At 72.2% G+C, this 56,796-nt stretch carries 52 protein-coding genes and 1 other RNA gene (2 of these 53 cut by a window edge); 35 read left to right on the forward strand and 18 right to left on the reverse strand.

The window, feature by feature from the left end; translation table 11 throughout:
• Positions 1-402, reverse strand: partial view of a neutral zinc metallopeptidase gene (locus ACLJQF_RS09575; protein ID WP_410607858.1) — the start only. Its footprint begins 621 nt before the window's first position; 402 of the gene's 1,023 nt are visible here — the first part of the coding sequence; its start codon is at positions 400-402; its stop codon lies off the left edge, out of view.
• Between the two features lie 250 nt (positions 403-652).
• Between ACLJQF_RS09575 and ACLJQF_RS09580 the strand changes: the two genes are divergently transcribed.
• The 5 genes from ACLJQF_RS09580 to ACLJQF_RS09600 all read left to right on the forward strand — a co-directional run bounded on the left by ACLJQF_RS09580 (position 653) and on the right by ACLJQF_RS09600 (position 5,993).
• A complete protein-coding gene (locus ACLJQF_RS09580) occupies positions 653-1,864 on the forward strand; it encodes a hypothetical protein (protein WP_410607859.1) in 1,212 nt (403 codons plus the stop codon).
• Entirely contained in the window at positions 1,858-2,499 is a 642-nt protein-coding gene (locus tag ACLJQF_RS09585) for a DUF4129 domain-containing protein (RefSeq protein WP_410607860.1), read from the forward strand. Before ACLJQF_RS09580 ends, ACLJQF_RS09585 begins: the two co-directional genes overlap by 7 nt.
• Positions 2,496-3,635 (forward strand): DUF4350 domain-containing protein, encoded by a 1,140-nt coding sequence (locus ACLJQF_RS09590; protein ID WP_410607861.1) that lies wholly within the window; start codon positions 2,496-2,498, stop codon positions 3,633-3,635. Before ACLJQF_RS09585 ends, ACLJQF_RS09590 begins: the two co-directional genes overlap by 4 nt.
• On the forward strand, positions 3,632-4,603 hold the full coding sequence (locus tag ACLJQF_RS09595) for an AAA family ATPase (protein WP_410607862.1): 972 nt from the start codon (positions 3,632-3,634) through the stop codon (positions 4,601-4,603). Before ACLJQF_RS09590 ends, ACLJQF_RS09595 begins: the two co-directional genes overlap by 4 nt.
• 97 nt (positions 4,604-4,700) lie before the next feature.
• On the forward strand, positions 4,701-5,993 hold the full coding sequence (locus ACLJQF_RS09600; RefSeq protein ID WP_410607863.1) for a DUF58 domain-containing protein: 1,293 nt from the start codon (positions 4,701-4,703) through the stop codon (positions 5,991-5,993).
• 134 nt (positions 5,994-6,127) lie between these two features.
• On the opposite strand, the gene ACLJQF_RS09605 is transcribed toward ACLJQF_RS09600, so the two are convergent.
• Entirely contained in the window at positions 6,128-7,114 is a 987-nt protein-coding gene (locus ACLJQF_RS09605; protein WP_410607864.1) for an RDD family protein, read from the reverse strand.
• Positions 7,115-7,148: 34 nt separating this feature from the next.
• Here ACLJQF_RS09605 and ACLJQF_RS09610 point away from each other — a divergent pair, with 34 nt between their 5' ends.
• Positions 7,149-8,156 carry a stage II sporulation protein M gene (locus ACLJQF_RS09610; RefSeq protein WP_410607865.1) on the forward strand — a complete coding sequence of 336 codons (1,008 nt, stop codon included), beginning with the start codon at positions 7,149-7,151 and terminating at the stop codon, positions 8,154-8,156.
• Between the two features lie 3 nt (positions 8,157-8,159).
• Here ACLJQF_RS09610 and ACLJQF_RS09615 read toward each other — a convergent pair whose 3' ends face one another.
• Positions 8,160-9,734, reverse strand: coding sequence for a neutral zinc metallopeptidase (locus ACLJQF_RS09615; protein WP_410607866.1), 1,575 nt, complete (start codon positions 9,732-9,734; stop codon positions 8,160-8,162).
• 112 nt (positions 9,735-9,846) lie between these two features.
• Here ACLJQF_RS09615 and ACLJQF_RS09620 point away from each other — a divergent pair, with 112 nt between their 5' ends.
• The 6 genes from ACLJQF_RS09620 to ACLJQF_RS09645 all read left to right on the forward strand — a co-directional run bounded on the left by ACLJQF_RS09620 (position 9,847) and on the right by ACLJQF_RS09645 (position 18,269).
• Positions 9,847-11,559 carry a DUF2207 family protein gene (locus tag ACLJQF_RS09620; protein WP_410607939.1) on the forward strand — a complete coding sequence of 571 codons (1,713 nt, stop codon included), beginning with the start codon at positions 9,847-9,849 and terminating at the stop codon, positions 11,557-11,559.
• A 2-nt stretch (positions 11,560-11,561) separates the two neighbouring features.
• On the forward strand, positions 11,562-13,106 hold the full coding sequence (locus ACLJQF_RS09625; RefSeq protein ID WP_410607867.1) for a DUF2207 family protein: 1,545 nt from the start codon (positions 11,562-11,564) through the stop codon (positions 13,104-13,106).
• A gap of 63 nt (positions 13,107-13,169) precedes the next feature.
• Positions 13,170-14,462, forward strand: coding sequence for a M16 family metallopeptidase (locus ACLJQF_RS09630; RefSeq protein ID WP_410607868.1), 1,293 nt, complete (start codon positions 13,170-13,172; stop codon positions 14,460-14,462).
• On the forward strand, positions 14,459-15,838 hold the full coding sequence (locus ACLJQF_RS09635) for a M16 family metallopeptidase (protein WP_410607869.1): 1,380 nt from the start codon (positions 14,459-14,461) through the stop codon (positions 15,836-15,838). The genes ACLJQF_RS09630 and ACLJQF_RS09635 overlap by 4 nt, the downstream gene beginning before the upstream one ends.
• A complete protein-coding gene (nudC, locus tag ACLJQF_RS09640; protein ID WP_410607870.1) occupies positions 15,838-16,857 on the forward strand; it encodes an NAD(+) diphosphatase in 1,020 nt (339 codons plus the stop codon). The genes ACLJQF_RS09635 and nudC overlap by 1 nt, the downstream gene beginning before the upstream one ends.
• A gap of 77 nt (positions 16,858-16,934) precedes the next feature.
• Positions 16,935-18,269 carry a DUF2786 domain-containing protein gene (locus ACLJQF_RS09645; RefSeq protein WP_410607871.1) on the forward strand — a complete coding sequence of 445 codons (1,335 nt, stop codon included), beginning with the start codon at positions 16,935-16,937 and terminating at the stop codon, positions 18,267-18,269.
• A gap of 73 nt (positions 18,270-18,342) precedes the next feature.
• On the opposite strand, the gene ACLJQF_RS09650 is transcribed toward ACLJQF_RS09645, so the two are convergent.
• Complete coding sequence (locus ACLJQF_RS09650) at positions 18,343-18,801, reverse strand: hypothetical protein (protein WP_410607872.1); 459 nt, start codon at positions 18,799-18,801, stop codon at positions 18,343-18,345.
• A gap of 296 nt (positions 18,802-19,097) precedes the next feature.
• On the opposite strand from ACLJQF_RS09650, the gene ACLJQF_RS09655 reads away from it, so the two are divergent.
• The 6 genes from ACLJQF_RS09655 to ACLJQF_RS09680 are packed head-to-tail and all read left to right on the forward strand — an operon-like array spanning position 19,098 to position 25,773.
• Entirely contained in the window at positions 19,098-20,309 is a 1,212-nt protein-coding gene (locus tag ACLJQF_RS09655) for an ROK family transcriptional regulator (protein WP_410607940.1), read from the forward strand.
• Between the two features lie 11 nt (positions 20,310-20,320).
• A complete protein-coding gene (locus tag ACLJQF_RS09660) occupies positions 20,321-21,679 on the forward strand; it encodes an extracellular solute-binding protein (protein WP_410607873.1) in 1,359 nt (452 codons plus the stop codon).
• Positions 21,676-22,659, forward strand: a complete 984-nt coding sequence (locus tag ACLJQF_RS09665) for a carbohydrate ABC transporter permease (RefSeq protein WP_410607874.1) — start codon at positions 21,676-21,678, stop codon at positions 22,657-22,659. Before ACLJQF_RS09660 ends, ACLJQF_RS09665 begins: the two co-directional genes overlap by 4 nt.
• Complete coding sequence (locus ACLJQF_RS09670) at positions 22,656-23,546, forward strand: carbohydrate ABC transporter permease (protein ID WP_410607875.1); 891 nt, start codon at positions 22,656-22,658, stop codon at positions 23,544-23,546. Before ACLJQF_RS09665 ends, ACLJQF_RS09670 begins: the two co-directional genes overlap by 4 nt.
• Positions 23,543-24,808 (forward strand): 6-phospho-beta-glucosidase, encoded by a 1,266-nt coding sequence (locus ACLJQF_RS09675; protein WP_410607876.1) that lies wholly within the window; start codon positions 23,543-23,545, stop codon positions 24,806-24,808. The genes ACLJQF_RS09670 and ACLJQF_RS09675 overlap by 4 nt, the downstream gene beginning before the upstream one ends.
• Positions 24,805-25,773 (forward strand): N-acetylglucosamine kinase, encoded by a 969-nt coding sequence (locus ACLJQF_RS09680; protein WP_410607877.1) that lies wholly within the window; start codon positions 24,805-24,807, stop codon positions 25,771-25,773. The genes ACLJQF_RS09675 and ACLJQF_RS09680 overlap by 4 nt, the downstream gene beginning before the upstream one ends.
• A gap of 78 nt (positions 25,774-25,851) precedes the next feature.
• On the opposite strand, the gene ACLJQF_RS09685 is transcribed toward ACLJQF_RS09680, so the two are convergent.
• The 4 genes from ACLJQF_RS09685 to ACLJQF_RS09700 all read right to left on the reverse strand — a co-directional run bounded on the left by ACLJQF_RS09685 (position 25,852) and on the right by ACLJQF_RS09700 (position 28,605).
• Positions 25,852-26,355 (reverse strand): SRPBCC domain-containing protein, encoded by a 504-nt coding sequence (locus ACLJQF_RS09685; RefSeq protein WP_410607878.1) that lies wholly within the window; start codon positions 26,353-26,355, stop codon positions 25,852-25,854.
• Positions 26,352-26,675 (reverse strand): ArsR/SmtB family transcription factor, encoded by a 324-nt coding sequence (locus ACLJQF_RS09690; protein WP_410607879.1) that lies wholly within the window; start codon positions 26,673-26,675, stop codon positions 26,352-26,354. Before ACLJQF_RS09690 ends, ACLJQF_RS09685 begins: the two co-directional genes overlap by 4 nt.
• A gap of 68 nt (positions 26,676-26,743) precedes the next feature.
• A complete protein-coding gene (locus ACLJQF_RS09695; protein WP_410607880.1) occupies positions 26,744-28,111 on the reverse strand; it encodes a gluconate:H+ symporter in 1,368 nt (455 codons plus the stop codon).
• Positions 28,108-28,605 carry a gluconokinase gene (locus tag ACLJQF_RS09700; RefSeq protein WP_410607881.1) on the reverse strand — a complete coding sequence of 166 codons (498 nt, stop codon included), beginning with the start codon at positions 28,603-28,605 and terminating at the stop codon, positions 28,108-28,110. The genes ACLJQF_RS09695 and ACLJQF_RS09700 overlap by 4 nt, the downstream gene beginning before the upstream one ends.
• A gap of 101 nt (positions 28,606-28,706) precedes the next feature.
• Here ACLJQF_RS09700 and ACLJQF_RS09705 point away from each other — a divergent pair, with 101 nt between their 5' ends.
• Positions 28,707-29,411 carry a FadR/GntR family transcriptional regulator gene (locus tag ACLJQF_RS09705; protein ID WP_410607882.1) on the forward strand — a complete coding sequence of 235 codons (705 nt, stop codon included), beginning with the start codon at positions 28,707-28,709 and terminating at the stop codon, positions 29,409-29,411.
• A 42-nt stretch (positions 29,412-29,453) separates the two neighbouring features.
• Complete coding sequence (locus ACLJQF_RS09710; protein ID WP_410607883.1) at positions 29,454-30,338, forward strand: cobalamin biosynthesis protein; 885 nt, start codon at positions 29,454-29,456, stop codon at positions 30,336-30,338.
• Positions 30,339-30,470: 132 nt separating this feature from the next.
• Here ACLJQF_RS09710 and ACLJQF_RS09715 read toward each other — a convergent pair whose 3' ends face one another.
• The 6 genes from ACLJQF_RS09715 to ACLJQF_RS09740 form a co-directional block, all read right to left on the reverse strand.
• Complete coding sequence (locus ACLJQF_RS09715; RefSeq protein ID WP_410607884.1) at positions 30,471-31,091, reverse strand: FMN-binding negative transcriptional regulator; 621 nt, start codon at positions 31,089-31,091, stop codon at positions 30,471-30,473.
• Positions 31,092-31,141: 50 nt separating this feature from the next.
• Entirely contained in the window at positions 31,142-31,972 is an 831-nt protein-coding gene (locus tag ACLJQF_RS09720) for an SURF1 family protein (protein ID WP_410607885.1), read from the reverse strand.
• Between the two features lie 97 nt (positions 31,973-32,069).
• Positions 32,070-33,461 carry a ricin-type beta-trefoil lectin domain protein gene (locus tag ACLJQF_RS09725; protein WP_410607886.1) on the reverse strand — a complete coding sequence of 464 codons (1,392 nt, stop codon included), beginning with the start codon at positions 33,459-33,461 and terminating at the stop codon, positions 32,070-32,072.
• A gap of 82 nt (positions 33,462-33,543) precedes the next feature.
• Positions 33,544-34,005 carry a low molecular weight protein-tyrosine-phosphatase gene (locus ACLJQF_RS09730; protein ID WP_410607887.1) on the reverse strand — a complete coding sequence of 154 codons (462 nt, stop codon included), beginning with the start codon at positions 34,003-34,005 and terminating at the stop codon, positions 33,544-33,546.
• A gap of 244 nt (positions 34,006-34,249) precedes the next feature.
• Entirely contained in the window at positions 34,250-34,675 is a 426-nt protein-coding gene (locus tag ACLJQF_RS09735) for a hypothetical protein (protein WP_410607888.1), read from the reverse strand.
• Positions 34,676-34,878: 203 nt separating this feature from the next.
• Complete coding sequence (locus ACLJQF_RS09740; protein ID WP_410607889.1) at positions 34,879-35,451, reverse strand: chorismate mutase; 573 nt, start codon at positions 35,449-35,451, stop codon at positions 34,879-34,881.
• A gap of 31 nt (positions 35,452-35,482) precedes the next feature.
• Here ACLJQF_RS09740 and ACLJQF_RS09745 point away from each other — a divergent pair, with 31 nt between their 5' ends.
• From ACLJQF_RS09745 to ACLJQF_RS09760, 4 genes are all read left to right on the forward strand, one after another.
• Entirely contained in the window at positions 35,483-36,313 is an 831-nt protein-coding gene (locus tag ACLJQF_RS09745; protein WP_410607890.1) for a Nif3-like dinuclear metal center hexameric protein, read from the forward strand.
• Between the two features lie 9 nt (positions 36,314-36,322).
• Entirely contained in the window at positions 36,323-37,060 is a 738-nt protein-coding gene (locus ACLJQF_RS09750; protein ID WP_410607891.1) for a zinc ribbon domain-containing protein, read from the forward strand.
• Positions 37,057-38,229, forward strand: coding sequence for a bifunctional RNase H/acid phosphatase (locus ACLJQF_RS09755; protein ID WP_410607892.1), 1,173 nt, complete (start codon positions 37,057-37,059; stop codon positions 38,227-38,229). The genes ACLJQF_RS09750 and ACLJQF_RS09755 overlap by 4 nt, the downstream gene beginning before the upstream one ends.
• 230 nt (positions 38,230-38,459) lie before the next feature.
• On the forward strand, positions 38,460-40,202 hold the full coding sequence (locus tag ACLJQF_RS09760) for a hypothetical protein (RefSeq protein WP_410607893.1): 1,743 nt from the start codon (positions 38,460-38,462) through the stop codon (positions 40,200-40,202).
• A gap of 105 nt (positions 40,203-40,307) precedes the next feature.
• On the opposite strand, the gene ACLJQF_RS09765 is transcribed toward ACLJQF_RS09760, so the two are convergent.
• The 4 genes from ACLJQF_RS09765 to ACLJQF_RS09780 form a co-directional block, all read right to left on the reverse strand.
• Positions 40,308-41,549 carry an SLC13 family permease gene (locus ACLJQF_RS09765; RefSeq protein WP_410607894.1) on the reverse strand — a complete coding sequence of 414 codons (1,242 nt, stop codon included), beginning with the start codon at positions 41,547-41,549 and terminating at the stop codon, positions 40,308-40,310.
• 109 nt (positions 41,550-41,658) lie between these two features.
• Entirely contained in the window at positions 41,659-44,511 is a 2,853-nt protein-coding gene (locus ACLJQF_RS09770) for an AAA family ATPase (protein ID WP_410607895.1), read from the reverse strand.
• A gap of 31 nt (positions 44,512-44,542) precedes the next feature.
• Complete coding sequence (locus tag ACLJQF_RS09775; RefSeq protein WP_410607896.1) at positions 44,543-44,950, reverse strand: hypothetical protein; 408 nt, start codon at positions 44,948-44,950, stop codon at positions 44,543-44,545.
• Entirely contained in the window at positions 44,947-45,525 is a 579-nt protein-coding gene (locus tag ACLJQF_RS09780) for a sigma-70 family RNA polymerase sigma factor (RefSeq protein WP_410607897.1), read from the reverse strand. Before ACLJQF_RS09780 ends, ACLJQF_RS09775 begins: the two co-directional genes overlap by 4 nt.
• A gap of 249 nt (positions 45,526-45,774) precedes the next feature.
• Between ACLJQF_RS09780 and ACLJQF_RS09785 the strand changes: the two genes are divergently transcribed.
• The 11 genes from ACLJQF_RS09785 to ACLJQF_RS09835 form a co-directional block, all read left to right on the forward strand.
• Positions 45,775-46,443 carry a DUF4142 domain-containing protein gene (locus ACLJQF_RS09785; RefSeq protein WP_410607898.1) on the forward strand — a complete coding sequence of 223 codons (669 nt, stop codon included), beginning with the start codon at positions 45,775-45,777 and terminating at the stop codon, positions 46,441-46,443.
• Positions 46,444-46,451: 8 nt separating this feature from the next.
• On the forward strand, positions 46,452-47,264 hold the full coding sequence (locus tag ACLJQF_RS09790) for a 4Fe-4S domain-containing protein (RefSeq protein ID WP_410607899.1): 813 nt from the start codon (positions 46,452-46,454) through the stop codon (positions 47,262-47,264).
• Positions 47,261-48,496 carry an NAD(P)/FAD-dependent oxidoreductase gene (locus ACLJQF_RS09795; protein ID WP_410607900.1) on the forward strand — a complete coding sequence of 412 codons (1,236 nt, stop codon included), beginning with the start codon at positions 47,261-47,263 and terminating at the stop codon, positions 48,494-48,496. Before ACLJQF_RS09790 ends, ACLJQF_RS09795 begins: the two co-directional genes overlap by 4 nt.
• 20 nt (positions 48,497-48,516) lie before the next feature.
• Positions 48,517-48,911: RNase P RNA component class A (gene rnpB / locus ACLJQF_RS09800), an RNA gene on the forward strand.
• A 64-nt stretch (positions 48,912-48,975) separates the two neighbouring features.
• Positions 48,976-49,830, forward strand: coding sequence for an SCO6745 family protein (locus ACLJQF_RS09805; protein ID WP_410607901.1), 855 nt, complete (start codon positions 48,976-48,978; stop codon positions 49,828-49,830).
• Positions 49,831-50,287: 457 nt separating this feature from the next.
• Positions 50,288-50,554, forward strand: coding sequence for a hypothetical protein (locus ACLJQF_RS09810; RefSeq protein ID WP_247061182.1), 267 nt, complete (start codon positions 50,288-50,290; stop codon positions 50,552-50,554).
• A gap of 13 nt (positions 50,555-50,567) precedes the next feature.
• Positions 50,568-51,050, forward strand: a complete 483-nt coding sequence (locus tag ACLJQF_RS09815; RefSeq protein ID WP_410607902.1) for a hypothetical protein — start codon at positions 50,568-50,570, stop codon at positions 51,048-51,050.
• A 3-nt stretch (positions 51,051-51,053) separates the two neighbouring features.
• Positions 51,054-54,008: an ATP-binding protein gene (locus ACLJQF_RS09820; RefSeq protein ID WP_410607903.1), complete on the forward strand. Its 2,955-nt coding sequence runs from the start codon at positions 51,054-51,056 to the stop codon at positions 54,006-54,008.
• 103 nt (positions 54,009-54,111) lie between these two features.
• Positions 54,112-56,184, forward strand: coding sequence for a magnesium transporter (locus ACLJQF_RS09825; RefSeq protein WP_410607904.1), 2,073 nt, complete (start codon positions 54,112-54,114; stop codon positions 56,182-56,184).
• Positions 56,185-56,187: 3 nt separating this feature from the next.
• On the forward strand, positions 56,188-56,790 hold the full coding sequence (locus ACLJQF_RS09830; RefSeq protein ID WP_410607905.1) for a hypothetical protein: 603 nt from the start codon (positions 56,188-56,190) through the stop codon (positions 56,788-56,790).
• 2 nt (positions 56,791-56,792) lie between these two features.
• On the forward strand, positions 56,793-56,796 hold the start of the coding sequence (locus ACLJQF_RS09835; RefSeq protein ID WP_410607906.1) for a C40 family peptidase. 998 nt of this gene lie beyond the right edge of the window; 4 of the gene's 1,002 nt are visible here — the first part of the coding sequence; its start codon is at positions 56,793-56,795; its stop codon lies beyond the right edge, outside the window.

The following is a 56,796-nucleotide window of genomic DNA, read 5'->3' on the forward strand; positions in this document are numbered from 1 at the left end:
CTGCGTGCTCTGCCAGGCCGGGAGCGTGCAGACGCGGTTCGCCAGGCCGGCGTTGGCGTCCTGCAGGATCGGGTGGTCGGCCAGCTTGAGGATCTTCTGCGGACCGGTCGCGCTGGGCGCCGACTCCTCGGTCGCCGGGTTCGACGCCGACGCCGGGGCACCCGCGCCGCCGGGTGGCAGCTGCTGCGGGGGGACGTCCTGCGACGACGGGACGTCACGGAGGTTCGGGTTGGCCAGCGGGGTGTCGTTGCGGTTGAGGGCCACGATCGCGACCAGTCCGAGCACCAGCACGGCCACCGCGCCGAGGCAGACGCCGATCACCGCCGCCGGTGAACGGCGCCGGGGCGCGGACACGGTGTGCGGACGGCCCAGCCACGGCAGATCCGGTTGCGCATCCGGCACCGGCGGCGGCTGGACGGTTCCGCGAGGCGGTACCTGGCCGGAGGGCGGTTGCGTCACTAGGCAGTCCCGAAGGGTCTCGGTACGGACCGGGGGTACCCGATCCCGCCATTCAGCATATCGGGGGAATGGGTCGTCTCGCACCCGTCCGTGCGCGTGCGGTCACGACGCACCGACGTCACCCCAGGTCTGGCCGGGTGCGAGCGGCTCTGAGAGAGTGGGCGCAAGCAGGTACTGCAGGCGAGGGGCTTCGATGACAGACACCGGTGGCGCGCCCGGCGGCGAGGGCGCCGACACGCCGACTCCGAGCCAGGGCGTGCCCCAGGCTCCCGTCCCCGGATCGGGTGAGCCGAGGCGGTCCGAGGATCACGCCGCGTCACCGGCGACGCCGCCGCGGGGCTGGCAGGCGCCGGACGCGCAGGCCGTTCCCCCGACCCCGCCGCCGGGCTGGCAGCACGGGCCGGGCCACCGGCCGGACGCGCCGCCGCCGTTCCCCGGGCAACAGCCCCCGTACCAGCAAACGCCGTACCAGCAAGCGCCGTACCAGCAGCCGCGCTGGAACCCGCACGGGCTCGGCAAGCCCGGCGTGATCGCGCTGCGGCCGCTCAACATCGGCGACATCCTCGACGGCGCGATCACCGCGATCCGCCGGCACGCGCTGCTGGTGCTCGGCATCGGCGCGGTGGTGGCCGTGATCACCGCCGCGATCACGTTCGTCGTGCAGAAGTACGCGCTGGCGAACCTGGCGGACTTCGCCTCGACGGTCGAGCTCGGCCCCGCCGCAACCGAGGCGGAGCTCCGCAACGCCCTCTTCGGCACGTTCGGCGACGCCTTCCTCGTGCTGATCTCCTCGTCGCTGGTCTCGACGTTCCTGCTGACCATCACCACCGGCCTGATGGCCACGGTGATGGGCCGCGCCGCGCTGGGCCGCGAGGTCACCTTCGGCATCGCCTGGCGCGAGGTGCAGCCGCGGCTGCCGGCACTGCTCGGCGTGGCGTTCGTCTACGCGCTCCTCACCACCATCGGCGTCATGCTCTGCATCATCCCGGGCGTGCTCGCCTGGGTGTTCTGGGCGCTCGCGGCCCCGGCGCTCGTGCTCGAGCGCGGGACGTTCCGGGAGGCGTTCGCGCGGTCGGTCAAGCTCGTCAGCGGCGCGTTCTGGCGGGTGCTCGGCGTGCTGCTGCTGGCCCGGATCATCGAGTCGATCTTCGAGAACATCATCCAGCTGCCGTTCTCCATCGGCAGCGGCGTGTTCAGCCAGATGTTCAACCCGGGCAAGGTGGCCGTGCCGAGCACCGGTGACCTGCTGCTGGCGTCGGCCGGGCAGATCATCGCCGGCACCATCGCGATCCCGTTCGTCGCGCTGGTCACCGTGATCGTCTACCTCGACCAGCGGATGCGCCGCGAAGGCATGGACATCGAGCTGGCCCGCGCCGCCGGGGTGCAGCCGCCGCAGGCATGGTGACCTTCCGGCTGACGGACGTCCCGGTCGACATCGACCGGGACGCGGCCCGCCGCGCGGCCGAGGAAGAACTCTCGGACCCGAAGTACCGGGACGCCCGGCCGAGCTTCCTGCAGGAGATCGGGCAGTGGCTGGGGGAGCAGCTGGAGAAGCTGCTGAACAGCGTGTCCTCAGGCGTCCCTGGCGGGATCTTCGGAGTGCTGCTGATCGTCGCGCTGCTGGTCGTCCTGGTCGTGGTGATCCGGCTGCGCACGGGCAAGATCGCCGGCTCGGCGCGAGCCGGTCGCGTCGTCTTCGGCGGGCAGCGGCAGAGCGCCGGCGACTACCGCCGGTCGGCCGCGGAAGCCGCCGCCGCGGGCCGGTTCGACGACGCCGTCCGCGACCGCTTCCGCGCCGTCGTGCGGGCCCTGGAGGAACGCGCGCTGCTCGACACCCGTTCCGGCCGGACGGCGGACGAGGCCGCCGCCGAAGCCGGGGTGCTGCTGCCGAACGTCGCGGACCTGCTGCGGCAGGGCGCCCGGCTCTTCGACGACGTCCACTACGGCGGCCGGGAAGGCACCGAAGCGGCCTACCAGGCCCTGACCGAGCTGGACGAACGCTGCCGCCGTGAACGGCCGGTCGCCATGGCGGCCTCGTGAGCACCTCCGTTTCCCCCGACCTGCGCCGGATCTGGCGTGGTGCCCGGATTCCCCTCGCCCTCCTCGTCCTGATCTTCGTCGCCGGGGCCTTGCTCCTGCTCGGCCGCGGTGAGCAGGCCTACGGCGCCCTCGAACCCGGGTCGTACGAACCCGGCGGCGCGCACGCCCTCGTGAACCTGCTGAAGGACCAAGGCGTCGACGTCCGGACCGTGCGCACGATCGCCGAAGCGGACGCCGAGGTCGGCGAAGACGCGACGCTGCTCGTCACCGCCCCCGATCTGGCGCCGGCGAAGCGGTTCGACGCGCTGCGGGAGCGCGCCGCCGACGTCGTCCTGGTGACGCCGGGGGAGGTGACGCTGCGGGATTCGCTGCCGCTGGTGCACCCGGTCGGCCGCAGCGACGTCGGGACCCTGCAGCCGCAGTGCACGGTCGCCGCGGCGGTCGCGGCGGGCGAGGTCACGCTCGGCGGAATCGGCTACGCCTCGCCCGGCGCCCGCTCGTGCTACCCCGGCGAGGACGGCGGCGGCACGCTGCTGCAGCTCGCCGAGGGGAACCGCACGACGTCGCTGCTCGGCTCGCCGGCGCCGCTGACCAACGCGCGGCTCGCCGAGCAGGGCAACGCGGCGCTGGGGCTGCGCCTGCTCGGCGCGCACCCGAAGCTCGTCTGGTACCTGCCGACCGCCTCCGACCCGGCGCTGGACGACTCCCGCCGGTCGATCTTCGACCTGATCCCGGACGGCTGGTACTACGGGGCCGCGCAGGCGTTCGTCGCCGTGGCCCTGCTGGCGTTGTGGCGGGCCCGGCGGCTCGGCCCGGTGGTCACCGAGCCGCTGCCGGTCGTCGTCCGCGCGGCCGAAACGGCCGAGGGCCGCGCCCGGCTGTACCGGCGGGCGAAGGCGGCCGGGCACGCGGGTGAGACGCTGCGGGAAGCGGCCCGCGACCGGCTGCGGACGGCGCTGGGCCTGCCGCGCGACGCCGACCCGGCGGCGCTGGTGGAGTCGGTGAGCACGCGGACCGGCCGGCTGCCGAACGACATCGGCGCGGTCCTCTACGGCCCGCCGGTGCCCGACGACTCCGCGCTGGTCCGGCTGGCCGGCGAACTGGACAGGGTGGAACGAGAGGCAGGGCGAACTTGACCAGCGGTACCGAGAACGCGACCGGGGCCCGCGACGCGCTGATCGCGCTGCGCGCCGAGGTCGGCAAGGCCGTCGTCGGCAACGAAGCCGCCGTCACCGGGCTGATCCTGGCGCTGCTCTGCCGGGGGCACGTGCTGCTCGAAGGCGTCCCGGGGGTGGCGAAGACGCTGCTCGTGCGGGCCCTGGCCGCGGCGCTGGACCTGGAGACCACGCGCGTGCAGTTCACGCCGGACCTGATGCCCGGCGACGTCACCGGGTCGATCGTCTACGACGCGCACAGCGGCGAATTCTCCTTCCGCGAGGGGCCGGTGTTCACGAACCTGCTGCTCGCCGACGAGATCAACCGGACGCCGCCGAAGACGCAGTCGTCGCTGCTGGAGGCGATGGAGGAGCGGCAGGTCTCGCTCGACGGCAAGTCGCGGCCGCTGCCGGACCCGTTCATCGTGATCGCCACCCAGAACCCGGTGGAGTACGAGGGCACCTACCCGCTGCCGGAGGCGCAGCTGGACCGGTTCCTGCTCAAGCTGACCATGCCGGCGCCCTCGCGCGAGGACGAGATCGGGATCCTGTGGCGGCACGCGCAGGGCTTCGACCCGCGCAACCTGGCGGCGGCGGGCCTGAAGGCGGTCGCCGGGGCGCCGGAACTCGCGGCGGCGCGCGAAGCCGTGGCCCGCGTGACGATCGGGCCCGAGGTGATCGGGTACGTCGTCGACCTGTGCCGGGCGACGCGGTCGCTGCCTTCGGTGCGGATCGGCGTTTCCCCGCGTGGCGCCACGGCGTTGCTGGCGGTGACCCGCGCGTGGGCCTGGCTCGCCGGGCGCGACTACGCGACCCCCGACGACGTCAAGGCCCTCGCCCGGCCCGCGCTGCGGCACCGCCTGGACGTCCGGCCGGAGGCCGAGCTCGAGGGCGTCACCGCGGACGGCGTGCTGGACCGCGTGCTCGCGTCCGTGCCCGTGCCGCGGTGATCATGCTGATGCGGTCTGCCGCGGCTGGTCGTGAGTGGCAATTAGGGTTAGAACCCGAATTACCACTCACGAGCGGGCCCAGCGAAGGCGAGCCGCCATGGCGTTGACCGGAAGGCTCGGGCTGCTGGCGCTGGTCGGCGCACTGGTGGTCGGGCTGCTCCTGCCGTCGACCACCGGGATCCTGGCGGTCGGCGCGGGACTGCTGGTGCTCGTCGTCGTCGACCTCGTGCTGGCCGGAAGCGTGCGGGCACTGACGTTTTCGCGCTCGGGCGACACTTCGGTCCGGCTCGGCGAGCCGTGCGAGGTGACGCTCGTGGTGGCCAACCCGGGCCGGCGGGCCGTGCGCGGGCAGTTGCGGGACGCGTGGCCGCCGAGCGCGGGCGCGGCGGATCGGCACGCCCTGCGCGTTCCGCCGGGGGAGCGGCGTGCCCTGGTGACGGCGTTGCGGCCGACCCGGCGCGGCGACCGGACGGCGGCACGCGTGACGGTCCGGTCGGTGGGGCCGCTGGGCCTGGCCGCCCGGCAGGGTTCGCACGTGGTGCCGTGGACGGTCCGGGTGCTGCCGCCGTTCCACAGCCGCAAGCACCTGCCGTCGCGGCTGGCGCGGCTGCAGCAGCTCGACGGCCGCAACGCGGTGCTGATCCGCGGTCAGGGCACGGAATTCGACTCGCTGCGCGAGTACGTCATCGGCGACGACGTCCGGTCCATCGACTGGCGGGCGACGGCGCGGGCGGCGGACGTCATGGTCCGGACCTGGCGTCCCGAGCGCGACCGGCAGGTGGTGCTGGTCCTCGACACCGGCCGCGTCTCGGCGGGCCGGGTGGGCGACGCGCCCCGCCTCGACGCGGCGATGGACGCGGCGTTGCTGCTGGCGGCCCTGGCGTCCCGGGCCGGCGACCGCGTCGACCTGCTGGCCTACGACCGGCGCCTGCGGGCGGCGGTGCAGGGCTCGTCGGGAGCTTCGTTGCTGACGTCGCTGGTGAACGCGATGGCGCCGCTCGAGCCGTCGCTGGTCGAGACGGACGCGCGCGGGATGATCGCGGAGGTGCTCCAGCGGACCCGCCGCCGGGCGCTGGTCGTGCTGCTGACCGGGCTGGACGCGGCGCCGATGGAAGAAGGCTTGTTCCCGGTGCTGAGTTCGCTGACCGGGCGGCACGAGCTGGTGGTGGCGTCGGTGGCGGACCCCCGGGTGGCGGAGATGCTGGCGGCCCGCGGAGACGCGGAAGCGGTCTACGACGCGGCGGCGGCCGCCCGCACGACGGCCGAGCGCCGTCGCGTGACCGAGCGACTGGTGCGGTACGGCGTGAGCGTGGTGGACGCGGTCCCGGAGGAACTGCCCCCGGCGCTGGCGGACCGGTACCTGGCCTTGAAAGCCGCCGGGCGGCTGTGATCGGAAAGCCGACACGCGTGATCCGAAGGTCGACACGCGTGATCCTGGGGTCGACACGACTGCGCTTCACCGTGTCGACCCGCCAATCACGCGTGTCGACCCGTTCCGCACGCTCGGGACGTTCGTAGCGCCGGTCAGCTCGGCGGGGTGAACGGGTTCTCGGCGGGCACCGGCGTCCCGGACGGCGGCGTCGGCGCATCCGGCTGCGCCACGAACTGAGGGCCGGAGGGATGCGGCCCCGCCGGCGGCCAAGGCGACGCCGGCGGCGGCCCCGGGTGGGGCTGAGCCGGCGCCGGCCAAGGCGACACCGGACCCGTCGGCTGATAGCCCGGCCGGGCCTGCGCCTGGGCCGCGTACGCCTGGAACGCCCGCGCGTGATCGCGGTTGCGCCGCTCCGCCAGCACCGCCGACAGGAACGCCCACGGCGGCACCCCGGGCGGCACCGGCGTGCCGAGCGCGTTCCCCACCTGCTGCGCGAGCCCCCAGCCCAGCGCGTGCGACGCCTCCGGCCGCAGCTCGCGGAACCGGGCGAGGAACTGGCGGCTCGCCAGCGCGAGGTCGTCCGGCAGGCGCGTCAGGTCGAGCTGCGACGCCCAGCCCTCGAGGCCCGGCGGCATGCCGATCGCCGTGTACCCGGGGCCGTCCGGGGCCCGCTCGCGAACCACCAGCGTCCCGGCCAGGAAGTCGCCGACGCGGCGGCCGTTCGACGAGCACAGCGACACGATCACCGCGACCGCGCCGAACAGCCCGAGCGCCCAGAAGTCCACGACGAAGCCGGCGAGCCCGCGGACCAGGGCGTGCCGGAAGCGGATCGGGCCGCCGTCGACGCGCACGACCCGCAGTCCCACCGCCATCTTGCCCAGGGAGCGGCCGCGCGTGAGCGTCTCGAAGATGACCGGGTAGCCGACCATCACCAGCACCACGAACACCAGCAGCAGCGTCAGGAAGAGCGATTCGTCGGCGTCCGGCGTCACGAACGAGAGCACCATCGACGCCGCCAGCAGCAGCGCGAGCTGCACGAGCACGTCCAGCGCCATCGCCAGCGCGCGGCTGGCGAGCTTGGCCACGCGCAGGTCCAGGACGACCGCTTCGCCGGTGACCAGCTCCGATTCCTCGTGCACGAGGTCCAGCGTATAGACGGATAGGGTGGCCGGTGTGGATGTGGACGTCTTCGTTGCCGCACACGCGGGGGAGTGGACCCGGCTCGGCGAGCTGATCCGGCGCGGCGGCAAGCTGACCGGGCCGGAAGCCGACGAGCTGGTGACGCTTTACCAGCGGACCGCGACGCACCTGTCGATCGTGCGGTCGGTCGCGCCGGACCCGGCGCTGCTCGGCAGGCTGTCGGATCTGGTCGCCCGCGGCCGGTCGGCGGTCTCCGGCTCGCACAACCCGGCCTGGCGCGAAGTCGGCCTGTTCTTCACGCGCCGGTTCCCCGCCGCGGTCTACCTGTCGCGGCGCTGGTGGATCCCGGCCGCGCTGGTGTCGATCGCGGTGATGGCGGTGATCGCCGTCTGGGTCGCGCGCGACCCGCTCGTGCGGGCGTCGCTGGGGACCCCGGACGAACTGCGCGAGCTGACCAAGCCGGGCGGGGACGCGGAAACCTACTACTCGACCGGGCCGGCGGCGTCCTTCGCGGCCCGCGTGTGGACGAACAACGCCTGGGTGGCGGCGACCTGCCTGTTCCTCGGCGTCGCGCTGGGCCTGCCGGTGATCGGCGCGCTCTGGCTGAACTCGCTCAACGCCGGGATGATCATCGGCGCGATGAGCGCGGCCGGCCGCGGCGACGTGATGATCGGCCTCCTGCTCCCGCATGGCCTCCTGGAGCTGACGGCGGTGTTCGTCGCGGCGGGCACGGGCCTGAGGCTCGGCTGGACGGTGATCGACCCGGGCCGCCGCTCCCGCACGGCGGCGCTCGCCGAGCAGGGCCGGTCGGTGGTGGTGACGGCGCTCGGGCTGACGTGCGTGCTGTTCGTGTCCGGGGTGATCGAGGCGTTCGTGACCCCGTCGGGCTGGCCGACGTGGCTGCGGGTGGGCATCGGCGTCGTGGTGGAAATCGCTTTCCTGGTCTACGTCTTCACGCTCGGCCGCCGCGCGGCGAAGGACGGCGAGGTCGGCGACCTCGACGCCCGCGACACCGGCGACGCCCTGCCCGAGTCCGGTTAGCCGCTATGAGACGTCACCCGAGGGCGAAAGCCACGTGTTGCACTGCTGGTTGCGGTTCTTCGTAGCCCCCTGCTGCCACCAGCTGATGTTGTGCCTGGCGCTGCCGTGGTCGCGTTTGCCGTTGCGGGCGTAGTCGTCGCCGCGGTCCTGGGCGTTCCAGGCTTCGTTGTAGATGTTCTTGTCGACCGAGCCGCCGGACACCGAGGCCGAGCCGAGGAACATGCCGGAGAAGCACTGCGCCTCGAGTTCCATCCGCCGCGACAGTTCCAGGCCGGCCGCGGAGTCGGCACCCGCGTCGTACCGCTGCCCGGCGAACGCCTCGGTGATGCCGGACAGGTTCTGCACGTGGTGGCCGTACTCGTGGGTCAGGATCGACAGGTACGGGCCCGGGTGGTTGCCCCACACGTCGAGTTCGATCCGGTCCATCGGCAGATAGATCGTGTCGTTCGCCGAGCAGTAGAACGGCGTGACGCCGGTCGTGGTGCCGCCGCTGCCGCACGGGGTCGACGATTCCGACAGCGACCGCGGCACCGACACCTTCGGCGACCGGAACGGCAGGTCGACCGCGCCGAGCAGGCGCGACCACATCGCGTCGAGGCAGCCGATGCCGGACTGGAAGAAGCGTGTGACGCTGTTCTGGTCGGTGGCCCAGCGGCTCAGCGAGCACGAGACGTTCTGGAGGCCGTAGTCTGCGCGGCCGAAGAGCGGGTTGTCCCCGGTGGCCGCGACCGAGCGGGGGCCGGCCGGCGGCTGGGAGGCCGGCGTCCGGCGTTCGGTGGTGCGGGCGGTCGTCGTTTCCTCGGCCGGCGACGTGGTCGCGGTGGTTGTCGCTTCGGTGGTGGTTTCGTCGGAGGTGGTCGGGTAGGTGCTCGAGTAGCCGGCGTCGGCGACGTGCCGTTTGTGGTTGCCGGACAACGCAACGGCGGCGATGAGCCCACCCGCGACGGCCACGATCGCAAAGATGGCGACCGCGACGATGACGCCGGTGTTCGACTTCTTGGCGACGTAGGGGGTGTAGCCGGGCGCGAACCGGGGCCCGAAGCCGGGCGGCCCGGCGTAGCCCGGGGTGAAGACGGGCGGCGCGGTGGCCGGCGGGGGCAGGGGAGCCCGCGCGGGCGGCGGAAGGGGGCGGCCGAACGGTCCGGTGGGCGGGCCGTACGGTGGCCGGCCCTGACCCGGGAACGGCCCACCGGGCGCGAGGGCGCCGCCCGGACCGGGTGCGCCGCCGGGACCGGGCGGTTGCTGCGCGGGGGTTCCGAAGGGGGTGGGCGGCCCGGGAGTACCCGCGCTGCCAGGCGAGGCGGGCGGCTGCCGGTCCGGCGCGCCGAAGCGGCCCGGCGGCCCACCCTGCCCCGGCAAGGGCCGCACCCCCGGCGGCGGCAGGGGCCGCACCCCCGGCGGCGGCAGGGGCCGCGCTCCCGGTGGCGGCGACGGCGGCCGGCCCGGCGGCTGCGGGCGGCGCGGGTCGTGCGAACCGGGACCCTGCGGGCCGTTCGGGCCGGGACTGTGCGAACCGGGACCCTGCGGGCCGTTCGGGCCGGGACTGTGCGGACCAGGACCCTGCGGGCCGTGCGTCATCGAGCGGAACCCCCCCCGTGCGATTTCCCCGTCGGAAGCGGCGTACCTGCGGTGATCGCGCCGTTCCGGGCGTCAGCATAGATCGGGTGCTCTAGGGTGTGGTGCTGTGTCGATGAAATGGGGGGCCGCCGCCGCGATCGTCGTCGCGGCCGTGCTGGCGTCCGCCGGGCCCGCCGCCGCGCAGGGGCCCTCCGCCGGGCCTGTGCTGCCGAACCTGCCCGCCGACCAGGTCAAGAAGCCCCAGCAGTTCACCGGGCAGGACGTCCGGCCCGAGGGCGCCACCGCCGACGTCGCCCTCAAGGTCCTGCGCGACGGCACCCTCGCCGTCACCGAACACGTCACCGTCCCCGGTGGACAGCAGCTCGTCTCGCGCGTCCCGCTCAAGGTCCCCGCGAGCGACGACCAGGACCGCGTCTTCGGCGTCCGGGACGTCAGGACCGAAGGAGCCACCAGCGAGCTCACCGGCGACCAGCTCGTCTTGACCTTCCCCGCCGGGACCAGCAGCGCCACGTTCACCGTCGACGGCGCCATCGCCGACCAGAACGGCCGCCAGCAAGCCCGGTGGCAGGTCGCCAGCGGCTTCGACACCCCGCTGGCCAAGCTCACCGCGTCCTTCCTCGCGCCGGCACCCCAATTGTCCCCTGTGGACTGTTTCGCCGGTCCGGTCGGCTCGAACCAGCGCTGCACCCTCGCCGAGCTCGACCACACCGGCGTCGTGCGGCTCGAACAGAACGACGTCCGCCCCGGCGACCGCGTCGACCTCCTCGTCGGCCTGCCCGCGGACACCACGCCGGCGAACGCGCGGTTCGCCGACATCGGGCTGCTCGCCAACGCCTTCGCGCTGACGCCGCTGACCGGAATCGCCTTCGCCGTCCTGCTCGCCCTCCTTGTCGCGGCCGCCCTTTTCGTGTGGCGGCGCCGCAGGCAGGACGCCGGCGCGTTGCGCACTGCCACCGGCCCGGTCGAGGTCCTCCTGCGCGACGGCGACCGCGTCTTCTTCGCCAGTCCCGACGGCGTGCTGCCCGGCCAGGTCGGCACGGTCGTCGACGAGACCGTCGACGTCGTCGACATCAGCGCCACCGTGGTCGACCTGGCCGTCCGCAACTACCTGTGGCTGGCGGAAGTCCCGGGACCGAACGGACACGACTGGCAGATCGCCCGCCGAAACCCGCCGGACGAGCACCTCCACGACTTCGAACGCGCCGTCTGCGAAACCCTGCTGCCGCCGGGCACCGACGCCGTGCTGGTGTCGCAGCTGCGCGCCCGCGGCGGTCTCGACCTGCGCCGGATCAGCGACGCGATGTACGCCGACGTCGTCAGCAAGCGCTGGTTCTCGCGCCGCCCGGACACCGCCCGCGGCCGGCTGACCTGGCTCGGCGCCGGGATCTTCACCCTCGGCCTGGTCGCCACCGCGGTGCTCACCTTCACGGCCGGGTACGCGCTGCTCGGCGTCGCCGTCGCGCTCGCCGGGCTCGCCGTCGTCGCGGTGGCCGCGCTGCTGCCGTCCCGCACCGCCCGCGGCCGGGCGCTGGCCGGGCAGGTCCGCGGCCTGCTCGACTACCTGCACACCGCGCGGGCCGACGACATCCCGCCCGCCGACCGCGAGCTGGTGTTCTCCCGCTCGCTGCCGTACGCGGTCGTGCTGGGCGACACCGAACGCTGGCTCGGCGCCTTCGCCGGGCTCAACCCGTCGGCCGACGGCTCGGCCGGGCTGTACTGGTACGGCGGCATGGAGGCCGAGCCCGACCTGCGCCGGTTCGGCGCGCACTTCCCGTCGTTCCTGACCGCGCTCGACGGCGTGCTCGCCGCCGCCGCGGCCCGCTGACCGTGCTGGCCGGGGCGCTCTTGGCGCTCGCGCTGGCCGCCGTCCCCGCGGACCAGCCGCCCCTGCCCACCGTGCCGCAGAGCGCCGAGATCCAGCTCAAGGTCCAGCGCGACGGCTCGCTGTCGGTCGCCGAAGCGATCTCGGTCCCCGACGGCGTCACGATGGACCGCCGGGTCGTCCTGCGGGTCCCGGCGCCGCACCACCGCGACCGCGTCTACGGCGTCCGCGACGTCGTCCTGGAAGGCAGCGGGACGGCGAGCGTGGACTCCGGTGCCTTCACCGTCCACCTCACCCCGGGCACGTCGATCATCCGGTACACAGTGGACGGTGCGGTCGCCGGCGACCGGGTCACCTGGGAGCTGGCCGGCGGCTGGAACACCGAGCTGAAGTTCCTCCGTGCCTCCTTCGCGGCACCGAAGATCCCGACCGCCGTCGACTGCCTCGCCGGCCCGCCGGATTCCGACGTCCCGTGCGCGGCCGCGCAGATCGACCACGCCGGGCTGACCCGGTTCAGCCAGCAGAACCTCGCCGCGGGCGACCGGATGACGGCGACCGTCGAGCTGCCCGCGGGCACGGTGCCCGCCGACGAAGTCCTGGTCCCGGCGAAGACGATCGCCGGCGCCTTCGTGCTCACCACCCCGGTCGCCTGGTCCTGGGCGGCCTTCGCCGCCCTCCTGCTGCTCCTGACCACCTGGGTCCTCCTCGCCCGCCGGCGTCGCTTTCACGTGAAAGCGACGCCCCCAGGTGGGCACTTTCACGTGAAAGTGCCGGGTGAGTTCGCTTCGCCGGCCGGGGTGCTGCCGGGGCACGTCGGCGTCCTCCTGCACGGCCGGGCCGGGGCGGTGGACCTGGCCGCCACCGTGCTCGACCTCGCCGTCCGCAACTACCTCTGGGTGACCGCCGAGGACGGAGGCTGGCGGCTGGCCCGCCGCAACCCGCCCGACGAGCACCTCACCGCCTTCGAGAGTGCCGTCTACGAAGCCGTCGTCCCGGACGAGCCGGTGACGCTCGCCGAACTGCGGCAGCGACGCGTCGAAATCCCCCGCGCCGAGCTGGACGCCGACCTCGTCCGGCGAGGCTGGTTCGCGGCGCGGCGGCTTCGCCGGGCCGGGATCCGGATCGTCTGCTACGGCGTGTTCCTGACGGTGCTGCTGGCGTTGACCGTCGGGTACGCCCAGCTCGGGGTGATCCTCGCCCTGGCCGGGGTCGCCGCCGTCGCCACCTCGGCCGCCCTGCCCGCGCGGCGGCGAGCGGGCGCCGAGGTCGCTCGCCGGCTCCGCGGCGTCACCGCCACCCGGGCCGAGGACCTCGACGAGCCGCAGCGCGAGCTGGTCTTCTCCCGGGGCCTGCCGTACGCGCTCGCTCTGGGCGAACTGGCGTCCTGGGTGGCCGCGTTCGACGGCCTGGAGCACCCGCCGCCGGTCTACTGGCACGCCGGCGAAATCACCCCTGACCAGGCCGGATCCTTCGCGACGGCGTTGGCAGGGACGTTCGCCGCCGCCCGCCGTGGTCACCTCCAAAGCCTCGTGAGTGGTAATTCGGGTTAGAACCCGAATTACCACTCACGAGCCGGGACGCCGGGAAACGCGGGGTCGTCGTAGGGTGGGGCCATGGCCGATCCCGAGCTCGTCCGATACACCCTCGACAACGGTCTGCGGGTGGTTCTCGCCCCCGACGCGACCGCGCCGGTGGTCGGCGTCAGCGTGCACTACGACGTGGGTTTCCGCTCCGAGCCGGAGGGGCGCACCGGTTTCGCACACCTCTTCGAGCACCTGATGTTCCAGGGCTCGGAGAGCCTGGAGAAGCTCGCGCACTTCCGGCACGTGCAGTCCAGCGGCGGGACCTTCAACGGGTCCACCCACCCGGACTACACCGACTACTTCGAGGTGCTCCCGAGCGCCGCGCTCGAGCGGGCGCTGTTCCTCGAAGCCGACCGGATGCGCGCGCCCAAGCTGACGGCGGAGAACCTGGCGAACCAGATCGATGTCGTCAAGGAAGAGATCCGGCTCAACGTGCTGAACCGGCCCTACGGCGGGTTCCCGTGGATCACCCTGCCGCCGGTGCTGTACTCGACGTTCCCCAACGCGCACAACGGCTACGGCGGCTTCGAGGACCTCGAAAGCGCCACGGTCGACGACTGCGCGGCGTTCTTCGACACCTTCTACGCGCCGGCGAACGCCGTGCTCACGGTGGCAGGCGACTTCGAAGTGGACAACGCCAAGAAGCTGATCGAGGACCACTTCGGCGACGTCCCGCACCGGCCGGCGCCGCAGCGGCCGTCCTTCGCCGAGCCGCTGCCGACCACCGAGCTGCGCGGCGAGATCGAAGACGCGCACGCCCCGCTGCCCGCGCTGGGCATCGGTTACCGGATGCCGGACCCGATCAACGACGTCGACAGCTACCTGGCCTACCTCGTGCTGGCCGGGGTGCTCACCGACGGCGACGGCTCGCGCCTGCAGCAGCGGCTGGTGCACCGCGAGCCCCTGGTCGTCGACATCGGGGCGGGCGCCGGGCTGTTCGGCCCGTTCGAGGCCCGCGACCCGGACACGTTCACCATCACCCTGATCCACCCGCACGAGGTGCCCCGCGAGCGCGTGCTCGCCGCGCTCGACGACGAGCTCGAGAAGCTCGCCGAGACCCCGCCGAGCGAGGAAGAGCTGCGCAAGGTCACCGCCCGCTGGACGGCGAGCCTGCACTCGGAGCACGACAGGCTGGTCTCCCGGACCCTGGCCCTCGGCTCGTTCGAACTGCTCTACGGCGACGCGTCGCTGGTGTACCGGCTCGCGGACCGGATGTCCGCCGTCACCGCGGAAGCCGTTTCGGCGGCGGCGAAGGCGCTGCGCCCGGACGCGCGCGCCGTGCTGGTGGTCAAGCCCGCTTCGGAAGGGAACAACGAGCAGTGACTTCAGCAACGCACCGCAGCGCGGAGGAGATCGGCCGCACCGCGCGGGGGCCGCGGCCGCTGCCGCCGCTCGGCGAGCAGCGGGCCGCCGCCGACCTGTCCCATGTGGACACCACACTGGCGAACGGCCTGCGCGTGGTGGCCGTGCGCAAGGCGACCGTGCCGATGGTCGAGGCGCGGCTGTGGATCCCGTTCGCGGGTGACGACGCGCTGCACCCGGCGATCGCCGAGGTGCTCGCCGAGACGATCCTGACCGGCACAGCCCGCCGCAACCGCATCGAGATCGACGCCGAGCTGGCTCTCATCGGCGGCGACATCGGCGCCGGCGTCGACCCGGAACGCCTGGTGCTCAACGGGTCCGCGCTGGCCGACAAGCTGCCGACGTTCCTCGACGTGCTCGGCGACGTCCTTACCGGAGCGACGTACGCCGACGAGGAGATCGCGCGCGAGAAGGAGCGGCTGGTCGAGCGGATCGCCGTCTCGCGCACCCAGCCGCGCACGATCGCGCGGGAGGCCCTGCAGAAGCACCGCTACGGCGACCACCCGGCCACGCGCGAGGTCCCGCGCGCGGAAGACGTCGCCGTCGTGACGCCGGAGCAGGTCCGGGCGCTGCACCAGGCGTCCGTGCTGCCCCGCGGTTCGGTCATGGTGCTGGTCGGCGACCTCGACCCGGCCGGGGTGATCGGCGAGCTGGAGAAGGTGTTCGGCGGCTGGGCGTCGGACCGCTCCGCCGTCCGGCTGCCGCCGCTGCCGGACCTGACCGGGCCGAGCGTGCTCCTGGTGCCGCGGGCGGGAGCGGTGCAGTCGCAGATCCGGCTCTCGGCGCAGACCGTGCCGCGCACGGACCCGGGCTACGCGGCGCTGCAGCTGGCGAACCTGGCCTACGGCGGGTATTTCTCGTCGCGGCTGGTGGAGAACATCCGCGAGAACAAGGGGTACACGTACTCCGCGCACTCCGGGTTCGAGTTCACCGACGGCACCGCGGTGGTCAACGTCGACGCGGACACCGCGACCGACGCGACGGCCCCGGCGCTGCTGGAGACCCGCTACGAGCTGGGCCGCCTCGGCCAGGTCCCGCCGTCCGGCGACGAGCTGGAGTCGGTGCGGCAGTACGCGATCGGCTCGCTGCTGACCTCGACGTCGTCGCAGTCCGGGCTGGCCGGGCAGGTGCTGGCGCTGGCCTCGACCGGGCTGGGCCTGGAGTGGCTGAACGAGCACCCGGCGCGGGTGGCCGCGGTGACCGCGGACGACGTCGCCGAAGCCGCGCTGGAGTACTTCGCGCCCAAGCGGTTCACGGGCGTGGTGGTCGGCGACGCGGCGGTGCTGGAGCGCAAACTCCTGGCCCTCGGCGACGTCGTCGTGGGCGAGCCGGCCTGATGTCCGTCCCGTTCACCCTCGGTGCGCTGCCGACCCTGTCCCGGTCCACAGTGGACCGTCAGGAAGGCTTGCGCACCAACTCGTCGCGGCTGGTATCGCGGTGGGCCGACGCCCGGGTCGTCCTGCTGGACGACGCCGGGCGCACCCCGGTGGTCGCAGGCGCGTCGACGTTGGCGTTCCGGAAGGCCGTCGACTTCGGAGCTTCGCCGCCGGCGGACGCGGTGTTCCTCGGCGAGTGGCAGGACGTCGACTACTGGTCGCTGCCGGGCGGCCCGTCCGGCGAGGCCGACACGGTGAAGATGGCGGGCAGCTGGGGTTTCGTGGAGGAGGTCCCCCGCGCGGACGGCGAGGTCTGGGTCGAGCTGCGCGGGTACGGAGACCTCCTGGACGACACGTCGGCCGGGCTGTTCACGACGGCACAGGCGTTGCGCTTCTGGCGTCGCCAGGCGAAGTTCTGCACCCGCTGCGGCAGCGCGACGGAGCTGATCCAGTTCGGCTGGGCGAGCAAGTGCACGGGGTGTGGCCGCGAGGAGTACCCGCGCACGGACCCGGCGGTGATCTGCCTGGTCCACTCGGCGGAGGGGGTGAACGGGTCCCACGTGCTGCTGGCGCGCCAGCCGATCTGGCCGGCGGGCCGGTATTCGGTGCTGGCGGGGTTCGTCGAGGCGGGGGAGTCCCTCGAGGCGTGCGTGGTCCGGGAGATCCGCGAGGAGGTCGGCGCGGCGGTTTCGGACGTGCGGTACCTGGGGAGCCAGCCGTGGCCGTTCCCGCGATCGATCATGCTGGGCTTCACGGCGCGGGCGGATCGGTTCGCGCCGCTGGTGCCCGCGGACGGCGAGATCGAAGAGGCGCTGTGGGTGTCGCGGGCCGAGGCGCGCGCGGCGTTCGAGAACAGTTCGGTGCGCGGTGAGGGTTCGAAGCCGACGCCGATCGCCGACGGGGCGGCGGAGATCATCCTGCCGGGGAATTCGTCGATCGCCCGCGTGATGCTCAAGGCCTGGGCGGACGCGGAGGAGTAACCGCTCGGATCTTCAGTTGCGCAGGGCGGTCTCGACCGTCCGTAGGTGCTGGACGAAGGCTGCTTGAGGGAGTACTGATGGGCAAGCGGAACCGCGAAAAGCGGGCGGCCAAGAAGCGGACCAGGCAGGGCCGCGGACCCACCCCGTCTCGGTACGATTTCGCCGACGGTGGCGAACAGTTCACGATGCCGCAATCGATCCCGCCCGAGCTGGTCGCACAGTCCTTGCTCCACGCGGCTCACGCGCAGGCGTCCGGCAACGAGACCGCGGCGGCGGAGTTCGCCCGGACCGTCTTGAGGGGCCCGACGGCGGCCGGGCCGCGGGTGGCGGCAACCGGTGCGGCGATGGCGATGGACATCCTGCTCGGCGGGCTCTGGCAGGCGGGCTGGACGCCCGTCGACCTGTGGCAGCACAGCCGCCGCACCTGCCCGGCGCCGGCGACGAGCCTCCTGCTCGACGCCATCGCCGCGGATGCCGCGAAACACGCTTCGTCTACTGTGGACGATCGATGGGCGGAACAGGTGCGTGCTCTCGGTGCCGAGCGCTGGTGGGACCGGGACCGGCCGCAGCTGCTGCAGTGGGCCGACCGGGCCGGCGTCGCTGTCGACGACGCGTTGCTCACGATGGTCACGCTGCTGGCGGAACTGTCGATGCTGCCGGAACTGCCGGTGATCCTGCCGCCGCCGGGCTCGGCCGGGGTCCGGCCGGCTCAGACCGGTCATGGTGTCGACCAGAAGGTTCTTGCCCGGGTCAGGGGCCTGCTGGCCAAGGCGGAGTCGACCGAGTTCCCCGAAGAGGCCGAAGCTCTCTCCGCCAAGGCGCAGGAGCTGATGAACCGGTACTCGTTCGAGCGGGCCCTCCTCGACGCCGACACAGACCGCAAGCAGACGGCCGCCTCGACCCGGTTGTGGCTGGACGCTCCGTATGTCGAGGCCAAGTCGCATCTGGTCGGCGCCATCGCCGAAGCGAACCGGTGCCGGACGGTCTTCTACGCCAAGCTGGGGTTCGTCGCGCTGGTGGGTGCGGAGACGGACCTTGAAATCACCGAGCTGCTGGCCACTTCGCTGCAGGTGCAGGCCACCCGCGCGATGGTCGCCCATGGCAGCCAGACCACTCGCGCCGGAACCTCGCGAACCCGGTCCTTCCGGCATTCGTTCCTGGTTTCCTACGCCGTCCGGATCGGCGAACGCCTGGAAGAGGCCGGGCGGCGCGCTCACGACCCGGTCGAAGACGAGCGGCTTCTGCCGGTGCTCGCGGCCCGTTCCCGCGTGGTCGAAGAGACCTTCGAGACGATGTTCCACCACGTCGTCGAGCGGACGACGGCGATCACCAACGGCGTCGGCTGGGAAGCCGGCCGGGCCGCCGCCGACCACGCCGACCTCGTGATCCAACGCCAGGCCGTCGACGCCTGACGGGCCACCTGCGAGAAGGCATTCTTATCCGGCCGTTCCCCAGGGCGTTGACGAGGCGTATGCGCCGGTGCGGTCACGGCCAGTACGGTTCCGCCCGCCTTGCCGCCTCGGCGATGGCTCGGCCGTCGAGCGTGATGGCGGTGCGGGCGAGCCCGACCTTCCGCCACTCGACGCTGAACTCGAACGGCTCGGCCGGCAGGGGCGACAACCAGAGCCGCCGGTCGCCCTGGTAGCTCTGGTCGTTGCTGCTCGCCCCGCCGCCGAAGTCGACCAGTGCGCCCTGGTCGACCCGGAACTGCAGGCCCGCGTCGGTCGGGCCCGGATACCCGCCCGCGTGACTGCTGTCGATGCGCTCCCAGGTTGCGTGGTCCAGCGGTCCGCGGCGAATGGCCAGGTGCACGATCAGGGAGCAGCCTGTCGAGTAGGCGACGACGTGCTGCAGCGCGACGACGGCGAGGTCCGTCCGCGCGACGAACCGCGCGATCGGCACGGGACAGCCGAGGACGTCGTCGGGCGGGCCGAACGTGGTCATCGCAGGTCACCGTGCTCGATCCGCTTGGTCCAGGTGGTCCGCACCCGCTGCGCCACGACGTCCATGCCTCCAGCATCCCGCGCCGGGCAAGCGGAAATCCGCTGACCAGGCCCGGGCCGGCCGGCGGAAGTCGTTCACCGGTGTTTCGGCCAGGTGGCCCAGCGCCGCCCCAAGCGTTACCCGGCCGTTTCCCAGGCCCGTTGACGGCTGTGCCGCGGCTCACTACAGTCCCCGGAAACCGTCTGTAAAGTATCCTAATTAAGTCCGGAGGACGAGTGCGAGCCGGTAGCCCGCGGATGCTGCGCGAGATCAACGATCGCGCCGCCATCGAGGTCCTCCTGCGGGAGGGCCCGCTCACGCGGGCCGAGCTCGAGCTCGCCATCGGGCTCTCCAAGCCCGCCACCGCGCAGCTGCTCACCCGGCTCGAACTGGACGACCTCGTCGTCAAAGCCGGCGTTCGGGGTGGTGGCCGCGGGCCGCGGGCGCAGCTCTGGGCGGCCAACGGCGGCCTCGCCGTCGTCGCCGCCGTCGATCTCACGCCGCACGTTGCCGACTTCGTCGTTGCCGATGTCGCCGGCGTCGTGCTCGCCGAGTACCGGACGCCGCTGCCCGTGCACGCGGGCGCCGACGTCGTCGGGACCTTCGGCGAAGCTCTCAGCAAAGTCGCCGAAGAAGCCGGAATCAGGCGAGAAGACCTGGCCCACGTGGTGATCGGCGCGCAGGGGGCGTTCGATCCGCGGACCGGCCTGCTCTCCTCCGCCCCGCACATCCCCGGCTGGCTCGGCTTCGACGTCCCGCAGAAGCTCAGCGACGAACTCGGCGTCGACGTCCTCATCGAGAACGACGTCAACCTGGTCGCGGTCGAGGAGATGACCGTCGGGCGGGCCCAGGACGTCGACGACTTCGTCATGGTCTGGCTGTCCGAAGGCGTCGGCGGTGCCGTCGTCATCGGACGGCGGCTGCTGCGCGGCGCCACCGGCGGGGGCGGCGAGATCGACTGGATGCGGGTGCCCGATCCGGCCACCGTGGACACCGGGGACGTCTGGCCCGAGGCTGGCGCCCGGTTCGGCAACCTGGTCGACTCGCCCGCCATCTGCCGGCTTGCCGCCGCCCACGGCATCCAGGCCGACACCGCCTGGGAAGCCGTGGCGAAGACCGGATCGGACCATCCCTTCCGACACGATCTCGCCCGAAGGGTCGCCGGTGGCGTCGCCAACCTCGTCGCTGTCGCCGACCCCCAGCTCGTACTCCTCTGCGGCGACACCAGCCGGGCCGGCGGGGAGGACTTCGCCACGCTCGTCCAGGAAAAGCTGCACGAACTCGTCCTGCCGCGCACGCCCGTCGGCTGCGCTTCCGTGCAGGGCAACGCCGTTCGCGCGGGCGCGCTGCAGTCGGCGCTCGCCACCACCCGTGAGGACGTCTTCGGCGTCATCACCCCCACGCTCCTCGGGTCGCGCAGGCCCGAGGGCGACAGCACCCGTCCCCGACCGACTAGCCCCAACCGATGAGGAGGAGGGCCATGCCCCTGACCACCCGGACCCGCCGCGGCGCCCTGCTGGTGGCCGCCGCCGCGGCGTCCGTCCTGCTGACCAGCGCCTGTTCCGGCGCCGCCGCCCCGAGCGGGGGTGACACGGCCGCCGCGCCCGGCAAGGACGACAAGCTCACGCTCACCGTGTACTCCAAGTTCACCGACCGCGAGTACGGCGTGGTCACCGCGGGCCTGAACAAGCTCAAGGCGAAGTTCCCGAACATCGAGATCAAGCACGAGGGCAACCAGGACGACGACAAGCTCACCCAGTCGATCCGCGGCGGCAACCCGCCCGACGTCGCGATCTCGTTCTACACCGACAACCTCGGCGCCTGGTGCTCCACCGGCAGCTTCCAGGACCTCAAGCCCTACATCGAGCGCGACAAGATCGACCTGAACCAGATCCCGGACGCGGTCCGCAACTACACCGAGTACCAGGGCAAGCGGTGCGCGATGCCGATGCTCGCCGACGTCTACGGGCTCTACTACAACAAGGACATGTTCGCGGCGAAGGGCATCACCTCGCCGCCGAAGACCACCACGGAGTGGTTCGAGGACGCCAAGAAGCTCACCGAGTTCAACCCGGACGGCTCGATCAAGGTCGCCGGCTTCCTGCCCTCGATGCCGTTCTACGGCAACCAGGCCCAGTACTGGGCACCGAACTTCGGCGCGCCCTTCCTCGGCGCGGACGGCAAGTCGGACCTCGCCACCAACCCCGGGTGGAAGGCGATGTTCGAGTTCCAGAAGAAGATGATCGACTTCCTCGGCGGCCACGACAAGGTCGAGCAGTTCAAAGCCGGCCTCGGTGACGAGTACTCCGCCGACAACGGCTTCCACAAGGGCAAGCTGGCGATGATCTACGACGGGGAGTTCCGCACCGCGTTCCTCAAGGACCAGACGCCGACCCTGAACTACGCCACCGCGCCGGCGCCGGTGCTCGACAGCATGGCCGACCACTACGGCGGCGGCTTCACCACCGGCACGATCATCGCGATCCCCAAGGGCGCCAAGAACCCCGGCGCCGCGTGGGAGCTGATCAAGCAGGTCACCCTGGACACCGACACCCTGGTGGACATGGCCAACGGCCTGAAGAACGTGCCCAGCACCAAGGCGTCGCTGACCTCGCCGAAGCTGGACCTGCAGCCGCAGTTCAAGACGTTCCTCGACATCTACGACAGCGGCAAGCTGGTCGCCAACCAGACCACCCCGATCGGCGACGCGCACCTCAAGGCGGTCAACGACTTCGCCGAGAAGTGGCAGGCCGGTTCGATCCCCGACCTGACCGCGGGCCTGGCGAAGGTCGACGCGCAGGTCAACGACGAACTCAAGCAGAAGGGCGCGGGCGGATGACGACGCTCGCCGAACAGGCTTCCCCGTCCGCACCTGCGAAGGTGCGGGCGGGGGCCCGCCGGGCCAAGCGCCGCCGCACCGTCCTGTTCTTCATGGCCCCGGCGTTCCTCGGGTTCCTGATCTTCTTCGGCTACCCGCTGATCGCCACGGTTTACTACTCCTTCACCCGCTACGACCTGATCAACCCGCCGCAGTTCATCGGCTTCGACAATTACATCCGGATGTTCACCACCGAGCCGCTGGTCGGCACGGCCGCGTACAACACGCTGTGGCTGGTGGTCGTCCTGACGGTCTGCCGGGTGACGTTCTCCCTCGGCATCGCGTCGGTGATCTCGCGGCTCAAGTCGGGCGTCGGGCTGGTCCGGACGCTCTGCTACCTGCCGACGCTCGCCCCGCCGGCGGCGGCCACCCTGGCGTTCGTCTTCGTGTTCAACCCGGAGTTCGGCCCGGTCAACCGGTTCCTGCGGCTCGTCGGCGTCGACGGCCCGCTCTGGTTCAACAGCCCGGAGACGTCGAAGCCCGCGCTGACGCTGCTGGCGCTGTGGGGCTCCGGCGAGCTGATGATCATCATCCTGGCCGCGCTGCTGGACGTCCCGACCGAGCAGTACGAGGCCGCCGAACTCGACGGGGCAGGCCCGATCCGCCGGTTCTGGCACGTCACGCTGCCGTCGATCTCGCCGGTGCTCCTGTTCGGCGTGGTCAACTCGATCATCTACGCCCTGCAGTTCTTCACCCAGGCGATCGTCGCGGCTTCCGCGAGCGCAGGCACAGCCGACGTCGCCGGGAACTCGAAACTCATCGGCGCGCCGCAGAATTCGACGCTGACGTATCCGATCTGGCTGTACGTCCAGGGCTTCCGCTACTTCAACATGGGGTACGCGGCGGCGATGGCGGTGCTGCTGTTCATCGTTTCGTCGGGCTTCACCTGGATTCTCGTGCGGCAGCTCCGGAAGTCCCAGCATCAAGAGGAGGGCGCATGACCGCCGTGGCCGAAGCGCCGCAGCGCGAAGCGGGCGTACCGCCGAAGGTGCGGTTCAAGCGCAATTGGGACAAACGGCTGTCCTTCATCGCCACGCACGCGATCGGGATCGCGCTCGGCGTGATCTTCATGCTGCCGCTCCTGTTCGTGTTCCTCACCGCGGTGATGGCGAGCGACCAGGCGATGACGGCGAGTCTGTGGCCGACGGAATGGCACTTCGAAAACTTCGTCAAGGTGTTCCAAAAGGCGCCGCTGCTCGAATACTTCGGCAACAGCCTGCTGTATTCGGCCTTGGCGACGGCGGGCGCGCTGCTTTCGGCGATCCCGGCGGCGTACGCGCTGGCGAAGCTGCGGTGGCGCGGGCAGAACCTGTTCTTCATGCTGACCGTGGCGGCGATGCTGCTGCCGCCGCAGGTCACCGTCGTGCCGCTGTACGACCTGTGGGTCCGGATGGGGCTCACCGGCACGCTGGTGCCGCTGATCGTGCCGTACTTCTTCTTCGACGCCTTCTCGATCTTCCTGCTCCGACAGTTCTTCCTCACCATTCCGAAGGACTACCTCGAAGCCGCGAAGATCGACGGCTGCAACGAGTTCCAGGCGATGTACCGCGTGCTCATCCCGATGGCCAAGCCCGGGATCGCGGCCACCGCCATGTTCTGCTTCCTGTTCACCTGGAACGACTACTTCGGGCCGCTGCTCTACACCGGCGAAGACCAGGACCACTGGCCGCTTTCGCTGGCCATCGCGTCCTTCCGCGGCATGCACCACGTCGAGTGGAACATGACGATGGCGGCGACCGCGCTGATCATGGCGCCGGTGATCGTGCTGTTCATCTTCGCGCAGAAGTCGTTCGTCAAGGGCATCACATTCACGGGGGTCAAGGGATGAAGCTGGCAGTCGTCGGTGGCGGGTCCACCTACACGCCGGAGCTGATCGACGGGATCGCCGGCCGCCGGTCCACTTTGGACGTCGACGAGATCGTGCTGGTCGACCCGGACGCCTACCGCGCCGACGCCGTCGGCGGGTTCAGTCAGCGGCTGCTGTCGCACGCCGGGCACCCCGCGCAGGTCCGGACGACGCAGTCGCTGGAAGAAGGCGTCGACGGCGCTTCCGCCGTGCTGATCCAGCTGCGCGTCGGCGGACAGCGGGCGCGGCGGTCCGATGAGACGTTCCCGCACGCCTGCGGCTGCGTCGGCCAGGAGACGACCGGCGCGGGCGGCCTCGCGAAGGCGCTGCGCACGGTGCCGGTGGTGCTCGACATCGCCGACCGCGTCCGCAAGATCGCCGGAGACGATACGTGGATCGTCAACTTCACCAACCCGGTCGGCATCGTCACGCGCGCCCTGCTCAACGAGGGGCATCGCGCGGTCGGGTTGTGCAACGTCGCCATCAACCTGCAGCGCCAGTTCGGGAAGCTCCTGGGTGTCGGCGCGGACGACGTCAAGCTCGTGCACACCGGCCTCAACCACCTGAGCTGGGAGCGCGGCGCGCTCGTCGACGGCGTCGACCGGCTGCCGGAGCTGCTCGATCAGCACCTCGGCTACCTGTCGAACGAGGTGAGTGTCCCGGAGAAGTGGTTGCGGCGGATGAACGTCGTGCCGTCGTACTACCTGAAGTACTTCTACGCGCACGACGAGCAGGTCACCAAGCAGCGCACCGAGCGGCCGCGCGCAGACGTCGTGTCCGACGTCGAGGAAGAGCTGCTGAAGATCTACCTCGACCCGGAGCAGAACACCAAGCCGGAGTCTCTCGAAAAGCGTGGCGGCGCGTACTACTCCGAGGCCGCCGTGCAGCTGGTGCACGCGCTGACCGCGGGCGGGCCGGCCGAGGAGCACGTGGTGAACGTCCGCAACGACGGCACCTTCCCGTTCCTGCCGGACGACGCCGTCATCGAAGCCCGGTCCACTGTGGACTCGAAGGGTGCGACGCCGATTCCGCAGCCGCCGGTGGAGCCTCGGTACTCGGGCCTGATCTCGGCGACGGCGGCGTACGAGTTCCTGGCTTTGGAGGCGGCGCTGAAGGGTGGCCGTGACCGCGTCGCCGACGCCCTGCTGGCGCACCCGCTGGTCGGCCAGTACGCGAAGGCCGACACGCTCGCCGACTCGCTCGTGCAGATCAACCGCGAGTACCTGCCCTGGGCGCGCGGATGAAGCCTGCCATCATCGCGATCGACGGCGGCAACAGCAAGACCGAGGTCCTGGTGATCTCGGAAGACGGCGTGGTGCTGGGGTCCTCACGCGGCCCCGGCGCGTCGCCGCAGAACATCGGCGTCGCGGGTTGTGTGGCGGCGCTGGAGGAACTGGTGCTGGAGGCCTACTCCACGTTCGGGACGCGGCCGAAAGCCGTGCACACCTCCGCGTACCTGGCCGGGCTCGATTTCCCCCGGGAGGAGGAGACGCTGCACGCGGCCCTCGCGGCCCGGGGCTGGAGCGACACCCTGACCGTCGGCAACGACACCCTTGCGCTGCTTCGGGCGGGCAGCGCGGGTGTGGGCGTCGCCGTGGTGTGCGGCGCCGGGATCAACGGCGCCGGCGTCGGCCCGGACGGCCGTGTGCACCGCTTTCCCGCGCTGGGCAAGATCTCCGGCGACTGGGGCGGCGGCTACCGCCTCGGCGAAGAGGCGCTGTGGTGGGCCGTGCGCGCCGAGGACGGCCGCGGCCCTGCTACCGCCCTGCGGCCTGCCGTGGCGCGCTACTTCGGGCAGCCGACGCTGCTGGACGTGGTGCAGGGCCTGCACTTCGAGGAGATCGACCCGGCGTCGATCCACGGCCTGTGCCCGCTGCTGTTCGAGGTCGCGGCGGCCGGGGACGAGGTCGCGCAGGACATCGTGACGCGGTTCGTCGAGGAGGTCAGCGTGTTCGCGGCGGTGATCCTCCGCGAGCTGGACCTGACCGAGGACGCCCCGGAGATCGTCCTCGGCGGCGGTGTGCTGACCGGCGTCGGCGCGCCGGTGATCGCCGAGATCGAGAAGCGGTGCCTGAAGGTGGCGCCGCGCGCGGTGGTCCACGTCGTCGACGTGAACCCCGTGGTGGGGGCGGCGTTGTTCGGACTCGACACGCTGGGGGCGCCCGAGGCCGCGAAGGCGGCGCTCAAGGCGGCGACCCAGCGCACTTGAGAGGGTGGTCACCTTGTCGTGAGTGGTAATTAGGGTTCTAACCCGAATTACCACTCACGACAAGCCGCGGCAGACCCCTTACGGGACGAGGATCTCGCCGGTCTCCAGCAGCGACTTGAGGTCCGAGAGGATCCAGCTCCAGCCGCCGCCGGCGTTCTCGCCCGGCCCGGCGTCGACGTCCTCCATCTGCCCGCTGACCAGCGCGGCCGTGTTCGGCGCGCCGGTGACGTCGTGGGTGATGGTGAGTCTGGTGCCCGCGGTCTTCGTTGCCTCGATGTCGTAGGTGAGGGTCGTGTAGGGCTCGTCGGCGACCTCGGGGCTCATCAGCAGCTTCCAGGTGATGACGAGCTTGCGCGGCGGATCGACCTCCAGGACCTCGCCGTCGACGAGGTCGCCGGTGAACCCGGCGTCGATGAAGCCCTGCGTCGGCCGGGTGCGGTGCTTGCCGCCGACCTTGAGGTCGTAGTCGACGAGGCCGGTGTAGCCGTACTTTTCGGTCCACTCGGGCTTGGTGATGGCCTCCCAGATGCGTTCCGGGGTGGCCTTGATGTAGACGCGGTGGACCTGCACGGTGTTCGTCATGGGTCTTCGCCTTCCAGCTCGTTCTTGAGGTCGAGGAGCGCGGTGACCTGGCGCTCGGTGTACTTGTCGATCCACCGGTCGTGGATCTGGCGGATCGGGACGGGGTTGAGGAAGTGCCGCTTCTCGCGGCCTTCCTTCCGGGCGACGACGAGCCCGGCCTCCTCGAGGAGCTTCAGGTGCTTCATGACGCCGAAGCGGGTCATCTCAACCTGGGTCTCCAACTCGGTGAGCGTGCGGCCGTCACGCTCGAAGAGCAGGTCGAGCAGGAACCGGCGGGTCGGATCCGCCAGCGCCTTGAACACCAGGTCGTCGTCGGGCACCCCCCGACCATAGGTGACCAAAAGGTCACATGTCAACGGCCGCCACTTTCACGTGAAAGTGCCGTTGTTTAGACCACTAGGGAGAGGGGGAGGATGAGGGCGATGGCGACCACCGAGATCAGCGTCTCCATCACCGACCAGCTCTTCAGCGTCTGGCCGACCGAGAGCCCGAAGTACTCCTTGACCAGCCAGAACCCGGCGTCGTTGACGTGCGAGAAGAACAGCGACCCGGCGCCAATCGCCAGCACCAGCAGCGCACTCTGCGACGGGTCCATGCCCGCGGCGAGCGGCGCCACGATGCCCGCGGCGGAGACGGTCGCGACCGTGGCCGAGCCCGTCGCCAGCCGGATCGCCACCGCGACCAGCCAGCCGAGCAGCAGCGGCGAGAGGTGCGCGTCCTTCGCCAGGCCGGTGATGACGTCGCCGACGCCGGCGTCGACCAGGGTCTGCTTGAACCCGCCGCCCGCGCCGACGATCAGGATGATCCCGGCGATCGGCCCGAGCGAGTCACCGACCACAGTGGACAGTTTCGCCCGGCCGAGCCCGGCCGGGCGGCCGAGCAGCACCATGCCCACCAGCACGGCCGCCAGCAGCGCGATCAGCGGGTCGCCGACGAAGTCCAGGATCTTGCGGGCCTGGTTGTCCTTGGCCAGCAGGATGTCCGACAGCGCTTTCGCCAGCATGAGCACGACCGGCAGCAGCACCGTCGTGAGCGTCGCGGCGAAGCTCGGACGCGGCTTGTCCGGGTCGGCGCGTTCCGGGATCAGCCGCTCGGGAGCCACGGCGTCCGGCACCAGCCGGGCCGCGACCTTGCCGAACAGCGGGCCCGCCACGACCAGCGTCGGGATGCCGACCAGCAGACCGAACGCCAGCGTGACGCCGACGTTCGCGTTCAGCGCGCCGGCCGCGGCGAGCGGGCCGGGGTGCGGCGGGACGAGCCCGTGCAGCACGGAAAGCCCGGCGACGGCGGGAATGCCCAGCAGCATCAGCGGTTTCCCGGTGCGCTTGACCGCGAGCAGCACCACCGGGATCAGCATCACGAGGCCGATCTCGAAGAACATCGGCAGCCCGATCAGGGCCGCGACGAGGGCCATCGCCCAGGGCAGTGCGGCACCGCGGGCCTTGCCGAGCACGGTGTCGACGATCTGGTCGGCGCCGCCCGAGTCGGCCAGCAGCTTGCCGAGCATCGCGCCGAGGGCGATCAGGATGCCGACGGAGGCGACCGTACTGCCGACGCCGGTCGTGAAGCTCTTGAGCAGCTTGTCGACCGGCATCCCGGCGGTCAGCCCGAGCGCGAGCGAGCCGAGGACCAGCGACAGGAACGGGTGCAGCTTCACCTTCGTGATCAACACGACGATGACGGCGATCGCGACGACGGTCGCGACGATCAGGCGGGTGGAGTGACCGGTCCAGCCGGCGGCGAGGACGGCGTTCACGCGTGCTCCCGGAAGGCGGTCAGCGCGGCTTCGGTGATCTCCTCCGGCGTGCCACCGGTGTTGTCGAAGACGGCGCCGGCCTCGCCCGGCTCGAGGGGTTCGAGGTCGGCGAGCTGCGAGTCCAGCAGGGACACGGGCATGAAGTGGCCGGTGCGGGTCTTCATCCGCTCGGCCAGCTGCGCCCGGTCGCCCTGCAGGTGGGCGAACCAGACGTCGCCGCCGCTGCGCAGGACGTCGCGGTACCGGCGCTTGAGCGCGGACGACGTCACGACGCCGCCGGTGGCCTGGTGCTCGCGGATCCAGCCGGCGATGGCCTCGAGCCAGGGCGCGCGGTCCTCGTCCGTCAGCGGCGTGCCGGCGGTCATCTTGTCGATGTTGGCTTTCGGATGGAACGTGTCCGCTTCCGCGTACTCGACGCCGAGGGCCTCGGCGAGCGCCGTGCCGATCGTCGTCTTGCCGGAGCCTGACACCCCCATCACCACGATGACGGTCATCCGCACCTCCCACTTCGTTGTGCCCAGGTGAGTGAAACTCAAAAGTACTACTTATTCAAGATGAAGTACTACTTAATCGAATCAGCCGTTAGATTGATCAGGTGAGGCACGAGCAGGTCCTGGACGCCCTCGGCGCGGCGATCGCGAACGGTTCCCTGGAACCGGGCACCGTGCTGCGCTCGGAAGACCTTCAAGAACGCTTCGGCGCTTCGCGGACCGTGGCCCGCGAAGTCGTCCGCGTGCTCGAGACGATGCAGCTGACCAGCAGCAAACGCCGGGTCGGGGTGACCGTCCGGGAGCCGGCGGAGTGGAACCACTACGACCCGCGGCTGATCCGCTGGCAGCTCGACGGCCCGGCCCGCCCGGCGGCGCTCGCCACCCTGAACGAGCTCCGATCGGCGATCGAGCCGTGCGCGGCGCGGTACGCGGCCCTGCGCGCGACGCCGGAGGAGCGCGGCCGCCTGAGTGCCCTGGGGGAGCGGCTGGCCCGGACGGCCCGCGCGCGTGACCTCCCGGCGTTCCTCGGGTTCGACATCGCCTTCCACGACCTGCTGCTCACCGCGTCCCGGAACCCGATGTTCGGGCAGCTGTCGGAGGTCGTCGCGGAGGTGCTCACCGGGCGGACCGGGCACGGCCTGATGCCGCCGGAGCCGCAGCCCGAGGCCGTGGCACTGCACCTGGCGGTGGCCGCGGCGGTGGCCGCCGGAGACCCGGACCGGGCGGAGCGGGCGATGCGCGACATCGTCGTCCAGGCCCGCGACGAGATCGCCGCCCTGGTGGCGGAGGGTGGCCCCGAGGGCGAGTAGCCTCCTGGCGGAACTGGACTTTCTTTCCGCCAGGGGGCTTGGGTGAGCGCGGCGCGCGCGATCGGACTGGTGTTGGGCGTGGCGGCCGACGGCGCCCTCGGCGACCCCCGCCGGCGTCTCCCGGTGACGGCGTTCCGCCGCCTCCCACACCGATCGGCCGTCTTGGTCGCGGCCGCGGCGGTGGCCGGCGGCGCACTGCTGGAGCGAGCGAGCCGGGGCCGCCCCCTGGTGCAGGCCTCGGCGACAGCGGTGACGACCTGGGCCGTCCTCGGCGCGGCGGGCCTGGCCCAGCAGGGCACGGAACTGGCCCGCAACCTGGAGGAATGCCGCTTCGAACCGGCGCGGACCACGTTGTCCGAACTGGACCCCCGGGTAGCCGACGGCCTGGGCGCGATCGCGCTGTCCCGGGCATCGGTGGAGACGCTGGCGGAGAACACGTCCGACGCGGTGGTGACCCCGCTGGTCTGGGGCGCGCTGGCGGGCGTGCCGGGCTTGCTCGGAGCGCGGGCGGTGAGCTTGCTGCGCCGGTCGCGAGCCGGGCGCCGCGGCCACTGGGCGGTGGACCGCGTCGACGAGCTGGTCCACCTGGTCCCGACGCGCGTCGCGGCGGCGTTGACGGTGCTGGCCGCCCCGGTGGTCGGCGGATCGGCGGGCGGGGCCTGGCGAGCCTGGCGCCGGGACACGATCGCCCACCCGAGCCCGAACGCGGGCCGCGTCGAGGCGGCGTTCGCCGGTGCGCTCGAGATCCGGGTCGGCGGGCGGACGGTGTACCCGCACGGCGTGCTGGAGCTGCCGGTGCTGGGAGTCGGGCGCAATCCGGACGCGGGGCACGTGACGCGCGCGGTGGAGTTGTCGCGCGTGGTGGGCTGGCTCGCGGGGGCGACCTCGGTGGTGGTCGCCGTGGTGGCGGGGTTCGGGCGCCGCTGACGCTCGTTGTCCACAAGGGCGGTCGGCTGTGGACTGTTGCGCCGCTCGGCTCGCTTTCGGCGGTTTTGCCGAATGGGGCCGGTAGACTGGACCTGGGACGCCCCCCAGGGAAGGGCGGGGGAGTTCGCCCGCTCAGCCCCGCCGCCGCAACTGGGCCGAAGCCTCCTCGTCCAACGGTCCACTCCGCTCCACCAGCCGCGCCTCGATCCGCTCCCGGTCCGCCGCCGTCCGGTTCCCGCCGAACTTGAACTTCGCCCGGACACCCGTGATCGTGAACTCGATCCCGCGGATCCCCGGCAGCAACCGCCGATCCGGGGCGTCCTGGGCCGCGCTCACCGGGGCCCGGGCGCCGTCCGGCTCGAAGTGCCGCAGCTGCTTGTCGAGCAGCGCCGCCTTCGCCGCCGGGTCGTCGACCAGCCGCACGTCCCCTTCGAGCTGCACCGTCGCGTAGTACGACGTCGGGACCCCATACGCCGGGTCCGCGGTCGCGTTCCAGTCCGCGCGGATGTAGGTGTAGTCGCCGATCACCGTCAGCAGCGCCCGCGGGTGCTCCTCCAGCAGCGGCCAGATCGGGTTCGGCCGGGCCAGGTGCGTGACGATCGTGCGATCGCCGTCGAACGCGAAGTGCGCCGGCGTCACCACCGGCAGGTCGCGGGCTTTGCCGCCGGCGATCAGCTGGCCGAAGTCGTGCCCGGACAGCCACTCCTGCCACTCGGCGTCCGAAGCGGCGGCGTCCCACGGGTGGATCAACATGGCCCGAGTATCCCCGAGGCAAGTGGCCTCGTCAGAGGGCCATTTCCGGCCTACTTCTGATGGCCACTTTCGGCGAGTTCGTCTTCCGCGAGGATCTCCGCGACGGACTTGCGGCGCGACGGAGAGGCGGACGCGTCGAGCGCTCCGCCCGGCTTCAGCTCACGGACCGTGAAGTACAGCCAGCCGAGCAGCGCCATCGCGCCGAACGCGATCCACTGCAGCGCGTACGACAGGAACGGTCCCGAGTCCGTCTGCGGCAGCGGCAGCGCGCCGAGCACGCCGGGCTGGCCGAGGTCGAGCTGGAAGTAGCCCGGCCGGATGTCGAGGTCGCCCGCCCGCGCCACCACCCGGGAGTCGACGACGTAGCTCTGCAGCCGCCCGCCGGTCGAGGCGTCGGCGAACGCGTCGCGATTCTTCGGGTCGGTCTCGTCCGCGCGCACCCGGGCCGTCACGGAAACGGTCCCGGCCGGTGGCGGCGCGAACGGCAGCGCGGCCGACTTGCTGTCCAGCCGGACGTAGCCGCGGTCGACCAGCACGATCGTGCCGTCGGTGGTCCGCATCGGCGTCAGCACCTCGAAGGCGCCTTCGCCCTGGACCGTCCGCAGCCGCGCGATGACCTCCTTGTCCGGGAGGTACTGGCCGGTGATCGAGACGAGGTGCCATTCGGTGTGCGGGCCGGGCACGCTGCCCGGTGGCAGCAGCTGCGTGAGCGGCACCGGCGCCGCGGTGAACGACGTCTCCAGGGCGGCGTTCTGCTGCTCGCGCTCGGTGTTGCGGCCGAACTGCCACGGCGAGAGCAGCGTGAAGCAGCAGATGGCGAAGGTGAACACCACCGCCGTCAGTGCCAGCCACCCGGGCCGGAGCAGGAACCGCAACCGCACCCCTCCACGGTAGGCCGTGCCCCGCCGGGGCCGCCCGCCGACCTCCGCCACCGGTGACGGAGATCGGACGAACCGCCCGGCGGGGCGAACCGCGGTCTCAGCGATCCAGCCGCCACTGCTGGCTCGGGTTCCCGGCGACGCAGACGGCCGTGATCACCCGGCTGCCCGGCGCGTTGGACCCCAGGTCGGCGCACAGGCCGTTGTGGTTGCGCAGGGTGCCGTCACCCGGCGTGGTCCACTGCTGGCTGGGGTGGCCGGCCTCGCAGGCGACCATGATCAGCCGCGTCCCGGGGTCGTCGGAGCCCAGGTCGGCGCAGAGGCGGTTGGTGTTGATCAGCGCCCCGCCGGAAAGCCCCCACCGCTGGCTGATGAGGCTCTCCTCACAGGTCACCATCATGATCGGCGCCTTCTGGGCGTTGGAGCCGAGGTCGGCGCAGAGGCCGTTGTTGTTGCGCAGGGTGCCGTCGCCCTTGAGGAACCACTGCTGGCTCAGGTTGCCGGCTACGCACTCGGTGACGAGCAGCGGCGTGCCCGCCGCGTTGCTGCCGAGGTCGGCGCAGGCGCCGGCCGCCGTCCGCAGGGTGCCGTCGCCGGGGAACCGCCACTGCTGCTCCGGGCCGGCCGTGCACGCGCTGGTCCCGACCGCCGTCCCGGTCACGCCGAGGCAGCGCCCGTCCGGGGTGCGCACGGTGCCGTCACCGGAGAGGGCCCACTGCTGCCCGGCCGCGCCCGGAGCGCAGACCGCGGTGGTCGCCGGGGCGCCGGCGCCGGTGCACAGGCCGTTGAAGTTGCGGATGGCGTACGGCGGGATCTGCGCCCGGACCCAGTCGGCGATCTCGTCGAGCCGGGTTTCGGTGGTGCCTTGGCGGGTCTCGGTCTCCCCGATGCAGCCGTGCTGCCACGACGCGGCGTTGATCGCGACCAGCTCGGCCGCGCCGCCGGTCTCGCGCAGCGCCGGGCCGCCCGCGTCGCCCTTGCAGGTGGTCGCGCCGGCCGTGACGGCCAGCGTCGTCGCGGTGCTCGACTGCACCGTGAAGTTCGCGGTGGACAGCTTGTCCGGCACCCAGTCGGTCGCGGTCCGGCCCCAGCCGGCGATCCGCAGCACCTCACCGGTCTGCACCGGGGTCTTGGCCAGGGCGACCGGCGCGACGGTGAAGACCGGCGCGTCCAGCCGGGCCAGGATGAGGTTCCGGTCGGTCCGCGGCACGAGGGCGGTGACCGGGGCGGTCCGCCCGCCGACGGTCACGGTGGCCGCCGCCGGCGGCGGACCAGCTGGCACCGAGCCCCCGAAGCAGGTCGACGCGGTCAGCACCCACTGCGGCGCGACCAGCGACCCGGTACAGGCCCGGCCGGCGGTGTTCACCTTGGCGACGAACGAATACGTTCCGTCGGCGGCTTGGCTTCCCCCGGTGACCGCGTGGGCAGGCGCGGCGGCCAGTACCCCCGCCGCCGTCACGAGCGTGAGAACGCCCGAAATCCTTTTGAGCACGTGAATCCCCTCATCGATGACGATGCCGGAGGGGATATCGCCGGGGACGGGGAGACAGTACGGAGCCCGGTTGTGATGCCGATCATGCCTGAGTGCGGACCCAGTCGAGCAGGCCGGGCACCGCGCGCCGGATCATGCCGAGGACCTCTTCGAAGCCGTCGTCGCCGCCGTAGTACGGGTCCGGAACCTCGGCGCCTTCGGGCGCCGACGGGTCGAACGACCGCAGCAGCCGCACCTTCGCCGGATCGCCGGCCCGGGCGCGCAGGAATTCGAGGTGCCCCTCGTCGGCGGCCAGCAGCAGATCGGCGGCGAGGTCCTCGTCCGACACTTCGGACGCGACGTGGGCGGTCGGGTAGCCGTGCGCCTTCAGCGTCGCACGGGCGCGCTTGTCGGCGGGCTCCCCGGCGTGCCACGGACCGGTCCCCGCGCTGGTGACGCGGACGGCGTCACCGAGACCGGCGTCGTCGAGCTCGGCCCGGAACACCAGCTCGGCCATCGGGGAACGGCAGATGTTGCCGGAGCAGACGAAGACGATGTGCGTCACGCCCCGAGCGTAACCACCGGGTTCACCCCGTCACCCGCCCGCTCGGCGGTATCCGCGGCCCGCGGCGCGCACTTAGCGTCGATCGGGCGAGGACGCGAACCGGAAGGAGAGCGATCATGCACGGGTGCTGCTCGAAGTGCACTGGTCAGGGCTGCGGCTGCTGCGGCAACTGCAACTGATCCCACCGGCGCCCGCGGCGGCCCGGTGCCGCCGGGGCGCCCCCAACCGCGCCCCCGGTCCAGGGTCAGGGGTGGTAGTACTCCGCGATCCTGGTGACCACGTCGCCCTTCACCGCGATCTTGACCGCGTACAGGCTCTGCGGGGTGGTCGCCAGGAACTCGGCGCGGGTGCACGGGTTGGCACCCGTGCCGTCGAGGCTCGTCGCGAGGCCCGCGGCCGCCGACGCGCACCAGCTGCCGACTCCCGTGAAGATCTTCACGTCGCCGGCCAGGACCGCCTGGTGCGCGGTGCCCGGGACCGGTTCGGCGTAGTTGCCGTTCTCTTCGGCCTTGACGAACCGGGCGTCCGACCACTCCACCAGGCCGTCCGGGTGGATCGCCGTCACGATCCCGTCCGCCGTCGCACCGTCGGTGCCCAGCACGAGCACTCCGGCCGCGGCCAGTGCCACGGCCGAAACGGCCGCGGCGATCATCCACTTCGTCCTCGTCACGCCGGTACGGACGCGCGCGGGGACCGCGGGTTGCGCAGGCGCTGGCGCGCGTCTGGTTCGTTGACAGCAGCTCGGCTCAAGCGCCCCAATGTGGCCTTGGTTGCGTCTGACGCACCCAAGGCGGCCTTCGGTGCGTCAGACGCACCGAAGGCCGCCTTGGGGCGCTCGGGTTGGTGAGCGTCGACGAATCTGCGACGCGCGATCTAGCCGCCTTGCGAGAGACAGGTCGCCGACGTCGCTTCGCCGAGGGCGCGTGCGTGCAGTGCGTCGAAGCGGTGGAAGACGTCCACGACCTCCGCGGTCACCAGCTGCGCGACCGGGCACGACCGCGCTTCCCGCGCCGGCGTCGTCGCCGCGAGTTCCGTCAGCAGGCCCGTGTTGAGCCCGTCGATCACCGGGCGGATCCGCCCGAGGTCCGGGCGGCTCGTCGGCGCCTCCGCGGGGTGGGCGTCCCAGCGTGCGTAGAGGCCGCGCTGCACCAGCTTGTTCGCCTCGATCTGGGCGCGGAAGAACCGCACCGCGGCCGCCGGGTCGAGGCCCAGGCCCGGGGCCCGCGCCGCGACCGAGTCGTAGATCTGCTGCTCGCGCGCCGGGTCGTCGATCGGCGACGGCGTGCCGTACTTGGCCGCGGCCACCTGGTCGGCGATCGCGACGCGCTGGGCCGCCAAGTCCGTGAGCCGGAGCAGCGAGGGATTCGAAGCCGAAGCGGGGGCCGTGCAGAGGAGGGACGCGGCGAGGACCGCCGTCACCGTGACGAGCAGGGACCGAAGGCGCATGGCCCGGGACGGTACATGCGAAAATCCCCGCGTGTCCGCGCCTTCCGCCATTTCCGAAGTCATCTCCGTCCTGGAACGGGCCTATCCGCCCGAGCTCGCCGAGTCGTGGGACGCCGTCGGCCTCGTCTGCGGCGACCCCTCCGAGCCCGTCGGCCGCGTGCTGTTCTGCGTCGACCCCGTCGCCGAGACCGTCGACGAAGCCGTCGAGCTCGGCGCGCAGCTGATCGTCGCCCACCACCCGCTGCTGCTCCGCGGCGTGCACGGCGTGCCCGCCGACACCGCCAAAGGCGCGCTCGTGCACCGGATGATCCGCGAAGGCATCGCCCTCTACTGCGCGCACACCAACGCCGACTCCGCCGACCCCGGTGTCTCCGACGCGCTCGCGCAGGCGATCGGGCTGCGCGTCACCGGTCCGCTGGAGCCGAAGGCCGACGGCGTCACCGGCATCGGCCGCCTCGGCGAACTGCCCGAGGCGGAGCCGTTCGCGGCGTTCGTCCAGCGCGTCGCCGACGCCCTCCCCGCGACCGTGCCCGGCGTGCTCGGCGCGGGCGACGCCGACCGCCCGATCCGCACCGTCGCGGTGTCCGGCGGCGCCGGGGACTCCTACCTGAAGCAGGCCACCGAGGCCGGCGTCGACGCCTTCGTCACCGCCGACCTGCGCCATCACCCCGCCGGTGAGCACCTCGCGGCCCGGGGCCCGGTGCCGGCGCTGGTCGGGCTGACCCACTGGGCCAGCGAGTGGCCCTGGTGCGGGCAAGCCTCGGCGCTCGTGGCGCGGGCCTTTGCGGGTAACGTCGACGTTCACGTCTCCACGAGGTGTACCGACCCGTGGAACGTCCGCGCCGAGCGCACATCGATTTAGAGGAGCACCGTGAAGGCCGAACCCGCCGTGCAGCGCCAGTTGCTCGAGCTCGCCAAGGTGGACGCCGAGCTTTCGCGCACCGCGCACCGCCGCCGCACCCTGCCCGAACTGGCCGAGATCGACGCCGGGGAGAAGACCGCCCGCGAGCGCCGCGACGCGCGCGTGTCGGTGGAGACCGCCGCCTCCGACCTCGACCGCGAGATCGCCCGGCAGGAGAAGGAGATCGAGTCGGTGCGCGCCCGCGAGGACCGCGACCGCAAGCTCCTGGCCTCCGGCTCGGTGAACTCCAAGCAGATGACCGACATCGAGCACGAGCTGCAGTCGCTGGAACGCCGGCAGAGCGCGCTGGAGGACGACCTGCTGGAGCTGATGGAACAGCGCGAGGCCCTCGGCCTGGACGCGCAGCGCACCGGCGCCGAGGTCGACAAGGCCGAGGCCGAGGTCGCCGCCGCGATCGCCCGCCGCGACGAGGCGTTCAAGGACCTCGACACCACCCGCGCCCGCCGCGACGAAGACCGCGTGAAGCTGCTGCCGCGCTTCCCGGAGCCGCTGCTGAAGCTGTACGAGCGCGTCCGCGAGCACAAGGGCATCGGCGCCGCGCTGCTGCGGGCCCGCCGCTGCGGCGCCTGCCAGCTGGAGCTGGACCGCAACACCGTCAACGAGATCAAGGCCGCGCCGGAGGACGACGTCATCCAGTGCGAGAACTGCGGCGCGATCCTGGTCCGGACCTTGGAGTCGGGTCTGTGACGTCGCATGTCGTGATCGAGGCCGACGGCGGCTCCCGGGGCAACCCGGGGCCTGCCGGGTACGGCGCGGTGGTGAAGGACCGCGACGGCCAGGTCCTCGCCGAGCGCAAGGAAAGCCTCGGCATCGTCACCAACAACGTCGCGGAGTACAACGGCCTGATCGCCGGCCTCGCCGCCGCGGCCGAGCTCGGTGCGTCCACTGTGGACGTCCGGATGGACTCCAAGCTCGTGGTGGAGCAGATGTCCGGGCGCTGGAAGATCAAGCACCCGGACATGCAGCCGCTGGCCGAGCGGGCCAAGGAGCTGGCCGCCGGCTTCGGCCGCGTCCGCTACGAGTGGATCCCGCGCGCGCAGAACTCCCACGCCGACCGCTTGGCCAACGAGGCCATGGACGCGGCGACCGGCAAGCCCGCCGCCGGCCGGCCCGGCAAGGCCGCGAAGACCGGCACCGCCGCGGAGGGGACCGCCGCGCTGCCGAAGCTGCCGACCCGCAAGCCGGACCGCTCGACGGTGGCCTGGACCGGTGCGAAGGGCACCCCGACCCGGCTGCTCCTGCTCCGCCACGGCCAGACGGAGATGTCGGCGCTGCGCCGCTACTCCGGCCGCGGCGACGTCCCGCTGACCGAGCTGGGCCGGACGCAGGCCGCGGCGGCGGCGAAGCGGCTGGCCGCGATGGACGGGCTGGTCGACGGCGTCGACGGCGGAGTCGTCCCGATCATCGCCTCGCCGCTCACCCGCACGAAGCAGACCGCGCAGGCCGTCGCCGACGCGCTGGGCGGCCGGGTCGAGACCCACCCCGGACTGATCGAGACCGACTTCGGCGAGTGGGAGGGCCTGACGTTCGCCGAAGCGGCCGATCGCGACCCCGACCTGCACCGGTCCTGGCTGGGCGACAGCTCGGTGCCGCCGCCCGGCGGGGAAAGCTTCGACGTCGTCCACCGGCGGGTCCGCAAGGCCCGTGACGAGCTCATCGCCGAGCACGGCGGCCGGACGTTGGTGCTGGTCAGCCACGTGACGCCGATCAAGACGCTGCTCCGGATGGGCCTCGACGCCGGGCCTCAGCTGCTGTTCCGGCTGCACCTGGACCTGGCGGCGCTGTCGATCGTCGAGTTCTACCCGGACGGGAACGCGTCGGTCCGGCTCGTGAACGACACCTCGCACCTGGCCTGACCGGCACTGCGCTGATGAGGGCACTGCGCTGATGAGGGCACTGAGCTGGTGGGCGAAATGTGGGGTGGATCACGCTCAACCCCGACGCGTGGCCGACCCCCGATGGGGTATTGGCTACAGTGTCTCGACCGCGTCGCCGCGGTGGCGGGTCCGACGTGCGGACCCAGTCAGGGGGCGCCCTCGCGCGTATCCCACCGGCAGAGGCCTGCGGGCGGAACAGTGACGAGGACATGACGGCTAGCGCACTCACCGAGACATCCCCGAGCGACGTCCCCGAGGACCCGGCCACCACCACGGCCACCCGCGGCTGGGGCGTGCGCCTGGCGCCGGTGCTGGCTGTGCTCGCCGGTGTGGCGGCCGTCGCCGTGCACGCCCTCCGCTACGGCCACTGGATCGTCGACGACGCCGCCATCACTTTCTCCTACGCCCGCAGTTTCGCCGACGGCTTCGGCCCGGTGCTGCAGCCGGGCGCGCCGCCGGTCGAGGGCTTCTCCGACCCGACGTGGATGGTGCTGCTCGGCCTCGGCAAGCTCGTCGGCCTCTTCGACCACGGCGCGATCTTCGGCATCCCGGACTACGTGCTGTTCCCGAAGGCGCTGGGCCTGCTGTTCACCGGCGGCGTCCTGACGGCCTGCCACTTCGCCGCGAAGGAGATCTTCACCCGGTTCGCGTGGCTGGCGACGCTGGTCGCCGGCCTGACGCTGGCGACGATCCCGTCGTACGTCATCTGGGTCGTCTCCGGCCTGGAGAACTCGCTGTTCGCGTTCGCGGTCGTCACGCTGGGCGTGACGCTGTTCGTCTCGGTGAAGCGGGACGTGCTGCTGACGCCGAAGGTCGCGCTGTGGTCCGGGGTCATGGTGGCGTTCGCCGCACTGACCCGCCCGGAAGGCCTGATCTACGCGGGCGCGTACCCGCTCGCGGCGCTGCTCCTGCTCCGGTCCGGGCTGTTCTGGAAGAGCTTCCGGCTCGCGCTGCTGTCGGTGGCGGCGTTCGCCGTGCCGTTCGGCGCGTACGTCGTCTGGCGGCACGCGGAGTTCGGGCGGCTGCTGGCCAACCCGTCGGTGGCCAAGCAGCAGGGCCTGCCCGGGTTCGACGCCGTGAAACGGCCGTTCGAGCTGGTCGGTTACGCGGGCTGGGCCGGCGTGGTCGCGCTGGTGTTGGTGATCGTGTTCGCGCTGGTCAAGGCGCCGTGGCGGCGTTCGCTGAGCGCGCTGCTGGTGCCGCTGGGGCTCGGGATCGTCGCGTACGGCGTGATGGTCGCCGACTGGATGTACCAGCACCGGTTCGCCAGCCCGATCTGGGCGCTGGCGGTCATCGCGGGCACGCTGTCGGCGGGTGAGCTGCTGCGGCACCGGCAGGCGCTGCTGCGCGTCGGGATCGTCGTGGTGCTGGTGGGCGCGTTCGTCCCGTCGGCCATCGGGTTCGCGGCCGCGGCGGACAAGTTCGCGAAGAACCCGAACATCACGGCGTGCCTGGTGGCCGACCGCTTCGGCCGCGGCTTCAACACCTACGCCGACATCCTCGGCCTGCAGAAGGCGTCGCTGCTGCTGCCGGACCTCGGCGGCTCGTCGATGACCAGCCGGCTCGAGTTGGTCGACATGGCCGGCCTGGTCAACAAGCCGATCGCCGACCTGGTGCACGACAACGACCTGGCCGGCCTGCGCGACTACGTGTTCGACACGGTCAAGCCGACGTTCATCCACTCGTGGGGCCCCTGGGCGGCGGGCAACGGCATCGCGCTGGACCCGCGCCTCGACCGCGACTACCTGCTGATCTACAGCTCCCCGATCGAGGGCCTCCGCAACGGCGACTGGGTCCGCCGCGACGCGGTGACGGACCCGGCGAAACTCAAGGCGGCCCAGGACTACGCGGCCAAGACGATCCCGGCCGTGGCCGCGGACCGTTTCGGCGGCCCGCTGGACGACTGCGGCGCAACGATGAAGCCGGGCCAGACGATCACGATGCCCGGCTGACCAGCCCGGCCCGGCTTCGCCGAGCTCGTGATGCCCCTCCAATCACGCATGATGCCCCTCCAATCACGCGTGATGCCCCGTGGATCACGCGTAATGCCGTTCTGATCACGCGGCCAAGCCTAGGCTCAGCCAGAGGGCGACGGTCGCCGTGGCCAGGCTCAGCGGGGTCGTGAGGGCCCCCAGCACGTGGAACGTCTTGGGGGAAGGTGGTGCCGGGAGCGTCCGGCGCCACAGCAGCGTCGCCAGTGAGCCGAGGTAGCTCGCGTTCGGGCCGATGTTGACGCCGAGCAGCACCGCCAGCAGCACGCCCGGCGCCGGGTGCGGGCCCAGCACCGACAGCAGGATGAGGGTGGCCGGGAGGTTGTTGACCAGGTTGGCCAGCAGCGCGGCGACCCCGGCCGCGACCAGCAGGTCGACCAGGCCCGTCGACGTCGGCAGGACATCGCGCAGCACGCCGCCGAGGACGTGCTCCGACACGGCCTCGACCACGACGGCCAGGCCCAGCACGAACAGGCACAGTTGCGGCGCGGCCTCGGTGACCAGCTGCCACGGCCGGATCTTGCCCCGCGCCACCGCGCGCACGCCGAGGATCAGCGCGGCCAGCGCGGCGATCCAGACCGGCTCGACGTGCCCGAGCTGCCCGACCGCGAACCCGGCGAGCGTGAGGCCGAGGATGACGAGGGCGAACGTCGGCGTCTCGAGGTGCTGCCGCGGTTCGGGCGTCTCGCGCGGCCGCAGGTCGGCGGCGAAGAACCGCAGGAACACCAGCAGTTCGACGGCGATCGTGACCAGCCACGGCAACGCCATCAGCGCGGTGAACCCGGCGAAGGTCAGCCCGGACGCGGCGAAGGCCAGCAGGTTCGTCAGGTTGGACACCGGCAGCAGCGTCGACGCCGAGTTGGCCAGGTGCGCGCAGGCGTAGACGTGCGGCCGCGCGGGCAGCTCCAAGCTGGCAGCGGTGGCGAGGACCACCGGGGTGAGCAGCACGACGGTGGCGTCCAGGCTGAGGATCGCGGTGACCCCGGCCGCGGCGGCGAAGGTGAGCACCAGCAGGCGCCGCGGCCGGCCGTGGCACGCCTCGGCGAGCCGGTTGCCGAGCCAGGCGAAGACGCCGTCGACACTGGCCAAAAAGGACAAAAGCAGGATCGCGGCCAGAAAGCCCAGGGTGGGCAGGATTTCGACGGCTCGTTCCCCGGCCGCGGCGGGCGGCACCAGGCCGAGCAGGAGGGCGATCCCGGCGGCCGGCACCGCGGCGACGGCTTCCGGCCACCCCCGCGGCCGGACGATGGCGAAGACGAGCACGCCGGCCAGGAGCAGCAGGCTGGCCGCGCCCGCGAGGAGGTTCACGCGTTCACGCTAACTGCGGCCCGATTCTGTCGGTGCTCCCGGGTAGCGTGGAATACGGGGGGCGCCCCCGCGCAGTGGGAGTCCGAAGTGGACTTCAGCCGTTCGAGGCTCAGCGACCGTCCGCCCGCTGCGAAGACTTCGCCAGCGCCCCGTTCAGCTCCGCCCGCCCCGGGATCCCCAGCTTCCGGTACGCACCGGACAAATGCAGCTCCACGGTCCGCCGCGTCAGGTGCAGGGCCGTCGCGATCTCGCGGTTGGTCAACCCCTGGGCCGCCATCACCGCGATGCGGTTCTCCTGCCGGGTCAACCCGTGCTCGTTGTCCTTCGCCGGCGTCAGTGCCCGCCGCGACGAGCGCAGCTCCTCCGCCGCGCGGCGGGCCAGCGGCCGCGCTCCGCACTGCTCGCTCAGCTCCACCGCCTGCCGCAGGGTCTCGATGGCCTTTTCGGACTGACCGTGCCGTGCCTGGAGCGTGCCGAGCTCCGTCAGCGCCGTCGCCAGTTGCAGCCGCGCCGGTGACGACCGCAGCGTCGCGATCGCCTTCTGCAGCGCCCGGTCGGCCTCGTCGTCCTCGCGGACCAGCCCGAGTGTCGTGAGCGCCGTGCCCAGCGGCCGGGCCGCGCCCCAGCGGGCCGACGCGTTGATGTCCTCTTCGGCCAGGCGGGCCGCGTCGTCGGTCTGGCCGAGGGCCAGGGCCGCGCGCGCCGCGTGCGCCCGCCACGGCACGAACCCGGGGAACCGCATGCCGTGGTGCGCCAGGCGCCGGCCGCAGCTGAGCAGGTCCTCGAACCCGAAGCGGGTGTACCCCGTCGCGACGCGCAGGCGGCCGCGCGCGTACAGCAGGTACGTGTGGGTGAACAGGCCCTGGCTGGCGACGAAGTCCATCCGGTCCAGCAGCGACGTCGCCGCCTCGAAGCGGCCCAGGTCCACCCAGCATTCGACGAGCTTCGCCGCGCACAGCACGCCGACCGGGCAGGTCGTCGTCCCGCCGCGCTCGTCGAAGCGGCGCAGCAGCGATTCGAAGTGGACGCTCGCGCGCTGCAGGTCGCCGCTGGCCTGCAGGGCGATCCCGCGGGCGAGGGTGGGGAGCGCGCCGTGCGGCACGTGGACGTCCCACGGCTCGCGCTCGACGTCGAGGACCCGGCACAGCCGGTCGACGTGGGCCGGCTCGTCCGCGAGCACCGCCGTCGCCAGGGTGAAGAAGTAGTGCTGTTCGAAGAGCTCGCCGTCGTCGCCGACCACTCCTCGGGGGTTCCGGGTGGCGGAGCCCCCGGCCCGGGGCGGAGCCCCGGCTTGACTCAGCGCGTCCGCGAAGTGCCCGACGGCGTCCGGCGCGGACTCGCCGCTGCGGACGGCGTCCAGCGCCAGTAGCGCCGAACGGCTCCGCTGGGCCGCCGGGTCGGTCAGCGGGGCCCACTGCTCTTCGAAGTCGCGGAACTCCGGGGGTGGGCCGAGCCTGCTGCCGGCCTCGGCGAGGTAGGTCATGCACAGCAGCGGCCACACGGCGTCCGGGCCGCCCGCGTCCAGCCGCGCCGCGATCTGCCCCGCCGCGCTGATCCCCAGCCGGGCGTCCTGGCCGCCGCAGAGCGACAGGAGCATCGCGGTGGCGATGTACGCGGCCGTCTCGCGGTTGCCGACGGTGTCGACGGCCTCCCGGACCCGCTTCGCCGCGCCGGGCGGGTCGAACTGGAACTCCGCGTGCGCCAGCTGCAGCAGCACGGCCATCCGGCGCCCGGACGTCAGCCGCTCCTCCAGGGCCCGCCGCAGGTGCCGCGCGGCCAGCTCGGCCCGGCCGGAGAACACGGCGTCGCGCGCGCTCAGCCGCAGCACGTCCACCGCCCACGGGATCCGGATCGACGTCGCTTCCAGCAGGTGGGCGGCCACCCGCTCGGGCGGCGCCCCCGCCTCGGTCAGCAGCTTCGCCGCCCGGGAGTGGTTGACCGCCCGGGTGGTCTGCGGCATGTCCTTCAGCAGCGAGTTGCGGACGAACGAGTAGGTCAGGGTCGGCTGGTCGCTGTTGTTCAGCACGTGCAGCCGGACCAGGGTGTCGATCGCCTGCAGCGCGTCGAGCTCGTCGACGCCGGCCAGCCGGGCCAGCAGGTCGAACCCGGCGTCCTCGCCGAGGATCGCCGCCGCGTGCAGGATGGCCGGCGTGTGCGGGAACTCCTGCACCCGCGTGGTGAGCACCTGCCCGATCAGCGACGAGCCGAGCTCGTGCGGGTCCGCGCCGGGCAGCAGCCGCGGCCGCAGCGCCTGCAGCAGCACCGGGTTGCCGCCGGTCGCCTCACGGCAGGCGGAGGCCAGCTCCCCGGGGGCGAGGCCGAGGATTTCCGCCGCGGCCGCGTCGCCGAGGCCGGTCAGCGTGATCGTGAGCGGGGTGCTCCCCACCATGTCCAGCAGCGCGACCTCGCGGTGCTGGGGATAGCCGATGACCGACGTCAGGGCGAGCAGCACCGGCAGGTCGAGGACGCGGTTGCGGAGGTAGGCCAGGCACCGCATGGACCAGGCGTCGGCCAGGTGGATGTTGTCGATGCCGAGGAACAGCGGACCCCGCTCGGTGGCGTCGCGGACGACCCGGAAGAAGAGGTCGAGCGCTTCGCTCTCGCCGGCCGTCCCGCACAGCTCGGCGACGGGCGGGCGCGGCGGCACACCCGGCTCCTCGAGCGCGTCGGCCAGCTGGCGGACGATCCCACCGGGCAGGTGGCTCTCCAGCCGCGACCCGGTGGCCGTCGCGACGGTGAAGCCCGCGTCCGAGGCCAGCGCCGCGGTGGTCCGCAGGGTGGCGCTCTTGCCCATGCCGAACTCGCCGGCCAGCACCGCGCTGGCGGCCGCGCCGTCCAGTACGACCGGGAAGAGGCTGGTCAGGCGGCTGAGCTCGGGTTCGCGGCCGGGGAGCCGCGGGGCGGGACGCTTCGGTACCGAAGCCCCGCTGACGGGGTGCTCAGGATTTACTTCGGTATCCACCGTAAGGACTTTCATGTTGGGTTGGGGCAGACTACTGGAAACCGGCCGACCACGGGAGAGACCGTGGACCGCGGCCGGTACCGGCCACGACCTGACCAGGGGAGACGATGGACGCAGCGGTTGCGAACCGGACCTTCCCGACGGCCGGCCGGTGCGCGCAGAGGGCCATCGCGGCCACGCCGAGCGCGAGCAGCAGGAGTGGGCCGGCAACCGGCCCCCGCAGGGCCGTCGACCCCGCCGACTTCCGGCGCCGGGCCGCACCGTCGCCAGGCGGCAGGTAGCCGAGCCGCACCGCCTCGGCCAGCGCGCCGGTCACCGGCGTGAACCGGTCGACCCGGCCCTGGCAGCGAGCGCAGCCCCGAAGGTGGGCCTCGAACTCTTCCGGATCGTCGTGGACGCCGAGCCCGTAGGCCGCGGCTTCCCCTTTCCGCCCCCTCATCGGATCGTCACTTCCCCGAGCGCTTTCCGCAATTGCCGCATCGCCGTGTACAACCGCGATTTGACGGTTCCCTCCGGAATTCCGAGAATTTCCGCTGCCTGTCGAACGGTGTTTCCTGCGAGATACGTCTCGTAGATGACCGACTGATATTTGGCGTCCAGTTCCCGCAATGCCCGAGTAATCGTTAGCGCCGCTAACGAGCTGTCCGCGCGGTCTGTGGACTCGGCGTTTTCCGGGATGTCCAGAGCGACCTCCTGCGGGCGGACGCGGCGATTCCTCCAGCCGTCGATGACGATCCGCCGGGCCACCGTGAGCAGCCATCCGCGCAGCATTCCGGGCTCGCGCTCGAGCGTGTCGGAGTGCTGCCAGGCGCGGATCATGGTCTCCTGCACCACGTCTTCGGTCCACTGCCGATCATGGTTGGTCAGGGACAGGACCTGCGCAAACAGGGTGGCGCGGAAGTCTTTGTAGAGCAGCGGGACGAGGTCGTCTCGCGCGGCGGGGCCGCTTTCGACCGCGGTCGCAGACGTCGCGTAGCCGACGTGGCCGCGACTTTCTCTTCCGGGTGCTTCCATAAAGCTCGCAACCTCACCTGACTGGCGGACCGTGGGGTCATCGGAGCGTAGCGCAAAATCACTTAATAGGCCATATGCATTAGTTTCAGGACTCAATTCGACGCAGTGTCCGTGAGCGTCGCGGTGGATCGGTTCACAATGTGTCTTGTGATGCACGTCACAGGTCACTAAAAGGTGACGGCGAGAACCGGATCGCACCTTCCCTCCGTAACAGGAGGTGAGGACTCCTTTGCGAAGGGACAAACGGGGATGCCGCTCCGATTCGTGGCGTTGCTGGCCGCTGCGACCGCGCTCGTGCTGGGCTGCGCCGTGCCGGCCTCGGCCGGGGAACTGCAGCAGTCCGACCGCGCCCTGCTGACCCGGCTCAAGCAGCACACGCTGTGGGCCGTGCCGTCGAGCAGGCTCGCCGTCGAGCGGGCCACCAACCGGCGCGTGCGCGCCGTCGCCGTCCGCATCGCCGACGACCAGGCCCGCCTCGACGTCGCCCTGCGCGCGGTCGCCGACCGGCTCGCCGTCACCCTGCCGGGGGAGCCGACCGGCCAGGAGCGCCGCTGGGCCGACGAAATCGCCGCCGACTCCGGCGACGCGTTCGACCGCGCCTACGTCAACCGCCTCCGCGCCGAGTACGGCACGCTCTTCGCACTCGCCTCCGACGTCCGCGCGGGCACCCGCGACGACGACGTCCGCGCGTTCGCCCAGACCGCCGTCGACACCTCGCTCGGGCACCTGACGCTCCTCGAGAGCACCGGGCTCGCCGAGACCACGTCCCTGCTCGTCTCCGCCACCGAGGACGACACCCTCGGCGGCGGTGCCATCGCTGCCGGCGCCGTGTTCGTGGCCCTCGCCGCCGTCGCCACGTTCGGCCTGCTCCGCCTGCTCGGAACCCCCGGCAGGACCTCGCCGCGCACCCGGAGGTAAGCCGCCCCATGTCCCTTTCCGCCGCGCTGATCCCGGTGTCGCCGCACGACACCGGGATCACCGAGGCGGCCGCGCTGTCCGGCCGCCTCACCTACCTCTGCATGTGCCTGACGCTGTGCTGGGGCGTGCTGGCCGCCACCGGCTGGGTCCGCCGGTTCAGCGGCCAGGACGCGATCCGCACCGGGCACGTCGTGCTCGCCGCGTTCACCCTCGCCACCGGCACCCTGCACGGGCTGACCTTCCTCTTCCTGGAGGACGACCCCTTCGGCGTCGCGGACCTGCTCCTGCCGTTCTACGACGGCACCCCGCGGCACGCGCTGGGCATCGTGGGCCTCGAGCTCGTCATCGCCGTGTCCGTGACCGCGGGGCTGCGCCGCGGCGCCGTCGGCGGCCGCTGGCTGCGCTTCCACCAGGTCGGGTACCTCGCCATCGGCCTGCTCGCCGTGCACGCCTGGCTGGGCGCCATCGCGAGCGGGCACCTCGCCGTCGTCTGGCTCGCCGGCATCACGCTGCTCGTCCCGCCGGTGCTCCTCTCGGTGCTGCGCGTGCTGCCCGCCAAGGTGCTCGCCCGCGCCGGGCTGGTCACGCCGCCGTCCGCCGAGGACGGCCCGGAACCGGCCACCGTGCGCGTCGACGTCGACAGCCAGCGCTGTCACGCCTACGGGGTCTGCCAGTCCGAGGCGCCCCAGGTCTTCCAGCTCGGCCTGGACGGGCAGCTCGCGTACGAGAAGCGCCCCGGTGCCCAGCTGGTCCCGAACGTCCAGGCCGCCGCGCGCGCCTGCCCGATGAGAGCCATCCACCTGTTGGGAGCCACCCGATGAGCGAACGCATCGTCATCGCCGGAGCCGGCCTCGCCGGCCTGCGCGCGGCCGAACGGCTGCGCGAGCTCGGGTTCGACGGCGAAGTCGTCGTCCTCGGTGCCGAACCGGACATCGCCTACCACCGCCCGGCCCTGTCCAAGCAGCTGCTGACCGGCGCGGTCAGCCGCGCCGACACCCTGCTCGCCGACCCCCTCGCGGTCGACGCCGAATGGCGCTTCGACACGCCGGTCACGGCGCTCTCGCCGAACCGGCAGGTCGTCCACCTCCGCGACGAGGAACTGCACTACGACGGCCTGATCATCGCCACCGGCGTCGAACCGCGGCGGATGCCCGGCGCGCCGCACGGCCACCCGCGCGTGGTCGTCGTCCGCACCCTGGCCGACACGATCGCCCTCCAGCGGGCCCTGGCCTCCAACCCCGGCCCGGTCGCCGTCATCGGCGACGGCTTCATCGGCTGCGAAGTCGCCTCCAGCCTGCGCGAGATGAACCGCGAGGTCGTCCTCTTCGGCCGGGCGAGAGCCCTGCTCGCGGATGTCCTCGGTCCCGACATCGGCGACTGGCTCACGGCGCTGCACACCGCCCGCGGCGTCCGCCTCGAACTCGGCACCACGATCCGCCGCTGGCGGCCCGCGCCCACGCACGTCGGCCTCGAGTTCGCCGACGGCCGCGCCCTCGAGGTCGCCTGCGTCGTCGTCGCCGTCGGCAGCGTCCCGGCGGTGTCCTGGCTGCGCGGCGCCAAGCTGCCGCTCGACGACGGCGTCGTCTGCGCGCCGACCTGCCACGTGGTCGGCTCGTCGACGATCGTCGCGGCCGGCGACGTCGCCCGCTGGCCCAACCTCCGCTTCGGCCCCACGCCGCACCGGGAGGAGCACTGGCTCAACGCCGTCGAGATGAGCCGCGCCGCCGCCGAGAACCTCCTCGCCGGACCCCAGGGGTCCCCGGCCTACACGCCGGTGCCGCGCTACTGGTCCGAGCAGCACGGCGTCCGGATCCAGGTCGCCGGCCGGCCGTCGCTGGGGACCGACACGGTGCTGCTCGAGTCGCCGATTCCCGGCACCCGGCCCATCACCGGCTTCGTCCACCAAGGCCGGCTCGTCGGGTTGATCGGCCTCGACAGCCCCGCCGCCGTCCTCCACTGGACCGCCGAACTGGCCCGCCAGCACCCGGTGCCGGCCGAGTCCCCGCCCGCAGTCCGGCCCCGCCACCACAGCGAGGCGGTGGCCGGTTACTGAGCTACGATCCAGCCTGCGGACGAGCTGGCAGGGCGGCCGCGGGCCGGGGCGACCCGGCCCGAGGAAAGTCCGGACTCCACAGGGCAGGGTGGTTGCTAACGGCAACCCGGGGTGACCCGCGGGAAAGTGCCACAGAGAACAGACCGCCCCCGTCCTGGACGGGGGTAAGGGTGAAACGGTGGTGTAAGAGACCACCAGCGTCCCGGGTGACCGGGACGGCTAGGTAAACCCCACCCGGAGCAAGGCCAAGAGGGAGCCTCCGGGCTCCTGCGCAGGCGTTCGAGGACGGCCCGTCCGAGCCTGCGGGTAGGCCGCTGGAGCCTGCCGGCGACGGCAGGCCGAGATGGATGGCCGCCGCCCCGCGAGCCGCAAGGCGACCGGGGAACAGGATCCGGCTTACATGCCAGCTCGTCCGCCCCACCTTCTTCCGGCCGCGGAAGAAGGTTTCGCCGGTGGTTACCCGGTAGTAGGGTTCGGGCATGGCGGGTGACGAGAAGCGGTTCAAGTCGGCTTTCGATTCCTTGCACGCTTTCACGTACTTCGCGCCCGAAGTCGATGCCGCGCTCACCGGCGCCGGGCTCCGGCCGGGCCGGATGCCGTACTTCGCGAGCCGGTCCGCGGCCATGGGGGCCGTCGGGCCCGAGGTCGTCGCGGCCACCTTCTACAACTTCAACCCCGAGGTCGTCGCCCGCGTGATCCCGCGCGCCTGGACGCTGGCGACGCCGGAGCAGGTCCTGGACGCCCGGCTCGACGGCACCGACCGGGCCCTGACCCGCCTGCTCGGCGACCACGTGAAGAGCGACGAGGTCGCCGAGGCCGCCGAACTCGCGCGCGAAGCCGCCGCCGGGTGCACCGGCGAAGGACGTCCCCTCTACGCCGCGCACGCGGGGCTCGACTGGCCGGGGGAGCCGCACCTCGTCCTCTGGCACGCCATCACCCTGCTGCGCGAGTACCGCGGCGACGGCCACGTCGCCGCCCTGGTCCTGAACGGCCTGAGCGGCCTGGACGCCCTGATCACCCACGTCGCCACCGGCCGCGGGTTCGCCGTCGACGCCGCCAAGCTGACCCGCGGCTGGAGCGACGAGCAGTGGACGGCCGCCGAGGCCGCCCTCACCGGCCGCGGGATCCTCGACGCCGACGGCGGGCTCACCGACGCGGGCGCGGCCGTCCGCGACGCCGTCGAGATCGCTACCGAATCCGCGTCGCGGGGGCCGTGGGACCACCTCGGTGCCGAGCGGGCCGCCCGGCTCGAAGAGCTCGGCCGCGGGCTCAGCCGCCGGATCGTCGAAGCCGGCGCCTTTCCGGACGGCGTCTTCCGCCGCCCCCGGAGCTGACTGATGGCTCAAGATCACGCTATGTAGTGAAAAAGTTGTGAAGTATCGGGCACCCCGTGACGGACAGCACTCGCGAGCAAGATCGACATGGGTGCCGACCGGCCGACGGTCGTCACAGAGCGGACTCGGGGGACGCGGCCGTTCGTGTCATGCAACACTGTTCCAGGCCGCACAACGGCCGGGAAATCAGTACCCACAGTGAGCAAATCCCGGGCAGTGGGGTGAGTTCGTCAGCACACTGAGAAGTATGGGTGGCCGGGGTTCAACCCGAGGGCCCTTGCCGCGATGATGGTGGGCGTGGAGATTTCGTGTGCCATCCGCATCACGCCGGTTGACGAGCCAGCCGGTCTCTACGCTGTGCACTTTGACCACTACCCCTCGTAGCCCCCATGATGTTGTTCGAAGCACCGCCTGAGCCAGAATCGCGCGGCCCCCACCGCGCACCGGGAGTATCACGATGATGACCTTGACCACCCTCGACACGCTGGCCGCCGGCGAACTGGGCACGGGGAACGTGCGCCAGTGGCTGCTCGACAACGTCATCCCCCTGGTGCTGCTGTCCGTCGCGCTCCTGCTCCTGTGGCTGGGCGGCGGCAAGGGCGACAACGCCGGTGTCATGCGCCGGCTCGCCGGCGTGGTCATCGCGCTCGCCATCATCGGTCTCGCGGTCAGCGGCGCGGGCGTGAACGTGGGCCAGTGGATCGCCGGCCTGTTCACCGGCTGAGAGGCGGGCCCGCGTGCGCATCAGGACCGATGACGAGGTGTACCGGGTCGACGCCGTGTGGCTCGGCCCGCCGAAAGCGACTTTTCCCTGGAGAGCCCGGTACGTCGCCTGGCTCATCGGCATCCCGGCGTTCTTCGTCGTCCTCGGCGTCGAACGCTGGGCGGGGTGGAGCTTCGGGTTCTTCTCGACGGCGTGGGCGTTCGTCGCCACCATCGTGATCACCCGGCTGCTCACGGCCAAGATCAGCCACGAGCGCCCGCTCGGCACCGTGGTCGCGATGGCGGGCCGCGAGCTGAACACGCCGCGGGTACGGACCACGGGCACCGGGGGCGCGGTCAGCGCCAGCCGCGTTCGGGTGCGGGTCGAGCGCCCGCTGCCGAAGCACCGCCGCAGGCGGCAGTACCAGCACCACGGCGGGTCGCCGCCGGGTGTGGCAGTCCAGGGAACACCACGAGCGCGCCGGAGCCGGGGCAACTCGGCTCGGGCCGGGAGGTAGTCGTTGTTCGGTCGCGGCGGTAGCCGAGGAAAACGGGGTCGGGACACGCACTCGGGCGGATGGCAACCGCCCGAGCAGGTCCGCGCGTCGCGCAACGGCTCGGGGAACAAGGCGCGCCTGCCCGGTGAGCAGGCGATTCCCGCATATACCCCGTCGATCGCGGTGCGAAGCATCGACGGGCACCTGGTCCGCACCGGCGTCGAGGTCTACGCGTGGTACCGGCTGGCGCCGCAGCGCTGGTCGTTCCGCTCGGACTCCCAGCGGCGCGACCTGATCGCGGCCATCGCCGGCCAGTACGCCGAGCTGCAGGGCCGCTGGCTGCACCTGCGCGTGACGAACCGGCCGTACCCGATCCGGATGTGGGCCGAGGCGCACGTCTACAACGCCCACAACCGCCCCGGCGACGTCCCGGGCGCGCTGTCGTTCGACGACTACCTGATCGGCGAGCAGCAGCAGCTGATGGGCCGCTCGATGGCCGAAAAAGAGGTCTACCTCGGGGTCCAGGTACAGACCCGCCGGATGGTCGACCGCGCGGTCGAACGCGCCGCGCCGGTGCTGCGCAAGATCCTGCCCGAAGCCGTCGACGCCGAGCTGACCGCGCTGGACTCCGAGGTCGAGCACCTCGACCAGGTCATCGGCAGCGCCGGGCTGGAAGGCCGTCCGGTGCACGCCGAGGAGATGTCCTGGCTGATGCACCGGTCCTGTTCGCTGGGCCTGCCCGCCCCGCGGAACATGCCCGCCGTGCCGGGCGCCGCGTGGGAGCCGGAGGACCTGGCCAGCTTCACCGACGCCGCCGACTACTACGCCGACCCGTACGCGCCGACGGTGACCGTTCGCGGCCGCACCGGCTCCAACGCCGGCGTCTCGCGGCACCTGGCGATCCTGACCGTCGGGCAGATGCACGGCCTGCAGATCCCCGAGGTCGACGACCCGTGGATCCAGCACGCCGACCGGCTGCCCGCCGCGGTCGAGGTGTCCGCGCGGATCTACGTCCGGCGCCCTGAAGAGGTCGCCAGCGAACTGCAGCGGCAGATGAACAAGGTCCGCTCGCAGGTCAAGCACTACACCGACGAGCACGAGCTCGAACCACCGCAGTCGCTGTCCCGGCAGGCCGGCCGCGTGCTGGAGATCGACGACGAGATGACGTCGGGCTTCACCGCGCTGGCCACCCGCGTCCGCTCCTGGTGGCGGCTGGCGGTGTCCGGTCCGACCGAGCGCGACGCGCTGCGCCTGGCCCAGCAGCTGCTCGACCTGTACAAGCCGAAGATCGCCATCGAGCACCCCGAGGCCCAGTACGCGATGGCCCGCGAGTTCATCCCGGGCGAGCCCCTCGCATCGGCGGCGTACATGCGCCGCGGCTCGGTGGTCTGGGCGTCCTCGGCGGTCCCGACGGCGACCGCGGAGGTCGGCGACCGCCGCGGCATCCTGCTCGGCGAGACGTGCACGGCGACCCGGCGCCCGGTGGCCTGGGACCCGTGGATGGCCCAGGAGATCCGCGACGCCTCCGGCCTGACCGCGATGGTGGCCGGCCTGGGTGGTGGTAAGTCGTTCCTCGGCGGCGGCATCGTCTACAAGACGCTGCGCGCGGGGGCGAACTGGACCATCCTCGACCCGTCCGGCCCCCTGTCGCGGCTGTGCGACCTGCCGGAGCTGCGGCCGTACGCGCGGCCGATCAACCTGCTCAACGCCCAGCCGGGGATCCTGAACCCGTACCGGGTGGTCGCCGAGCCGCTGATCGAGCACTTCATGGACGAGGACGACCCCGAACGCTCCTGGCGCCGCGAGAAGGCCCTTGCGGGCGCGACGCGGCGGCGTCTGGTGCTCGATGTACTGAGCGGTGTGCTGCCGTACGAGGTCTCGCGGATGGCGCAGACGCGGATCGTGCTGCTGCGCGCGGTCCGCACGGTCGGCGGCCGCTTCGACGCCGACCCCGGCCAGGTAATCGATGCCCTGCGCCGGGATTCTTCGGAACACCACGAGCACGCGGGCGTGGTCGCGGACTTCCTCGACGAGATGCGCGAGCGGATGGCGCTGCTCATCCCGGAGACGGACGCGGACCCGTACTCGGAGACGCGTGACGACCGCCTGACGGTCCTGACGATGGCCGGGCTGACCCTGCCGAAGGACGGCGTCCCCCGCGAGTACTGGACGGACGCGGAGTCCCTCGGCGTCGAGATGCTGAACCTGGCGGCGTGGCTGACCCAGCGGTCGGTGTACGAGAAGCCGAAGGAGATGCGCAAGGGCGTCTGGATCGACGAGGCGTTCTTCCTGTCCGAGGTTCCGACCGGCCGCGTGCTGATGAACCGCTTCGCGCGTGACTCGCGGAAGTGGAACGTCCGGGTGCTGCTGTCGTCCCAGATCCCGGCGGACTTCCTGAAGATCCAGGGCTTCGTGGCACTGCTGGACTCGGTGTTCGTCGGCCGCCTCGACGACGACGACGCCCAGGCGGACGCTCTCCGGCTGCTGAAGGTACCGGTCGGAGTGGGCTACGAGCAGGTCGTCGCGGCCCTGGGGCGTCGTCCGGGCGCCCAGCAGCGCGGCCTGGAGCGCGACGTGGAGCCCCGCCAGTTCATCTTCGGCGACGGTGCGGGAGGCGTGGAGCGCATCCGCGTCGACTTCTCCGGCCCGCACCTGGACCACCTGCGCGCGGTCATGGACACGACACCGGGTTCGAAGGACGCGGCCCCCACGCGGCGTCCGGGCAACGAGCTGGCCCTGCCGGCGGAGGAGAAGAAGCCGTACGTCGCGGTCCCGCCGGAGGACGACATCGAGCTGGAGCAGGACTTCGAGCTGGCGGCGGAACTGGAGGTCGGCCTGGCCGACGAAAACCTCCTGGGCGCGCCCGACCCATTGGCCACCGAGACAGGCGAGGTGGAGGGCGGCGTCCAGCCGTCCAACGGGCAGCAGCAACACGCCCGTACCGGTGGAAAGGGCGGCACCGGCCGGGACGCCGCATGAACGCGGCCCGGGAACGAGGCGTGCGCGCGGACGCGGGCCCCGGCCGCCGGGTCGTGGGCCACCGCCCCGAAGCCGGTCCCGTCGCGGCCGCGGGGGGTGCGGCATGAACACCCTGCTGACGTTGGCGGTGCTGCTGACGCCGGCCGCCGGGTGGCACGCCCTGAAACGCCGCATCAAGGAAGGCCCGCCGGCCCGGCGCGTGCCGAGCCGCAAGGCGACCATGTTCGCCGTGATGCTGGTACTCGGCCTGCAGGCCATCGCCACGGCCCCCGCGGCCAGCGCGGCGGCGTGTGGCGAGGCGCCGAACCCGGAACGCCCGGGTGCCGGGATGGTCGGCGCGATCGACCCGCCGGAGGGCCACGGCGAGCCGAACAGCGCCTACATCGACTACAGCTACGCGGGCATGGTCTGGAACACCTTCGAGACCAATTGCTCGGCGGTGAGCCTCACCCCGCCGGGGTCCACTTTGGACACCTGGGGCGGCAACCAGCTGTTCAACCTGGGCAAGAACATCGTCGGGGCGACCAACTCGCTGCACTACACGGTGCTCGAGGGCGGCCTGCTGAACCCGATCTACAACGCGGTGAAGTCGGGCGCCGAGAAGGTCTACAACAACATCTACGCCCAGCTGTTCGGGCTGGTCGCCCTGATCCTGTCGATCATGATGTTCCGCAACATCTGGCGCGGCGACCTCGCCGCGGTCAGCAAACGGGCGCTCTACGCGCTCGCCGGGATCTGGCTCGCCGCGTCGTCACTGGCGATGTTGCGGTACTTCGACCCGATCGACAAAGCGATCGTCCAGACCACGACGAACATCCAGGCGGGGTTCGTCGACGAGAGCGGCGACCGGATCGTCCGCGACATCCTGCCGACCCAGCTCCACACGCAGATCGTCTACAACAACTGGCTGCGCGGGGAGTTCGGCACCCCGACGGCGCCGCAGGCCGAGCAGTTCGGCAAGCCGCTGCTCGACGCGCAGGCGTTCACCCGCAACCAGCTGGTCAACGGCGACGACGGAAACCAGGCCGTCATCGACGGCAAGAAGAACGCCTACAAGGACATCTCCACCAAGCTCGGCCCCGCCACCGGCTACTTCACCGGCGAAGCCGGCGGCCGTACCGGAGCGGGCTTCCTCTCCCTCGGCCAGGCCCTCGTCTACTCCCTCTTCCAGCTCCTCGCCAAGGCAAGCGTCCTGCTCGCCCAGGTCCTCATCCGCCTCTTCGCCCTGACCGCGCCGCTGATCGGCCTCGTCGCCCTGCTGCACCCGGAGATCCTGCGCCGCGTGCTCAAGGTCGCCGGCGGCGTCGCGTTCAACCTCGTCGTGCTCTCCGTGCTCGCCGGGGTGCACGCGCTGCTGCTGCAGGCCATCTTCGACGCCGGCAACTCGCTCAACATGCTCACGCAGATGGTGCTCGCCGGGCTCATCACCGTCCTGTTGTTCATGGTCGGGCGGCCGGTGCGCCGGCTGTGGCAGATGGTCGAGATGTCGGTCAGCATGGTCGGCGCCGCCGTGCCGTCGCCCGGCGGCGGGATCTTCTCCCGCTTCAAGCGCCGCCAGAACGGCCCGACGCCGCAGGACGAGTTCTGGCAGAACGTGCGCGACACCGACGACGTCGTCGACGGTGAGCAGCGCGGTCCGCTCGGGGCCACCGCCGGTGGCGGCCGCTTCCGGCCGGAAGCCACGATCTTCGCCAACGCCCAGCGCCTCGACAACCACTCCGGCGCCTCGCGCCCGGCCGCGGCCTGGTCCGGCGCGTGGCCGGGAGCCGTGGGAGGTGGCGGCTCCGCGGGTGCGCTGCCCGCGGGTGGCCGCCGCCCCGGCGCCCCGGTGTTCGGCCAGTACAACCCGGCCAACGGCGACGGCGGCGAGTACGTCGTCGTCGGGGCCGGTGGCCGTCCGACGACGCGGGAGGAGAGCCGGCGCGTCGACACCTCGCCGGTCGCCGACCGGCGCTGGAGCGACGAGCCCGAGCCCGTCGTCGTGCCGTCCGACCTGCGCCCGCCCGAGTCGAGCTTCAGCGACTACGCGCCGCGGACGCCGGGCGTGCGCACCCAGCCGCGTCGGGTGGACCCCGAGGTCGTCGCGGGCAAGCCGGTCTTCGTGCTCTACCGGCCGTCGCGGGGCATCGAGGTCCGCGAGGAACCGCGGGACACCGACCAAGCGATGGGGCGGTGACCGATGCCGATCCGCACCAACCGCGGCCGCGCCGCGGTCTACCGCCGCTTGTGGGGCTGGCCGCTGCGCTCGCCCCGCCACCTGATGGGGACGCTGGTCTTCCTGGCGATCCTCGTCACCGCGCTCGGCATCGTGCTGCCCAAGGTGGTCGGCAAGCCGCAGGCCAAGGCGTCGCCGGTCACGCCGGGGACGACCACCTCGGCGACGGCGACCCCGCCGGGCGTCGCGGCGCCGGTCCCGACGTCGAACCTGCCGACGCGGCTGTCCACGCCGCTGGCCACCCCGACGCCGACCGCGCCGAACGGCGACGCGATCCGCATCGCCAAGGAGTGGGCCGCCGCCTGGGTGAAGCACCCGGCCGGCATCACCTCCGAGCAGTGGCTCGCGCAGCTGAAGCCGTTCACCACCGAGGAATACCTGCCGCAGATGTCGACGGTGGACCCGGCGAACATCCCGGCGACGAAGGTCACCGGTGAGCCGGTCGTCGGCACCTCGTACCCGAGCTCGGTGCAGCTGACGATCCCGACCGACGGGCCGAAGCTGGCCATCACGGTGGTGAGCACCAACGCCGGCTGGCGGGTCGCCGACTACGACCAGGCGAGCTGACCGTGC

Source organism: Amycolatopsis sp. lyj-109 (genome assembly GCF_046548995.1).
GTDB lineage: Bacteria > Actinomycetota > Actinomycetes > Mycobacteriales > Pseudonocardiaceae > Amycolatopsis.

Coding starts and splice junctions, on each gene's coding strand:
- ACLJQF_RS09580 (WP_410607859.1), top strand. CDS start 653: ATGACAGACACCGGTGGCGCGCCCGGCGGCGAGGGCGCCGACACGCCG.
- ACLJQF_RS09775 (WP_410607896.1), bottom strand. CDS start 44,950: ATGAGGGGGCGGAAAGGGGAAGCCGCGGCCTACGGGCTCGGCGTCCAC.
- ACLJQF_RS09650 (WP_410607872.1), bottom strand. CDS start 18,801: ATGACCACGTTCGGCCCGCCCGACGACGTCCTCGGCTGTCCCGTGCCG.
- ACLJQF_RS09680 (WP_410607877.1), top strand. CDS start 24,805: ATGAAGCCTGCCATCATCGCGATCGACGGCGGCAACAGCAAGACCGAG.
- ACLJQF_RS09760 (WP_410607893.1), top strand. CDS start 38,460: ATGACGGCTAGCGCACTCACCGAGACATCCCCGAGCGACGTCCCCGAG.
- ACLJQF_RS09825 (WP_410607904.1), top strand. CDS start 54,112: ATGAACACCCTGCTGACGTTGGCGGTGCTGCTGACGCCGGCCGCCGGG.
- ACLJQF_RS09615 (WP_410607866.1), bottom strand. CDS start 9,734: ATGACGCACGGCCCGCAGGGTCCTGGTCCGCACAGTCCCGGCCCGAAC.
- ACLJQF_RS09685 (WP_410607878.1), bottom strand. CDS start 26,355: ATGACGAACACCGTGCAGGTCCACCGCGTCTACATCAAGGCCACCCCG.
- ACLJQF_RS09655 (WP_410607940.1), top strand. CDS start 19,098: ATGCTGCGCGAGATCAACGATCGCGCCGCCATCGAGGTCCTCCTGCGG.
- ACLJQF_RS09810 (WP_247061182.1), top strand. CDS start 50,288: ATGATGACCTTGACCACCCTCGACACGCTGGCCGCCGGCGAACTGGGC.
- ACLJQF_RS09790 (WP_410607899.1), top strand. CDS start 46,452: ATGTCCCTTTCCGCCGCGCTGATCCCGGTGTCGCCGCACGACACCGGG.
- ACLJQF_RS09600 (WP_410607863.1), top strand. CDS start 4,701: ATGGCGTTGACCGGAAGGCTCGGGCTGCTGGCGCTGGTCGGCGCACTG.
- nudC (WP_410607870.1), top strand. CDS start 15,838: ATGTCCGTCCCGTTCACCCTCGGTGCGCTGCCGACCCTGTCCCGGTCC.
- ACLJQF_RS09675 (WP_410607876.1), top strand. CDS start 23,543: ATGAAGCTGGCAGTCGTCGGTGGCGGGTCCACCTACACGCCGGAGCTG.
- ACLJQF_RS09665 (WP_410607874.1), top strand. CDS start 21,676: ATGACGACGCTCGCCGAACAGGCTTCCCCGTCCGCACCTGCGAAGGTG.
- ACLJQF_RS09620 (WP_410607939.1), top strand. CDS start 9,847: ATGAAATGGGGGGCCGCCGCCGCGATCGTCGTCGCGGCCGTGCTGGCG.
- ACLJQF_RS09805 (WP_410607901.1), top strand. CDS start 48,976: ATGGCGGGTGACGAGAAGCGGTTCAAGTCGGCTTTCGATTCCTTGCAC.
- ACLJQF_RS09700 (WP_410607881.1), bottom strand. CDS start 28,605: ATGACCGTCATCGTGGTGATGGGGGTGTCAGGCTCCGGCAAGACGACG.
- ACLJQF_RS09740 (WP_410607889.1), bottom strand. CDS start 35,451: ATGCGCCTTCGGTCCCTGCTCGTCACGGTGACGGCGGTCCTCGCCGCG.
- ACLJQF_RS09660 (WP_410607873.1), top strand. CDS start 20,321: ATGCCCCTGACCACCCGGACCCGCCGCGGCGCCCTGCTGGTGGCCGCC.
- ACLJQF_RS09785 (WP_410607898.1), top strand. CDS start 45,775: ATGCCGCTCCGATTCGTGGCGTTGCTGGCCGCTGCGACCGCGCTCGTG.
- ACLJQF_RS09645 (WP_410607871.1), top strand. CDS start 16,935: ATGGGCAAGCGGAACCGCGAAAAGCGGGCGGCCAAGAAGCGGACCAGG.
- ACLJQF_RS09585 (WP_410607860.1), top strand. CDS start 1,858: ATGGTGACCTTCCGGCTGACGGACGTCCCGGTCGACATCGACCGGGAC.
- ACLJQF_RS09630 (WP_410607868.1), top strand. CDS start 13,170: ATGGCCGATCCCGAGCTCGTCCGATACACCCTCGACAACGGTCTGCGG.
- ACLJQF_RS09830 (WP_410607905.1), top strand. CDS start 56,188: ATGCCGATCCGCACCAACCGCGGCCGCGCCGCGGTCTACCGCCGCTTG.
- ACLJQF_RS09795 (WP_410607900.1), top strand. CDS start 47,261: ATGAGCGAACGCATCGTCATCGCCGGAGCCGGCCTCGCCGGCCTGCGC.
- ACLJQF_RS09670 (WP_410607875.1), top strand. CDS start 22,656: ATGACCGCCGTGGCCGAAGCGCCGCAGCGCGAAGCGGGCGTACCGCCG.
- ACLJQF_RS09715 (WP_410607884.1), bottom strand. CDS start 31,091: ATGTTGATCCACCCGTGGGACGCCGCCGCTTCGGACGCCGAGTGGCAG.
- ACLJQF_RS09780 (WP_410607897.1), bottom strand. CDS start 45,525: ATGGAAGCACCCGGAAGAGAAAGTCGCGGCCACGTCGGCTACGCGACG.